Here is a 56,070-nt window from a genome sequence, read left to right on the forward strand (position 1 = left end):
TTCTGCGTGGCCGCGTACACGTCCACGTACTCCTGCCCGGACAGGCTCATGATCGCGTACATGATCTCGTCGGTCACCGAGCGCAGGATGAACCGGTCGTTCTCCATCCCGCGGTAGCGCGAGAAGTCGAGCGGCTCGCCGATGACCACGCCGATGCGCATGACCTTGGGGATGCGCCGGCCGAGGGGCTGCGCCACGTCCGTCCCGACCATCGCGACCGGGACCACGGGCGCGCCGGACTCGAGCGCGAGGCGCGCCACACCCGTCTTGCCGCGGTAGAGACGCCCGTCCGGGCTCCGCGTGCCCTCGGGGTAGATGCCGAACAGACCGCCCTCGGACAGCCGGCGCAGGCCCGTCCGCAGCGCGGCCTCGCCGGCCTTGCCGCCCCCGCGGTCGACGGGGATCGTCCCGACGCCACGCATGAACCCGGCGGTCACCCGCCCCTTGAGGCCGGCGCCGGTGAAGTACTCCTGCTTCCCGATGAACACGATCTCGCGGTCGAGCACGAGCGGCAGGAAGAAGGAGTCGATGACGGCCAGGTGGTTGCTCGCGAGGATCGCGCCGCCCTCGGCGGGGACGTTCGCGGCACCGCGCACCCACGGCCGGTAGACCAGGCGCAGCAGGGGCCCGACGAACACCCGCTTCATCAACCAGTAGAACAACGTGTCTCCTCGCTCGACGCCCGCCGCACCGCCGTCGTCCCGGCGGCGCCGGACGGTCCCACGGACCTGCCACCGACCGCGACGGGTCGGTACGTCGGGTCCGACTCTAGAGTGCTCCCATGGACGCACGTCCCGACGACGACGCCGACGCCGACGACATCACCGGCGCGCAGCACCCGACCGGACCCCCGGCACGTCCCGACGACGCCTCCGCCGTGCCCTCCCGGGAGCCGCAGCCCTCGACGCCCGAGGACGACGAGGTGTGGGCGTCGATCGTCGCGCGCCTCTCCGACGTCGACGGCGGGACCGACCCCGCGCTGCGCCGCCTCCTGTCCGACCCCGAGGACGGGACGCCGCCCCCCGACGACGGCGCCCCGGCCCCTGGCCTGCCGGCGAGCGCCGGCGGACGCGACTGGGACGGCACCACGCAGTACGACCTGGCGGAGGACGAGGTCGACGACCTCGAGCACTTCGTGCCCGAGGACCCGGGCCCCGTGACGAGCACCGACCCCCTGCTCACCCTCGCCTGGGGAGCGGCCGCAGGCGTCCCCCTCTTCCTGCTCGTGGTCGTCACGGTGTGGCGGGACGCCCCGACCCTCCTGGTCCGGGCGGCGGCGGTGGTGTTCGTCGTCGCCGTGGCGGTCCTCGTGTGGCGCATGCCGCAGCACCGCGAGCCGACCGACGGGGACGGCGCGGTCGTCTGACGCGCCCCGGCCCGGCCGGACCGCGCCGTCAGATCCGCGCGAGGTCGGCGGCCCCGACCATGCCCGCGTCGTTGCCCATGTCGGCGACCACGATCCCCGCCTCCGGGCGGTGGCCGCGTCCCGAGAGCTGCTCGCCGAACGCCTTGCGCGCGGGCACGAGCAGCAGGTCGCCGGCAGCGCTGACCCCACCGCCGATGACGAACACCTCCGGGTCCAGCAGGGCCGCGACGCTGGCGGCACCCTCGCCCACCCAGCGGCCCACCTCGGTCAGCAGCTCGACGGCGAGCGGGTCGCCGTCCTGCGCCGCGCGGGTCACGAGCGGGCCCGTGATGCCCTCGACCCGGCCGCCCGCCAGCGCGATCAGCGCCGCCGCGCGCTCCGGCTGCGAGACCGCGGCCGCCTGCGCGTCGCGCACGAGCGCCGAGCCCGAGACGTACTGCTCCCAGCAGCCCTCGTGACCGCAGCCGCAGTAGTGACCGCCGGGCACGACCCGCATGTGGCCGATCTCCGCGGCGGCTCCCCAGGCGCCGCGCGCCAGACGTCCGCCCGAGACGATCGCGCCGCCGAGGCCCGTGCCGAGGGTCAGCATCACCATGTCCTCGACGTCCCGGCCGACACCGAAGCGGAACTCCGCCCAGCCGGCCGCGTTCGCGTCGTTCTCCACGACGATCCGGACGTCGTCGTCGCCGATCAGTGCCGCCACGTTGTCCCGCAGCGGGTACTCGCGCCAGGCGATGTTCGGGGCGAACAGGACCCGGGCACGGTCCGACGCGACGAACCCGGCCGCCGCCAGACCGACCTCGCGGACCTCGAAGGAGGCGGCGAGCTCGCGGTACACGTCCGCGATCGCCGCGTCGATGCTCGCGACGTCGTCGGGGTCGGTGTCCCGCCGGGTCTGGGCGAGGATCGTGCCGTCGTCGTCGACCACGCCCGCCGCGATCTTCGTCCCGCCGATGTCGACCCCGATGGCGTGCATGTCCTGGTCCGCTCCTGCCCTCGCCGCCCCGCGTCCGTCGCGCAGCGCCACCACGCTAGCCGCACTCGGTGCGCCGCGGGAGCGCATCCACGGCCGCACGTCGTGACGTGCGTGCCGCCGGCCGGTCCGAAATGCCCCTGGCCTGCGACTCCACCCGGCCGCGCGCCTCTGACCAAGGACCGGTGTCCCGTATCCTCATGGCACCCTTCGCCCCCCTGCCACTGGAGTCAGCATGGACGAGTCCCACAGCCCTCTGCTCATCGAGGTCGATCCGTCGGACAACCTCAACGACCTGCTCGCGGCTCGCGTGCGCAGCACGCCGGACAGGGTGCTCGTGGAGCGCTATGCCGACGGGCAGTGGCTGCCGACCACGGCCCGCGCGTACGACGCGGAGATCGTCGCGGCCGCCCGCGGTCTCGTCGCCAAGGGTGTGCAGCCCGGGGACCGCGTCGGGATCATGTCCCGCACGCGCTACGAGTGGTCGTTGCTCGACTGGGCGACGTGGGCCGTGGGTGCGGTGCCGGTGCCGCTCTACGAGACGTCGTCGGCCGAGCAGGTCGCCTGGATCCTCACGGACGCCGACGTCAGCGTGCTGTTCGTCGAGACGCCGGCGCACGCCGAGCTCGTCGCCGAGGTGCGCGACCAGGCGACGACGCTGCGCGAGGTCCTCGTCATCGACGAGGGGGCGATGGACGAGCTGGTGGCGGCCGGTGCGGGGGTCGAGGAGGCGGAGGTGACGCGGCGCAGGGGGCTCGCCGCGCGCGACGACCTGGCGACCGTCATCTACACGTCCGGCACGACGGGCCGGCCCAAGGGTGTCGAGCTGACGCACGGCAACTTCTCGGCGCTGACGACCAATGCGGTCGAGAAGCTCAACGTCGTCGTCTCGACGCCGGGTGCCCGGACCATGCTGTTCATGCCGCTCGCGCACGTCTTCGCGCGGTTCGTGCACGTGCTGACGATCCCCGCCGGCGCGGTGCTGGGCCACTGGCCCGACACCAGGACGCTCGTCGAGGGCATCGGGTCGTTCCGCCCGACGTTCATCCTCTCCGTGCCGCGCGTCTTCGAGAAGGTCTACAACTCGGCCGAGCAGAAGGCCGCCGCGGGTGGCAAGGGCGCGATCTTCCAGCGCGCGGCGAAGACGTCGATCGTGTACTCCCGGGCGCTGGACACCCCCGGCGGCCCGAGCCCCTGGCTGCGCCTGCAGCACAAGGTCGCCGACGTGCTGGTGCTCTCGAAGCTGCGCAAGGTGCTGGGCGGGCAGGTCGAGTGGGCCATCTCGGGCGGCGCACCGCTGGGCGAGCGCCTGGGCCACTTCTACCGCGGCGTCGGGCTCAAGGTGCTCGAGGGCTACGGGCTGACCGAGACGACCGCGCCGGCCACGGTGAACCTGCCCGAGCGCACCAAGATCGGGACCGTGGGGCCCGCGCTGCCCGGGACGTCGCTGCGCCTGGCCGCGGACGGCGAGATCGAGATCAAGGGCATCCAGGTGTTCCGCGGGTACCACGGCAACCCCGAGGCCACCGCCGAGGCGCTGCACGACGGGTGGCTGCGCACCGGCGACCTGGGCTCGATCGACGAGGACGGGTTCCTGCGCATCACCGGCCGCAAGAAGGAGATCATCGTCACCGCGGGGGGCAAGAACGTCGCGCCCAGCGTGCTCGAGGACCGGCTGCGCGGCCACCCCCTGGTCAGCCAGGTGGTCGTCGTCGGCGACCAGCGCCCCTTCATCGGGGCGCTCATCACGCTGGACCCCGAGGGCGTGCCCGGGTGGCTCTCGGCGCACGGCAAGCCGGCGATGACGCTCGAGGAGGCGGCCAAGGACCCCGACGTGCTCGCGTCGCTCGACAAGGCGGTCGAGCGCACCAACAAGGCCGTCTCGCGCGCGGAGTCGATCCGGCGCTACCGGATCCTGGACCGTGACCTGACGATCGCCGACGGGTACCTCACGCCGAAGCTCAGCGTCCGGCGCTCCGAGGTGCTCAAGGACTTCGCAGCGGACGTCGAGGCGCTGTACGGCGAGGGCGAGCGCTGAGCCCCGCTCCTCGACGTCCGACCCGCGCCCCCGGCCACCGGCCGGGGGCGCGGTCGTGACCGTCAGCGTCGGCGCAGCCGCTCGACGAGCGTCGCCGACGGCACGGCCCACGCGCCCGCGTCCTCGACGTCGTGGACGACCTCGCGGTCGGACGTCGCCACGACGAGCACCCGGCCCGGCGGTTCGGCCGCCACGAGGTGGCGCAGCAGGTCGTCGGCGGTCTCGCCCGCGGTGAACAGCACCCGCACGCCACGCACGGGGGCCGGCGCACGGTGGCCGGCCTGGCCGTCGAAGCAGCAGGTGATCTCGGCACCGGTCTGGGCGGCCAGCGCGGCCATGCCGTCCACGAGCAGCCGGCGCTGGTCGGCGAGCGAGGTGTGCGGCCACCCGGTCTTCGACACGTTGTACCCGTCCACCAGCAGGTGCGCGCGCGGCAGGCGCAGGAGGTCGTCGAGCAGGGCGGGGTCGTCGACCGATCGCCCGCGCGACGTGGGACGCCCGCTCGGCCCGTCGGATGTCGGCGCCACCAGGTCCGCGGGCAGGTCGCGCACGGGCGGCAGCGCCAGCTCCGCGCGCAGACCCGTGGCGGCGTCGACGACGGTGTCCAGCAGCAGCCGGACGCGGGACTCGACGAGCCGCTGCCCGGTCCGCACCTCGTCACGCGCGAAGGACCGTTGCGCCGAGGCGGCCCGCAGGTCGGCGGCCGCCCGGGCGCGCTCGTCGGCGGCCGCGGCCAGGTCGGCCGCGGCGCGTCGGGCGTCCTGCTCCGCCGCGGCCGCGAGCCCGCGGGCCTCGCTGCGCGCGCGGTCGGCGTCCGAGCGCAGCCGGCGCAGCTCGCGCTGCAGCCCTGCGAGCTCGTCGCGCGCGGTGCGCTCGCCCTCGCGCGCGACGCCCAGCGCCGTGCGCAGCCGCTCGAGCTCGCGCTCGGCGGCCTCGAGGCGCCGCCCGCCGGGGTCGTCCTGCGCGGACGGCGCGGGCGCCGGCAGGAGGTGGCGCCACGGCCGGCCCTGGAGCCACGCACCGACCGCGGCGTCCGTGCCCGGGCGCCCGGGCGGTGGCTCCGCGTCGGTCGGCTCCACGTCGGTCGACCTCGGTGACCCGTCCGTCGCGGGCACGCCGGCCTCCTCGTGCGCCTGCAGCCACACCCGCGTGACGCGCGCACGGAGGGCCTCGTCCTCGTGCAGCGCCACCCACAGCGGCTGCGCACCGGCGGCCGCGCGTCGCCGTGGCGCGAAGCGCCGGACCGCCGCCAGCGCCGTCGGCGTGTGCGTGGGCTCGATGTCGCCCAGCACGTCGGCCGCGAGCCGGACGAGCGCCGAGCGCAACGCGTCGGGCACGTCGGGCAGATCGGGGTCGCTTCCCGTCCCACCCTGCTGACCAGCCATGGCGCCAGCCTAGGCGCGCGTCCGGGACCCGGCGTCGACGTGGACCGCACGGGCCTGTCGGACGTGCCGGGTAGCGTCCGCGACATGCCCAGCCCGCGTCGCCTGCGTCCGCCCGAGGTGACCGCACCGGCGCCGGGCGCGACGCCGGTCCAGGTGGCCCTCGACGAGCTCGGGACGCCGTTGCAGGACGTGACCTTCGTGGTCGTCGACCTCGAGACCACCGGCGGACGCCCGGGCGACGACGCGATCACGGAGATCGGCGCCGTGAAGGTCCGCGGCGGTGAGGTCCTCGGCGAGTTCCAGACGCTCGTCGACCCGGGCGGGCCCGTGCCGCCGTTCATCCAGGTCCTCACCGGCATCACGACGTCGATGCTGATCGGCGCCCCGACCATCGCACAGGTCCTGCCGGGGTTCCTCGAGTTCGCCCGCGGTGCCGTGCTCGTCGCGCACAACGCGCCGTTCGACGTGGGCTTCCTGCGCGCGGCGGCGGCCCGGTGCGACCGCCCGTGGCCCGGCTTCCAGGTCGTGGACACCGTCCGGCTCGCGCGGCGCGTGGTCCTGCGCGACGAGGCGCCCAACCACAAGCTGTCCACGCTCGCTGCGCTGTTCGGGGCGGTCGAGACGCCCAACCACCGTGCGCTCGCCGATGCGCGGGCGACCGTCGACGTGCTCCACGCGCTGCTCGGGAGGCTCGCACCCCTGGGGGTGACGCACCTCGAGGACCTCGCGACCGCGACGGATCCCGTGCCGGCCGACGTCCGGCGGCGCAGCGGCCTCGCCGACGGTCTGCCCGACTCCCCCGGCGTCTACCTGTTCCGCGGCCCCCGGGAGGAGGTGCTGTACGTCGGGGTGTCGACGACCTCGCTGCGGCGCCGCGTCCGCAGCTACTTCACCTCGTCCGAGAAGCGCGGGCGCATGACGGAGATGGTGCGCCTCGCCGTCCGGGTCGATCCCGTGGTCTGCGCCTCGCCGCTCGAGGCCCGCGTCCGCGAGCTGCGCCTCATCGCCGAGCACGCACCTCGCTACAACCGACGCTCCCGGGCGCCCGAGCGCATGTCGTGGGTGCGCCTGACGGACGAGCCGTTCCCCCGGCTGTCGGTCGTGCGTGACGTGCGTGAGGGCGCGGCGCACATCGGGCCGTTCGCGTCCCGCACGCTCGCCCAGCAGGCGGTCGACGCCCTGCACGCGACCTTCCCGGTGCGGCAGTGCACGGGCCGGCTGCCGGCGCAGCCCGCGCCGGGCGCGCACGCGTGCGTGCTCGCCGAGGTCGGACGGTGCGGTGCCCCGTGCGTCGGCGGGCAGGACGTGGCGGGGTACGCCCCCGTGGCCGCGGCCGTGCGCGACGCGATGACGGGCGACCCGCGCGCGGTCGCCCAGGCACACGCGGCCCGCATCCGCACCCTCGCGACGCAGGAGCGGTTCGAGGAGGCCGCCGGCGTCCGCGACCGGCTGACCGCCTTCGTCCGGGGGGCGGGACGCGCGCAGCGCCACACCCGCGCCGGGGCGTGCCGCGAGCTCGTGGCGGCGCGCCGGACCGACGAGGGCGGGTGGGAGCTGGTGCTGGTGCGCCACGGCCGGCTCGCCGGCACCGCCGTCGTCGACAGGCGCACGGACCCCATGCCCGTGGTGGCGAGCCTGCGGGCCGGCGGCGAGCACGTCACGGCACCCGTCGCCCCCGCCACCGCGGCGCACCCCGAGGAGACGGACCTCGTCCTGGCGTGGCTCGAGCAGCCCGGGGTGCGCCTCGTCGTGCTCGACGGCGAGTGGTCGTCCCCCGCGCGCTCGGCGCAGTCGGTGCGCGACGCCGCTGCGGCGGTCACCCTCGATCTCGTCGCCCCACGTGCGCCCCTGCTCGACGACGCGCCGCCGAGCACCGCCACGGCGCCGCGGCGCACGGCATGATGGCAGCCATGCTCACTGCCATCGTGCTGATCGACTGCGACGCCGCCCGCATCCCCGAGGTCGCCGCGGCGACCGCGGACATCGAGGGCGTCAGCGAGGTCTACTCGGTCACCGGGGAGGTCGACCTCATCGCCATGGTCCGCGTGCGCGAGCACGACCGGCTGGCCGACGTGATCGCCGACAAGGTCAGCAAGGTCGAGGGCGTGCTGCGCACGCAGACCTACATCGCCTTCCGGGCGTACTCGCGCCACGACCTCGACGAGGCGTTCTCGCTCGGTCTCGAGGACTGAGCGCCGCACGCGTCGCCCGGCGCGCGGCCGTCAGGCGGCGGCCGCGGCGCGCCAGCGCTCGAGCACGTCCGCGGCGGCGCCGTCGTCGAGCGAGCGCTCGGCGTGGGTCACCCCTGCCAGGATCCGCTCCACGAGGGTGCCGTCCGCGGTGCCCGGCAGCGTGCCGTCCGCGACGAGCGCGGCCGCGGCGTTGAGCACCACCGTCTCGCGCACCGGCCCGCGCTCACCGGCCACGAGCCCACGCACGACCGCGGCGTTCTCCTGCGCACCCCCGCCGCGCAGCTGCTCGATCGTCACGGGCTCGACGCCGACGACGGTCGTCCAGTCGACGACCTCCTCGCGCACCTCCCCCGCACGGACCTCCCAGAACCGGGTCGACCCGGTCGCTGCCACCTCGTCGAGGCCGTCGTCCTCCCCGCGGAACACCAGTGCGGAGCGCCCACGGGCCGCCAGCACGCCGGCCATGAGCCCGGCCATGCGCGCGTCGGCGACGCCGATCGCGCTGGACTGCGGCTGCGCCGGGTTGGTCAGCGGCCCCAGGAAGTTGAAGGCGGTCGCGATCCCGAGGTCGCGGCGCGTGACGCCGGCGTGCCGCATCGCGGGGTGGAACGCCCCCGCGAAGCAGAACGTGATGCCCACCTCGGTCGCCAGCGCCGCGACGCGGTCGAGCGGCAGGTCGAGCCGGATGCCCAGGGCCTCGAGCACGTCGGCCGTGCCGGTCGACGAGGACGCCGCCCGGTTCCCGTGCTTGACGATCGTCAGGCCGGTCCCGGCGACGACCAGCGAGGCCATCGTCGAGATGTTGACGGTGTGCAGGCGGTCCCCGCCGGTCCCCACGATGTCGACGGCACGACCCGGCACCACGAAGCGGTGCGCGTGCTCCAGCATCATGTCCGCGAGCCCGGCGAGCTCATCGACGGTCTCGCCCTTGGCGCGCAGCGCCACGAGGAACCCGGCGACCTGCGACGGGGACGCCTCGCCACTCATCACCCGGTCCATCGCCCACGCCGCGCGGGCGCTGTCGAGGTCCTGGCCGCGGACCAGCGACGTGAGCAGGTCGGACCAGGTGGTCGTGGGCGTCATCCCCGCGCCGTCACCGCGTGCACCAGGTCCGCGACGGCGGCGTGCAGCACGACCGGGTCCAGGGGCCGGCTGACGACCGCGTCGGCGTTGGACCACGACGCGAGCCACGCGTCCTGCGGGCGACCGGTCAGGACGAGCACGGGCGGGCACTCGTACACCTCGTCCTTGAGCTGGCGGCACAGCCCCAGCCCGCCGACCTTGTCGGCCTCGCCGTCGAGCACGAGCACGTCCGCACCGCCCGCGTCCGCCACCGCGATCGCGGCGTCCGCGGTCGCGACCTCGATCCACTCGATGTCCGGCTCGCCGCGGCCGAGGCGACGCCCCACCGCGAGACGTACCTGGTCGCGCGCGTCCACGTCGTCGCTGTACAGCAGGATGCGCGGCGCGCGGGCCGCCGGGTTCGCGGTGCTCATGGTGCCCCTCACTCATCGTCGACGTGCAAGGGGCATCTTGGCACGTCGCCGGGCCCGCGGGGGCCGGACGCCCGCCCTGCGCGCGCCGGGGGCGGACGCGGGTCCACGGAAAGTGACGATGTGACATATCCCAACGTGCCGCCGTGGGTCGAACGACCCATGCGGCGCCCAGGTCAGCCATAATGGCGAACGTGTCGACCGCAACGGCTGCCTCGCGCCCTGTCCCCCACATGACCGTCAACCGACCGAACCCTGTGTCGGTCGGGACGATCGTGTGGCTCGCCAGCGAGCTCATGTTCTTCGCAGGTCTCTTCGCGATGTACTTCACGGTGCGCGCCGCGGTGCCCGAGGAGTGGGCGCTGCAGACGGAGAAGCTGAACCTGCAGTTCGCGTTCGCCAACACCACCGTGCTGGTGCTGTCGTCGGTGACGTGCCAGATGGGCGTGTGGGCCGCCGAGCGGCTCCAGCCGGTGCGCAGCGGCTCGCTGCTCCAGTTCTGGCGCTGGGGCATGAACGAGTGGATCACCCTGACGTACGTCATGGGCGCCTTCTTCATCGGCGGGCAGATCTTCGAGTACGCCGAGCTGGTCGAGCACGGCCTGACGATCTCCTCCTCGGCCTACGGCTCGGTCTTCTACCTGACGACCGGCTTCCACGGCCTGCACGTCGTCGGCGGTCTCATCGCCTTCCTCATCCTGCTCGGCCGCTCGTTCTCGGCCAAGCGGTTCACGCACCACGAGGAGACGACAGCGATCGTCACCTCCTACTACTGGCACTTCGTCGACGTCGTCTGGATCGCGCTGTTCGCGGTCATCTACCTGATCAGATGACGCCGACCGGACCGCTCCGGCGGCCCGGTGCCACGTTCCACCCCCGCACACCCCCGACATGCGAGACGAGGACCGATCCGTGAAGGCACTCGCAGCCCGCAGGCACGACCGGCGTGCGCCGGTCGTGCTGCTCCTGCTGGCGCTGCTGCTCACCGGCGCGCTGTACGCAGTGCTGGCCCCGACCTCCGCCGACGCCGCACCCGCTGCGGCGACGGCGGACGAGGTGGAGACCGGTGAGAAGCTGTTCCAGGCCAACTGCGCCACGTGCCACGGCCCGGAGGCGACCGGACGCGAGGGCGTCCCGTCGCTCGTCGGCGTCGGCGCCGCCGCCGTGGACTTCCAGGTCGGCACCGGCCGCATGCCGCTGCAGATGAACGGCCCGCAGGCGCCGGCCAAGCCGGCCCAGTTCGACGAGGAGCAGATCGCGGCGCTGGCCGCCTACGTCGCCTCGCTCGGCGCCGGCCCGTCGGTCCCGACGGCAGAGCAGGTCGACGGCTCGCTCGGCGACCCCGCCAACGGCATGGCCCTGTTCCGCACCAACTGCGCGATGTGCCACAACGCCGTCGGCGCCGGCGGTGCGCTCTCCGAGGGCAAGTGGGCACCGAACCTCTGGGAGACGACGCCCACCCACGTCTACGAGGCGATGGTCACCGGACCCCAGTCGATGCCCGTCTTCAACGAGGCCACCCTCACGTCCGAGGAGAAGCGCGACATCATCGCCTTCCTCGACCTGCAGGGCCAGGGCGCGCCCGGCGGTCTGAGCCTCGGCAGCCTCGGACCGGTGAGCGAGGGCCTGTGGGCCTGGGTCATCGGCATGGGGCTCCTCATCGGCGCAGCAGTCTGGATCGGAGCGAGGTCCTCGTGAGCATGACCCACGGCCACGGCCACGAGGGCCAGGACGCCCCCGAGCAGAACGGCACCGCCGGCTCGGACGTCGCCCTGCGCCAGGGCGAGGACGCCGCCGACAAGTTCCCCAACCCGGGCTTCGGGCCGCACCGCCCGCGTCGCGCGGACGTCGACCCCCGGGCCGACAAGCGTGCGGAGCGCCAGGTCGTCGCCCTGTTCGCACTGTCGGTGCTCGGGACGATCGGCTTCATCGCCGCCTACTTCGCTCTCCCCCCGGGCGACACGATCGCGTCGATGCGCACGTCGAACCTCGCGCTCGGTCTCGGCCTCGCGTTCGCGCTGCTCGGGATCGGTCTCGCGGCCGTCCACTGGGCCAAGTCGCTCATGAACGACCACGAGAAGGCCGAGGACCGGCACGCGCAGCGCAGCACGGACCAGACCCGCGCCGAGGCCCTCCAGGTCCTGCGGGACGGTGCGCAGGACTCCGGGATCGGTCGCCGCGGCGTCCTCAAGGGCGCTCTCGTCTCCTCGCTCGCGCTCTTCCCGCTGACGATCGCGCTGCCGCTCATCGGCGAGGTCGGCGAGGACTGGAACGTCTCGAAGTTCAAGCGCACACTGTGGGCGAAGAACAAGAAGCTCACGATCGACCCGAGCGGCCGCCCCATCAAGGCCGCCGACGTCACCATCGGCTCGGTCGTGCACGTGATCCCCGAGGGGCTCGACGAGTCCGAGGCACCGCTGGACGAGAAGGCCAAGGCCGTCGTCCTCCTGGTCCGCATGGACCCCCGGGACATCAAGTCCGAGCAGGGCGAGGGCTGGTCGTACGACGGCATCGTCGCCTTCTCGAAGATCTGCACCCACGTGGGATGCCCGGTGGCCCTGTACGAGCAGCAGACGCACCACCTGCTGTGCCCGTGCCACCAGAGCACGTTCGACGTCGCCGACAGTGCGAAGGTCGTGTTCGGTCCCGCCAAGCGGCCGCTCCCCCAGCTGCCGATCACCGTCGACGACGAGGGCTACCTGGTCGCGCAGAGCGACTTCCACGAGCCCATCGGTCCGAGCTTCTGGGAGCGGCTGCGATGAGCACCACGACCGCACCGACCGGCGGCAGCAAGGCCGCCGCGGCGACCGCCGACTACCTCGACCAGCGCACCGGCATCGGGACCGCGGTCAAGGAGTTCGCGCGCAAGATCTTCCCCGACCACTGGTCGTTCCTCCTGGGCGAGATCGCGCTCTACAGCTTCATCACGCTGCTCATCTCCGGCGTGTTCCTCACCATGTTCTTCGTCCCGAGCATGACCGAGGTGCACTACGAGGGCCCCTGGCCGTCGGCGCACGGTGTGGAGATGTCGGAGGCCTACGCCTCGACGCTGCGCCTGTCGTTCGAGGTGAGGGGCGGTCTGCTGATGCGGCAGATCCACCACTGGGCGGCGCTGATCTTCATGGCGGCGATCGTCACGCACATGATGCGCGTGTTCTTCACGGGCGCGTTCCGCAAGCCGCGTGAGCTCAACTGGGTCGTCGGGTTCGTCCTGATGATCCTCGGCCTCGCCGCCGGCTTCACCGGCTACTCGTTGCCGGACGACGTGCTGTCCGGCAACGGCCTGCGCATCACCGACGGCGTGGTCCGCTCCATCCCCATCCTGGGCAGCTACCTGTCGTACTTCATCTTCGGCGGCGAGTTCCCCGGGCACGACGTCATCCCGCGGCTCTTCACGCTGCACATCCTCGTGGTGCCCGGGCTGATCCTGGCCCTGGTCGCGCTGCACCTGTTCTTCGTGGTCCTGCACAAGCACACGCAGTACCCGGGCTCGGGCCGCACCAACGCGAACGTCGTCGGGTACCCGCTGTTCCCGATCTACGTCGCCAAGGCCGGTGGCTACTTCTTCGTGGTGTTCGGCGTCATCGCCCTCATGGCGGCCACGATGTCGATCAACCCGGTCTGGAACTACGGACCGTACGACCCCTCGCCCGTGTCCGCCGGTGCGCAACCGGACTGGTACATGCTCTTCCTCGAGGGCGCGCTGCGCCTCATGCCGGGGCAGACGGAGTACGTCCTGTTCGGCCCCGACGGGTACACGCTGTCGCTCAACGTCCTCATCCCGGCGGTCGTGGTCCCGGGTGTGCTGTTCAGCCTCCTGGCGCTCTACCCGTTCATCGAGGCGTTCGCGACCGGCGACAAGCGCGAGCACCACGTGCTGGACCGGCCCCGCAACCGACCGTTCCGCACGGCGTTCGGCGTCTCCGTCCTCGTGGCGTTCTTCATCCTGGTCCTGGCAGGCTCCAACGACCTCCTCGCGACGCACTTCGACCTGTCGATCAACGACATCACGTGGGTCTTCCGGTTCCTGTTCTTCCTGGCCCCCTGGGCGGCGTTCGTCATCACGAAGCGCATCTGCCTGGGGCTGCAGCGCAAGGACCGCGAGCTCGTCCTGCACGGGCACGAGACGGGTCAGATCGTCCGGTTCGCGTCCGGCGAGTACATCGAGGTGCACAAGCCGCTCGACCCGCACGAGCGCTGGCTTCGCGTGCAGCACGACGCGATCCGTCCGATCCAGATCGAGCCGGCGGAGGACTCGCGTGGTGTGCGCCGCAAGGGCTACGGCCTCGACCGCATGCGCCAGCGGCTCTCGCAGGCGTTCTACGAGGACCGCGTGGAGCCGGTCACCCCGGCCGAGCTCGAGGCCTCCCACTCCCACGGGGAGCACGACGCCCTGGGCTCCGACCAGGAGAAGGCACCGGCTCAGCTGATCTCCGAGGGCGCCCCCACGGGTGGCGGCACGCGGCTGCGCCCGCAGGATGAGACAGGTCCCGACACGCGGAACAGGTGATCCTGGACCAGAGTTGACCTGACAGACGACCGTTCGCGGTGTCCGGCCGGATGGCCGGGCACCGCGACGGCGTTTCCGGGCGGTTGCCTCGGCAGCCGCCAATCGACGCAGGAGAGGTACGAGATGGCTGACTACACGCTCCCGGATCTGCCGTACGACTACGCGGCGCTCGAGCCGCACATCTCCGGCAGGATCATGGAGCTGCATCACGACAAGCACCACGCCGCGTACGTCGCGGGCGCGAACACGGCGCTCGAGAAGCTCGCCGCGGCGCGCGAGTCCGACGACTTCGCGACGGTGAACCTCCAGGAGAAGAACCTCGCGTTCAACCTCGGTGGGCACGTCAACCACTCGGTCTTCTGGGAGAACCTCTCCCCCGACGGCGGCGACAAGCCCGTCGGTGAGCTGGCCGCCGCGATCGACGAGTTCTTCGGCTCGTTCGAGGCGTTCCAGAAGCACTTCGCCGCCAACGCGGCAGGTATCCAGGGCTCCGGCTGGTCGATCCTCGGCTGGGACTCCGTGGGCCAGAAGCTGGCGATCTTCCAGCTCTACGACCAGCAGAGCAACTACCCGCTGGGGCTCGTGCCGATCGTCGTGCTCGACATGTGGGAGCACGCGTTCTACCTCGACTACGTCAACGTCAAGGCGGACTACATCAAGGCGTGGTGGAACATCGTGAACTGGGCCGACGCCGCCGAGCGCTTCGCGCGGGCCCGCACCCAGACCGCCGGGCTCATCGTCGCGTCAGCCTGACGTCGACCCGTCCGTCCGACCGCGGCCGCTCTCCCCGCGGGGAGGGCGGCCGCGGTCGTTCCGCGCCACGACGCGCAGGAGCCCTCGCAGGACCGCGAGCGGGACCTGGGGCACCCGAAGCACCGGTGGCGGCCGGGGACGGCGCGGTGCGGCGCCAGCGGCAGCGTGCGGCCGGACGAGCGGGCCGCAGCGGACGGGCACCACGGGGGCGGCCGCGGGCCACAACGGGACCAGGACGGCCCGCCACCTTGCGGTGACGGACCGTCCTCGTGGGTCGACCCTCGGCGGGCCCGGACCTCAGTGCGCGTGCTGACCGCGCGAGTACTCGAACATCCAGCCGACCAGCCCCACGACGCCCAGCACCGCGGCCGGGATCATGAGCCACCAGCCGACGGCCAGAGCGAGGAAGGCGACCGAGCCACCGAGGGCCACGACCAGCGGCCACCAGCTCCACGGGCTGAACGTGCCCTGGTTGCCGGCGCCCTGCTCGATCTCGCCGAGCTCGTCGTCCTCGGGGCGGGCGTCGATGCGACGGGCGAGCAGCGCGAAGTAGCCGCCGATCATGCCGACCAGACCCCCGACGAGGGGGATGCCGACGGTACCGACCGCCTCGCCGTCGCTCCACAGGCCGTAGATCAGGCCCACCGGGAAGAAGAAGAGGACGCCGTACAGGAAGAGCTTCGCCTCGATCTTCATCGCTCGTCCCCCTCGCGCCGATCGCGCACGTCCTCGATGTCGTCCTCGACGACCGTCGCCGAGGACTGGTGCTCCTCACCCGTCCCCCGGGCGACGCGCTCCTCGGCGAGCTCGCGCTCACCGCTCTGCTGCGGTGCCCAGTCCAGCGGACCCGGGTCCTCCGGCGCCACGTGGTCCATCGCCGCGACCTCGGGGTGGTGCAGGTCGAACGCGGGACGCTCGGAACGGATGCGGGGCAGCGACGTGAAGTTGTGCCGCGGCGGCGGGCAGCTCGTCGCCCACTCCAGCGAGCCCCCGTAGCCCCAGGGGTCGTCGACCGTCACGCGCGGCGCGTTGCGCCAGGTGACGTAGACGTTCCAGAGGAACGGCAGCGTCGAGGCGGCGAGGATCGCGGAGCCGACGGTCGAGACCTGGTTCATCCACGTGAACCCGTCGGCCGGCGAGTAGTCGGCGTACCGGCGGGGCATCCCGACCACGCCGAGCCAGTGCTGGATGAGGAACGTCATGTGGAAGCCGACGAACAGCAGCCAGAAGTGGATCTTGCCGAGTCGCTCGTCGAGCATGCGGCCCGTGAACTTCGGCCACCAGAAGTAGAAGCCGGCGAACATCGCGAACACGACCGTGCCGAAGACGACGTAGTGGAAGTGCGCCACGACGAAGTAGGTGTCGGACAGGTGGAAGTCCAGCGCCGGGCTCGACAGGATGACGCCGGTCAGACCACCGAAGAGGAAGGTCACGAGGAAGCCGATCGACCACAGCATCGGCGTCTCGAACGTGAGCTTGCCGCGCCACATCGTGCCGATCCAGTTGAAGAACTTCACTCCTGTCGGCACCGCGATGAGCATCGTCATGAAGGCGAAGAACGGCAGCAGCACCGCACCGGTGGCGTACATGTGGTGCGCCCACACGGTCACGGAGAGTGCCGCGATGGCGATCGTCGCGTAGACGAGCCCCTTGTAGCCGAAGATCGGCTTGCGGCTGAACACCGGCAGGATCTCGCTCACGATGCCGAAGAACGGCAGCGCGATGATGTACACCTCCGGGTGCCCGAAGAACCAGAACAGGTGCTGCCAGAGCAGAGCCCCGCCGTTGTCGGGGTTGAAGACCTGCGCGCCGAGGCGCCGGTCCGCTCCGAGCGCGAACAGCGCGGCGGCCAGCGGCGGGAACGCCATGAGGACGAGCAGCGACGTCACCAGGATGTTCCAGGTGAAGATCGGCATCCGGAACATCGTCATGCCCGGTGCGCGCATCGTCACGACGGTGGTGATGAAGTTGACCGCACCCAGGATGGTCCCGAAGCCGGTCAGCGCCAGGCCGAAGACCCACAGGTCTCCCCCGAGGCCGGGTGAGTACATCTGGTTCGACAGCGGCGCGTACGCGAACCAGCCGAACGACGCCGCGCCCTGGGGCGTGAGGAACCCGGCGGCGGCGATGAGGCCGCCGAACAGGTACAGCCAGTACGCGAACATGTTGAGGCGCGGGAACGCGACGTCCGGGGCACCGATCTGCAGCGGCATGATGATGTTGGCGAAGCCCGCGAAGAGCGGCGTCGCGAACAGCAGCAGCATGATCGTGCCGTGCATGGTGAACGCCTGGTTGTACTGCTCCTTCGACTGGAATAGGTCCATCCCGGGCTGGAACAGCTCGGCACGGATCAGCAGCGCGAGGATGCCGCCGATCGCGAACCACACGAACGACGTGATCAGGTACATGTACCCGATGGTCTTGTGGTCGGTGGAGGTGATCCACTTCACGACCGTTCGTCCCAGCGTCTGCCGCCGGGGCGACAGGCCGGGGATGACCTCGGTGTGCGCCGCCATCAGTGCTCGCCCTCCGCCACGTCGTTCAGGTCCTGCTGCCGGCTGTACTCGAGGCCGAGCACGCCCGTCTGGCCACGCTCACGCAGCTCCTCCATGTGGGCGTCGTACTCCTCCTGGGACACGACCTCGACGTTGAACAGCATCGAGGAGTGCTCCTCGCCGCACAGCTCCGCACACTTCCCGCGGTACACGCCCTCACGCGTCGGCGTGACCTGGAACGTGTTGGTGTGGCCCGGGATCATGTCCTGCTTGTAGAGGAACTCGGGGATCCAGAAGGAGTGGATGACGTCGCGGGAGTCGAGCGTGAACTCGACGCGCTGGTCGACGGGCAGGTAGAGCGTGACCTGCTCGCCCAGCTCGGCGGCGTCGCCGCCGATGTCCTGGGCGTGCTGCCCGGTCTCGTAGACGTCCTCGTCGAGGTAGTTGAAGTCCCAGCTCCACTGCTTGCCGACGACCTGGATGTTCACGTCGGGTTCTGCCGAGGTGTCCTGGAGCGCCAGCGTGTCCTCGTTGGTGTGGTAGAAGAGCACGCCCACCATCACCACGGGCAGCAGGATGTACATGATCTCGAGCGGGACGTGGTACCTCAGCTGCACCGGCAGCGTGTTGTCGTCCTTGCGCTTGCGGTACACCGCGACGCACCACAGGATCAGGCCCCACGTGATGGCGCCGACGGCGAGCGCGGCGATCCACGAGCCCACCCACAGCGAGACCACGCGACCGGTCTGGTCGGTGACCTCCTGGTCGGAGTAGCCGGGGAGCCAGCCTCGCTGGACCGACTCGGAGCAGCCGCTGAGCACGAGCACGAGCGCCGTGGCCAGCACGGCGACGACAGCGTGCCGGGTGCGGCGGGGGGGAACCGGGTGCACGGGGAACCTTCCACTCGCGTCCCACCGACGACGACCCCTGCGTGGGCGCGCAACCGTGTGGGACCTTCGTCCTCGACCCGGTCAGCCTAGCGCCCCCCGGCAGCCCCCACGTGCTGCGGCGCACGTTTGACGACGTGGTGTCAGCACCGTCACACACCGTCCACCGTCGGCCCGGCGACCGTGCGGCACGGCGGACCGGCTAGCGTGCCCGCGTGAGCACTCCCGGGTCCACCCCGCCCGCGGCACGCGCGCGCCGCGTCGTGCTCGACGTCGCCGGCCACGCGCCGTTGCGCGCCCCGGCGCGGGCGGCACTCCTCGAGGCGCTCGACCAGGGCTGGGCCGACCCGCGACGCCTGTTCGCCGAGGGGCGCCGCGCGCGGCTGCTCCTCGACGGTGCCCGCGAGGCGCTCGCCGCGTCGCTCGGCGCCCGGCCCGACGAGGTCGACCTCCTGCCCACGCACACGCTCGCGCTGCACGGCGCCGTCCGCTCGGTCGCCCGCGGCCGGCGCCGTGCGGGGACGGACGTCGTGGTGAGCGCCGTGGAGCGCGCCGCGGTGCACCATGCCGCCGCGTTCGTCGCGACGCGGGACGGCGGTCGGGTACGCACGGTCGCGGTCGACGAGTTCGGTCGGGTCGACCCGGCCGAGCTCGTCGCGGCAGCGGGCCCGGGCACGGCGCTCGCGGTGCTGCAGCACGCCAACGGCGAGGTGGGCACGCGGCAGCCCGTCGACGACGTGCACGCGGCCCTGCGGGCGGCGGGGGTGCCCTTGCTGGTGGACGTGGGCGCGAGCGCGGGGCACGTCGACGTCGGCCGGGCCGGTGACGTCATGGTGGCCGACGCGGGCGACTGGGGCGGGCCGCCGCTCGGCGTGGTCGTCACGCGGACCGGCGTGCGCCGCAGCCCGGACTGGCCGGAGGACGACGACCGCTGGTCGCCCGGCGGCGTCCACGTGCCGGTGGCGCTGGCGGCTGCGGTGGCGCTGCAGGAGGCGGTGGCCCGGCGCGACGCCGCCGACGCCCACCGGCGGGCGCTCGTCGACGTCGTCCGCCGCCGTGTCGCAGCCGAGGTGCCCGACGTCCAGGTCGTCGGCGACCCGGTGGACCGGCTGCCGCACGTCGTGACGTTCTCCTGCCTCTACGTCGACGGCGAGGCGATCGTCGACCGCCTGGACCGCGTCGGCTTCGGGGTCGGCTCCGGTTCCGCGTGCACGTCGAGCACCCTCGAGCCGAGCCACGTGCTGGCGGCGATGGGGGTGCTCACGCAGGGCAACGTGCGGCTGTCCCTGCACCCGGACGTCGACGCGGCCGACGTGCACCGGTTCTGCGACGAGCTCCCCCGGGCCGTCGCCGACGTGCGCGCCGCACTGGGCGCCTGAGCGTCCCGGGCCTGCACGACCGGGAGGACGCGCACGGGCCCGCACCCCGAGGGGTACGGGCCCGTGGGACGGACGGGTCGCGTCAGCTGAAGGAGCCGCCGCACGCGCAGGCGCTGCCCGCGTTGGGGTTGTCGATCGTGAAGCCCTGCTTCTCGATCGTGTCCGCGAAGTCGATCGTCGCGCCGTCGAGGTACGGGACGCTCATGCGGTCCACCACGACCTCGACGCCGTCGTAGTCGCGCGTCGCGTCACCGTCGAGCAGACGCTCGTCGAAGTAGAGCTGGTAGATCAGGCCCGAGCACCCGCCGGGCTGCACGGCGACGCGCAGGCGCAGGTCGTCGCGCCCCTCCTGCTCGAGCAGGCTGCGCACCTTGCCGGCAGCCACGTCGGTGAGCTGGACGCCGTGCGTCGCGGTCTGCGTGGTCTCGCTCATGTCACTCCCGGGTTCGCCAGAACGTTCTTCCTCGACGCCAACACCGTCGCTCGGAACGTTGTTCCCGTCCAGCCTACGCTGCGCCGCGGACGAGGTCCGGGGTGCCCGTCGCGGTCGCACCGGGACGCCGGACGCGGACCGTCACGTGGCTCGCGCGGGCGACCACGTGCGTGCCACACGGGCCGCGCGGACCCGCAGGGTCCCCGCCGGGTCGGCGAGCGCCGCCTGCACGGCACCGGGGCGCTCCGCAACCGCGTACGCGGCGGTCACGCCCGCGGCCGAGAGCTCGCGGCGGCCCACGAGCACCTCGCCCGACACGACGACCACCGGCACCGCGAACGGCAGCGCGCGCGCCGCCACCTCCGCCACGACCTTGCCGTGCAGCGACTGCCAGTCGGTGCGGCCCTCGCCCGTGACGACGAGGTCGTGCGCGGCGATGCGCGCCGGCAGGTCCACGGCGTCGGCGACGAGGCGGGCACCCGGCAGCAGGCGCGCCCCGAGCAGCGCGAGGGCGAACCCCACGCCTCCCGCGGCGCCCGCACCCGGCAGCGCCGACAGCCGACCACCGCGCGCGTCGGGCGCACCGAGCAGGTCGGCGCCCGGGCCGGTGCGCACCGGGCCGAGCGCGGTCGTCGCCGCGTGCGCGAAGGAGCCGAGCGCGCGCTCGAGGTCCTGCGCCTGCTGCGGCGTGGCGCCCTTCTGCGGGGAGAACCCGGCCGACGCGCCCTGCAGGCCCAGCAGCGGCACGTCGACGTCGACCGCCGCGAGCAGGTCCACCGTGCGCAGCGCCGCACGCAGGTCCGGCAGCCAGCGCAGGTCCTCGGCGCTGACGTCGCCGAGCGCCCCGCCGCCGCTGCCGAGCCGTGCTGCGACGTCGGGCGCCACCGAGCCGGCCGGCAGCAGCGCGTCCGCGAGCGCCGCCAGGAGCCCGGCGCCCGCGTCGTTGGTGGCCGACCCGCCGAGCCCCACGACGACGCGCTGCGCGCCCGGGAGCGCCGCCGCGAGCAGCTCGCCCGCGCCGCGGCTGGTGGTCCGCGAGGGATCCCGCAGGTGGGGCGGGACGAGAGCGAGGCCCAGGGCGTGCGCCGACTCGATGTGGACGGTCGCGCCGACGCGCAGCAGGGCGGCGGGTGCCGGCTCGCCGACCGGGGAGGTGACGGTCACGGGCACGAGGTCACCGCCGAGCGTGGCGTGCAGCGTCGCGACGAAGCCGGGCCCGCCGTCGGCCAGCGGGCACACGTCCACCGTGTCGTGCGGCGCGCCGTCGGCCCAGCCGAGCCGCAGGACCTCCGCGGCCTCGGCGGGCGTGAGGCTGGTACCGAAGCCGTCGGGGGCCAGGAGGACGCGCACGGACCGATGGTGGCACGTGGCCGGGGGTGCCGGGACCACGCGGCCGCCGACGCGAGGCGGGGCGCGGCGCCCGGACACGGGCCGGCCGGGCTCCCGCCGCGTGCGTGCCCGCTGTGGGATCATTCGGCCGTGAGCACCACCATCGGCACGTTCACCGAGCCCGCCCCCTCCGCTCTGCTGCTGCTCGGCCGCGGCGTCGACCTGGCGTCGGAGCGCGGCGTCGAGTGCGTCGGAGCCCTGCCCGAGCCCGGCGACCCCACGCTCGTGGCCCGGGCACGTGCCGCCCGCGCCACGCTGGGTGACCGGGCCTTCGTGCTCGGGCACCACTACCAGCGCGACGAGGTCATCGCGTTCGCCGACGTGACGGGCGACTCGTTCAAGCTCGCGCGCGAGGCCGCCGCGCGGCCCGAGGCCGAGTTCGTCGTGTTCTGCGGCGTCCACTTCATGGCGGAGTCGGCGGACATCCTCACGTCGGCCACGCAGCAGGTGGTCCTGCCCGACCTGGCCGCCGGCTGCTCGATGGCCGACATGGCGGCGATCGACCAGGTCGAGGACGCGTGGGACGTGCTGGTCGACGCGGGCGTCGCGCAGGACACCGTGCCGGTGACGTACATGAACTCGACCGCGGCCATCAAGGCGTTCACGGGACGCCACGGCGGCACGGTGTGCACCTCGTCGAACGCCGACGTCGCGCTGCGCTGGGCCTTCGACAAGGTCGGCGGCGTGGGCGGCCGCGGCAAGGTGCTGTTCATGCCGGACCAGCACCTGGGCCGCAACACCGCGGTACGGGGGCTCGGCCTGTCGCTCGAGGACTGCGTGGTCTTCGACCCCCGCAAGCCGGGTGGGGGCCTGACCGCGGCGCAGCTGCGCGACGCCCGCATGATCCTGTGGCGCGGTCACTGCTCGGTGCACGGCCGGTTCTCTGCGCGCAACGTGGCGGACGTGCGGGCCGCCGTCCCCGGCGTGACCGTCATGGTCCACCCCGAGTGCACGCACGAGGTCGTCACGGCGGCCGACCTCGTCGGCTCCACCGAGTACATCATCCGGGCGCTCGACGCTGCCGAGCCGGGGACGTCGTGGGCGATCGGCACCGAGCTCAACCTGGTGCGCCGCCTGGCCGCCGCCCACCCCGAGCTGACCGTGCACTACCTCGACTCCACCGTGTGCTTCTGCTCGACCATGAACCGGATCGACCTGCCGCACCTGGTGTGGGCCCTGGAGTCCCTGGTCGAGGGCCGTGTGCCCAACCGCATCGTGGTCGACCCGGACGACGCGCACTGGGCCCGCGTGGCGCTGGACCAGATGCTCGCGCTGCCGGGGCGCTGACACCCCGCACCACCCGGACGGCCCGAGGGGGTAGCCGATGACCGAGTCCCCGCTGCGTGTGGGCATCTTCGTGTTCGACGGGGTCGAGGCGCTCGACGTCGTCGGTCCGTGGGAGGTGCTGGCGTCATGGGCGCGGCAGAGCCCCCTGCGGCCCGACGTGCTGACGTTCTCCGCCGACGGTGCCGGGGTGCGCTGCGCGAAGGGGCTGGGTCTGGTCCCGGACACGAGCGCCGAGCAGGTGGGCCGGCTGACCGTGCTCGTGCACCCGGGCGGGCACGGGACGCGGCACCTCATGGTCGACCCGTCGCACCTGGCGTGGGTGCGGAGCATGCGGGCGCGCACGCCGCTCATGACGAGCGTGTGCACGGGATCACTGGTCTTCGCGGCGGCCGGACTGCTCACGGGGCGGCCGGCGACGACCCACCACGAGCACCTGGACGCCCTCGCGTCCGCCGACCGGAGCGTGCTCGTCGACACCGACGCGCGCTTCGTCGACGACGGCGACGTCGTCACGTCGGCGGGGGTCTCCGCCGGGATCGACATGGCGCTGCACCTGGTGGCGCGCCTGGAGTCGCGGGCGACGGCCCGGCTCGTGCGGCGCGGCATCCAGTACGACCCCGCACCGCCCGTCTGACGGCCGGCAGGGCGGGCGCCGCCCGACGCTGCCGGTCGGTAACGTACCGACGGTGTCCCGGATGCTGCAGCTCGCCCTCGTCACCCTCCGCCCGCGCCGCGCCGTCGTGGGCCGGGACCTGCTCGACCCGTCGGTCACGCACCTGCGCGTGCGGCTCGGCGACCTCGACCTCTACCGCCACGTCAACAACGGGGTCTACCTGCAGTACCTCGATCTCGGCCGGTCGAACTACCTCGCGGACCTGGGGGCGTTCGGCAGGCTCTCGGCCCGCGGCTGGTACCCCGTGGTCGCGGCGTCGACGATGACGTACCGCCGTTCCCTCACGCTCGGGCAGCGGTTCACGGTCACGACGCGGGTGATCGGCTGGGATCGGCGCGTCGTCTACCTCGAGCAGGTCGTCGAGTGCGGGGGGCAGCTCGTCGCGCGGGGCTGGGTCGCGGGCCGGTTCCTGTCCCGTGCGGGCGACCGCATCGCCCCGGCCGACGTGGTCGCGGCGATCGACCCGGGCGAGCGGGAGAGCCCCGCGCTGCCCGACGACGTGGCCGCCTGGGCGCGCGCCGTCGACGTCGCGCACCGCTGAGGCGACCCGCGGCGGCCGGCTCGCACCGGCCGACCGCGGGCCGGCGTCCTCAGGTGCGAGGCGCCAGCACCTCCAGCAGCAGCGCCTCGGCCAGCACGACGCGCTCGAGCTCACCGAGGTGCACCGACTCGTCGGCGCCGTGGGCGCGCGAGTCGGGGTCCTCGACCCCCGTGACGAGGATGGTCGCGTCGGGGTACACGTCGAGCAGGTCGCTGATGAACGGGATGGAGCCACCCACACCGATGTCGACGGGCGGCGTGCCCCACGCGGTGCCCATCGCCCAGCGCGCGGCCTGCATGCCGGGCGAGTCGGTCGGCGCCTGGAACGGACGGCCCTGCTCGCCCTCGTGCACGGTGACACGCGCACCGAACGGGGCGTGCGTCAGGAGGTGCTCGCGCACGGCGGCCATCGCCGCGGCCGGGTCCTGCCCCGGCGCCAGGCGCACGGACAGCTTGGCGGACGCACGAGGCGTCAGGGTGTTGGACGCGCTCGCGACCCGCGGCGCGTCGAGACCGATGACACCGATCGCGGGGCGCGTCCACAGGCGCGCCGTGAGCGGCCCGGTACCGGCCAGTCGCACGCCGTCGAGCACACCGGCATCGGCGCGCAGGTCCGCCTCGTCGTAGTCGACGGTCGGGTCGGCCGCGTGCACCAGACCGGCGACCGCGACGTCGCCCCGGTCGTCGTGCAGCGTCGCGATGAGCCGCGCCAGCAGCGTCGGGGCGTCGAGGATCGGCCCGCCGAACATGCCGGAGTGGACGGCGTGGTCGAGGACCTCGACGTCGACGACCAGGTCGACCAGGCCGCGCAGCGAGGTCGTCAGCCCGGGGACGCCCACCTTCCAGTTGGACGAGTCCGCCACGACGATGACGTCGGCGGCGAGCAGGTCACGGTGCGCGTGCAGGAACTCGACGAACGTCGGCGACCCGATCTCCTCCTCCCCCTCGACGAAGACCGTGACCCCCACGCCCAGCTCGTCGCCGAGGGCGCGCAGCGCACCGACGTGCGCGACGACGCCCGCCTTGTCGTCCGCGGCACCGCGCCCGTGCAGCCGGTCGCCGCGCTGCGTGGGCTCGAAGGGAGCGGTCGACCAGTGCGCGGCGTCCCCGGGCGGCTGCACGTCGTGGTGCGCGTACAGCAGGACCGTCGGGGCGCCGGCGGGCGCGGGGCGGCGCGCGACGACCGCCGGGGCACCCGTGACGCCGCGACGGGTGGTGACGCGCAGCACGTCGACCTGCGGCATGCCGGCGTCCGACAGGAGCCGCGCGACGGCGGACGCCGAGGCCTCGACGTGCGCCTGGTCGAACTCGGCGTTCGACACGCTCGGGATGCGGACGAGCGCCTCGAGGTCGGCGCGCACGTCGGCGAACTGGGCGGCGACGCGCTCGCGCAGCGTCGCGACGCGCTCGTCGGTCGGGGAAGGGACGGGGTCGGCGGTGGTCACGTCTCACGACGCTACTCGACTACCCTGGGGGGGTGTTCGGACGCAAGCAGGATCCCCCGCCCGAGGTCGACGCACCGCTCGTCCCGGAGCCCCCTCAGCCGGCGCCCCAGGGCAAGGGCCGACCGACGCCCCGGCGCAAGGAGTCGGAGGCGCGCAACCGGCGCCCGCTCGTCCCGGCCGACCGTCGCGCCGCCGCGAAGGACGCCAGGGTGAAGGCACGCGTCCAGCGCGACCTCGAGTACCAGGCGATGCGGAACGGGGACGAGCGGCACATGCCGGCCCGTGACCGCGGACCGGTCCGCCGCTACGTGCGTGACAGCGTGGACGCGCGGTGGAACCTGGGCGAGCTGTTCCTGCCGCTCGCGGCCGCCTTCCTCGTCCTGCAGTTCGTCACCGCGCGCGGCGCACCGGTCGTCGCTTTCGCGTCGCTCGTGCTGCTCTACGTCTACATCCTGGCGTCCGTGGTCGACGCGTGGATCATGTGGCGCGGCCTCAAGAAGCGGCTCACGGTGAAGTTCGGCGAGTCCACGCTGCCGCGGGGCCTGATGATGTACGCCGTGCTGCGGGCCTTCCAGGTGCGGCCGTCGCGGCTGCCGAAGCCCCAGGTCAAGCACGGGCAGCACCCGGCCTGACCGCGCGGGACGACTCCGGCCGTCGCGCCCGCCTGTCAGCCGGCGCAGGCCCGCAGGGCCTGCAGCACGACGAAGCCGACGACCAGCAGCGGCACGATCGGCGGCAGCCCGCTGCGCCGTGAGGGCTGCTGCCCCGCCGGCCGAGCCTGCTGCTGGGCCGGCTGCCGCGCGGACTGCGACGGCGCGCCGCCCACCGGCACCCACCTGTGGTCCGGCGTGAGCACGTGGCCGTTGACGATGTCGCCCACGCGGTAGGCGCGTCGGGCCGGCGTCGCGGGGGCCTCCTGCGACGGCACCCGTGCCGCCTGCCGCGGGCGGGCGGCACCGGCCTCCCGCGCGGTGGCGCGCTCGGCGGCCCGCCCTGCCGCCGCGCGCGCGTCGGCGGCGCGGTTCTCGGTCGCCCGGTGCTCCGCCGAGGCCTCCTGGGACACCGCCCGCCGGTCAGCCGCCGCCCGCTCCCCCGCGAGCTGGTGCTCGGCGGCCCGCTGCGCGGAGCGCTGCGCGGCCGACTGCTCCCCGCGGGCGCCGGTCCCCACCGGGACGGCCGGCGTGGGCTGCCGGCGCGTCGACGACGCGGCAGCACGTGGACGCACGCGCGACTCGAGCGGCACCCACTCCCCGTCGGGCGTGAGCACGTACCCGTCGACGACGTCGCCGGCGACGTACGGGGCGGCCGGCGTGCGCCGCAGCGCGACCCAGGTCAGGTCGGCGTCGAGCATGTGGCCGTCGACGACGTCGCCGAGCCGGTACGGCGATCCGGCGGTCGGCGAGACGCGCACCCACTCGCCCGACGGGGCCAGCTCGAAGCCGTCCACCACTGCCCCGACCGTGTGCATGGCCCTCCTCGACCGACGTCGCCCTGCTGGTCAGGCTACCCGTCGGCGGGCACCGTGAGGCGCGGCAGCAGCACGTGGACGAGAGGCCCGATCGCCAGCGCGTACGCGAGCGTGCCGAGCCCCACGGTCCCGCCGAGCGCCCAGCCCGCCGCCACGACCACGACCTCGATCACGCTGCGCACCAGCCGGACCGGCCCCCCGGTCCGTGCGACCAGGCCCGTCATGAGCCCGTCGCGCGGGCCCGGGCCGAGGCGCGCCCCGACGTACAGCGCCGTCGCCACCGCGTTGAGCGCGATGCCGAGCACGACCATCGCACCGCGGACGGCGAGCGGCAGCGGCTCGGGCAGCAGCGCGGCCAGGGCGAGGAACGGGTCCACGAGGGCACCGATGACGAGCACGTTGGCGACGGTCCCCACGCCGGGCCGTTGCCGCAGCGGCACCCAGCACACGAGGACGACGAGGGAGATCACGACCGTCGCCGTGCCGAACGTCCACCCGGACACGCGCGCGACACCTTGCCCGAGGACGTCCCAGGGCATCGAACCGAGCTGCGGGTGCACGAGCAGCGCGATGGAGGCGGCATACAGGACGAGACCCGCGACCAGGCGGGCACCGCGGCCGACGCCCGCAGGCGCCCGGCGCGCCGGGCGGCGTCCTGCTCGCACGTCGTCCGGGCCGGTCCTCACCACGCCCGGTCCCGCTCGGCGCCCGGACGGCTGGGCGGAGGGGGGCGGTGGCCGAGCCCGTCGGCGCGCACCGTACGGACCAGCACGGCGAGGACGACGAGCGTGAGCGAGGGGGTGACCACGAGCCACATCATGGCCCTACCTTCCCTGGTAGTGGCCTTGTCATCCATATCCACTTCCCCGATAGTGGCCTCATGTCGGTGAACATGGATCGTCGGGTCAACGGGGCGCGGCTCCGGGCGCTGCTCGGCTCGTGGCAGCACCACGGCCCCGCCTACCAGGCGCTGGCCGACGGGCTGCGGGGGCTGACGCGCTCCGGGACGCTGCCCCTGGCGACGCGGCTGCCCGGTGAGCGCGAGGTCGCCGAGGCCCTCGGGCTGTCCCGCACCACCGTCACCGCCGCGTACGACCTGCTGCGCGACGAGGGCTTCCTCGTCAGCAGGCGCGGTTCGGGGACCGTGACCACGCTGCCCTCGCACGCGGGCGACCGGGCACCCACGCGCCTCGGCACCGTGGAGGACGGCATCGTCGACATGTCGGCCGCGGCACCGCCCGCTCCCCCGCAGCTGGCCGAGGCGTGCGCCGCGGCTCTCGACGCCCTCCCGCGTCACTCCCGCGGCGCGGGCTACCTCCCGCTCGGTCTGCCCGAGCTGCGCGCCGCGATCGCGGACCGCTACACCCGGCGCGGCGTCCCCACCACGCCCGACCAGATCCTCGTGACCACCGGGGGCCAGCAGGCGATCCACCTGCTCGCCGGGGCCTTCGCCGGCCCGGGCGACCGCACGGTCGTCGAGCACCCGACCTACCCGCACGCGATCGACGCGGTACGGGCCGCCGGCGCCCGGCCCGTGCCCGTCCCCGTGACGCCGCAGGGCACCGACCTCGACCTGCTCGCCTCCACGGTGCGCCAGGCGTCACCCCGCCTGGTGTACCTCGTGCCCGACCATCACAACCCCACCGGGACGTCGCTGTCCGCGTCGGACCGCGAGCAGGTGCGCGACCTCGCGCGCCGCACGCGGACGGTCGTCGTCGCCGACGAGACGCTCACCGACCTCACGCTCGACGGCGCCACCCCCCCGCCGTTCGCAGGCGCCGGAGCTGCCGACCGGTACGTCGTGTGCGTGGGGTCGGCCTCGAAGTCCTACTGGGGAGGGCTGCGCGTCGGCTGGGTGCGCGGGCACCCGGACCTCGTCGCGGCGCTCGCGCAGCGCCGCGCGCACGTGGACCTCGGCACGTCCGTGCTCGACCAGCTCGTCACGGTCGAGCTGCTGGCCCGCGCCGACGAGGTGCTCGCGCAGCGCCGCGTCGCGCTGCGCGCCCAGCGCGACGCCCTGGTGGCCCTGCTCGCCCGCGCGCTGCCGGACTGGCAGGTGCCCGTGCCCGCCGGGGGCCTGTCCACCTGGGTCGACCTGGGCCGGCCGGTGTCGACCGCGCTCGCGGCGCTCGCCCACGGCCACGGGGTCCGCATCGCACCGGGCCCCGCGTTCGGCGTGGACGGCACCTTCGACGACCACCTGCGGGTGCCGTTCTCCCAGCCCGTCGACGGGCTGGGGCGGGCTGTCGACGGGCTCGCGGCCGCGTGGGCGTCGCTCGGCGGCGCGACACCGGCCCGGGCGCCGGGAGCGCAGCCCGCGCTCGTGTGAGACGTCAGTCGGCGGGCAGCTCGACCGCGGGCCGCAGGTCCGCGCCGTCGTTCTGCAGCACCGCACGCCGCACCCCCTGCCGTGCGAGGGCTCGCCAGTGCTCACCGAGCCACTGCTCGGCCTCGAAGCGTGCCAGGAACACCGGGCTGCCCGGGCGCTCGACGTCGGTACCGTCCGCGGCGACCAGCCGCCACTGCCACCGGGGCCGCACGACCATCACCGAGCTCCCGCCGTGACGGCGGCGTCCTCGGCGAGCGCGCGCCCGACGCGCGCGGCCAGCGTCGGACCCTCGTAGACGAACGCCGTGTACGCCTGGACGAGCGTCGCGCCGACCGCGAGGTACTCGCGCGCGTCCGCCGGCCCGCCGACACCGCCGACGCCGATGATCACGGCGTCCGGTCCGAGCCGGGTGCGCAGGCGCGCCACCACGTCGAGACCTCGCTCGAGCAGCGGCGGACCCGACAGGCCACCGGGCCCGAGGTCGTGGGCGATCGTCGTGTTGACCGCGACGACGCCGTCGAGGCTTAGCTCCGTCACCAGGTCCGCGACGGCGTCGACGTCGTCGTCGGACAGGTCGGGAGCGATCTTCACCAGGACCGGGACCGGCCGCCGGCCCGCGCGCGCGGTGGCCTCGTCGGCCGCGCGCCGGGTCGCGACGAGCACGGGCCGCAGCGAGTCGACCGCCTGCAGGTCCCGCAGCCCGGGCGTGTTCGGCGACGAGACGTTGACGACGAGGTAGTCGGCGTACGGCGCGAGGCGCTCGGCGCTCGTCGCGTAGTCGGCGGCCGCGTCGGCCGCCGCGGTCACCTTGGTCTTGCCGATGTTGGCGCCCACGACCAGCGCACGGCCGTGCGGCGTCGCCCGCAGCCGGCGCAGCCGCGCCGCGACCGCGGCCGACCCCTCGTTGTTGAAGCCCATCCGGTTGCGCAGCGCGCGGTCCTCGACGACGCGCCACAGCCGCGGCGGCTCGTTGCCCGGCTGGGGGTGGGCGGTGACGGTGCCGATCTCGACGAACGCGAACCCGAGCATCGCCAGGCCCTCGACCGCGCGGGCGTTCTTGTCGAAGCCCGCGGCCAGGCCGAACCGCCCGGGCAGGGTGCGCCCCCAGACCTCGACCTGCCCGGCGTCGCCGCGCGGCACGCGCAGGGCCAGGGACACCACCCGGCGCAGCCCCGGCACGCGACCCACGGCGCCGATGAGGCCGAACGCGACCTCGTGCGCGCGCTCGGGGTCCATGCGACGGAACACCAGGTCGAAGAGCAGCCGGTACACAGCGCTCACCCTACGGCGGGCGGGGGTGCCGGCGGCCCGGCGTCCACGGTCCGCCGCCCCGTGCGCCGCAGCCACCACAGGCCGACGAACGGCAGCACCAGCGGCACGTACCCGTACCCGGCGCCCAGCTGCGACCACACGGTCTCGTCCGGGAAGTCCCCGACGTCGACCATCGACAGCGCACCGACGACGAGGACACCGACGAGCTCGAAGCCGACGGCGGCCCACGCGAGCGTCCGCCGGTCACCGGCGAGCGCGAACGTCGCGACGACGTACACGATCCCGGCCACGAGGGACAGCACGTAGGCGACCGGTGCCTCGTCCAGCTTGGTGCCGACCTGGTAGAGGCCCCGTGCGGTGGCCGCCAGGGCCAGCACGCCGTACACCGCGACGAGCAGCCGGCCGGCGCCCGACCCCGTCGGGCGGGCTGACGTCGCTCCCGGTGTCGCGCTCATCGCCTCAGGCCACCCAGATCTGCCAGAGCCGCAGCTCGAGGAACGCGACCGTCAGCGCCGCGACGAGCAGGACGACCGAGCTCCAGCGCGTGCGCTCGGCGAACGCCCAGGCCGCGGCGACGGGCAGCACGACGAGCTGCGTCACCACGTAGCCCCACAGCAGCCACCCGTCGACGTCCTGACCGCCCCCGGCCTGCACGACGCCCAGGACGACGGCCTGGACCACCAGCACGCCCTCGACGACCGCACCGCCCCACAGCTGGCGCAGCACCACCGCACGGTCGGCGGCGACGAACCACGCGGCCCAGCCGGCGAGCGCCAGGCACAGGGCCGCCACGAGGAGGGCGAGAGGGGCGAGCACGGGTCCACAACCTACCGTCGCCCGTGGTCAGCCCGCGCGGGCTGCCCGGCCCCGCGCGCGTCGCCGGTACGATCGACGCGTGATCTCGCTGACCTCCTCCGACCCCAGCCAGCTCGACGTCGACGCGGTCGTCGTGGGCGTGCACGTCCAGGGCACCTCCGTGGTCCCGGTGGGCGCCGACTGGCTGCCCGCCGAGCTGACCCGCCAGATCGCGCAGGACGGCGCACGCCTGGGCATCACCGGGGCGGTCGACGAGGTCCGCCGCCTGCCGGGCGCGGGCCTGCACGCGACGACCCTGGTCGTCACGGGCCTGGGTGAGGGTCCGCTCGACGCCGGCACGCCCGCGGGCGCGGAGCTCCTGCGGCGCGCGAGCGGCGCCGCGACGCGTGAGCTGTCCGGCCTGGGCTCGGTGGCCCTCGCGCTGCCCGCGGCCGACAGCGACGCGGTCGCCGCGATCGCCGAGGGCGCGCTGCTCGGCGCCTACGTCTACGACCGCTACCACGTCCAGGACGGGCCGGTCGGCCGCATCGAGGTCGTGACGCCCCTCGCGCGCGACAAGGCGGCCCTGAGCGCCCTGGCACGTGCGGAGGTGCTCGCGGCGGCCGTGCACGGGACGCGCGACCTGGTCAACGCCGCACCCAACGACCTGTTCCCCGCGGCGTTCGTCGACGCCGCGAAGGCGGCGGTCAAGGCCTCGGGCGCGAAGTCCCTCAAGGTGACCGTGCTCGACGAGAAGGCGCTGGCCGCCGGCGGGTACGGCGGCCTCGTGGGGGTCGGGCAGGGCTCGGTGCGCCCGCCGCGCCTCGTCAAGGTCGCGTACGCACCGAGCCGGGCGAAGGTGCACGTCGCACTCGTCGGCAAGGGCATCACGTTCGACTCGGGCGGCATCTCGATCAAGCCCGCCGCCGGCATGGAGGCCATGAAGTCCGACATGGCCGGCGCCGCCGCGGTGCTGCACACCGTGCTGGCGGCCGCGAGGCTCGGCCTGCCCGTCGCGGTGACCGGCTGGCTGTGCCTCGCGGAGAACATGCCGTCGGGCTCGGCGCAGCGCCCGTCCGACGTCATCACGATCCGCGGCGGCAAGACCGTCGAGGTGCTCAACACCGATGCCGAGGGCCGCCTGGTCCTCGCGGACGGCCTCGTGGCCGCCGTGGAGGAGAAGCCGGACCTCGTCGTCGACATCGCGACGCTGACCGGCGCCCAGGTCGTCGCCCTCGGTCACCGCGTGTCGGCCGTCATGGGGACGGACGAGGCGCGCGGCGAGCTGGTCGACGCCGCCCACGGTGCGGGCGAGCAGTTCTGGCCCATGCCGCTCCCGGCCGACCTGCGTGCCGGTCTGAAGTCGAAGGTCGCCGACCTCGCCAACATCGGCGACCGCTTCGGCGGGATGCTCACGGCCGGCATCTTCCTGCAGGAGTTCGTCGGGGCGACGCCGTGGGCGCACCTCGACGTGGCGGGACCCGCCTTCAACGAGCGCACCGCCTTCGGCTACACGCCGGTCGGCGGCACGGGCGTGGGCGTGCGCACCCTCCTGCGACTGCTGGAGCAGCGCGCGTCCTGACGCGGGCCGGGCGGGTCCCGGTCCGGCGCCCTCGGGCGTCGGACGCCGGGGCTCGCCTCAGGCGCGTCCCGCCGCGCGGCGCTTGCGCTCGATGCGCTGCCGCGAGTTCCAGTCGCGCACCCGCTGCGGGTACCCCGTGCGCTGCACGTCGTACACGGGGATCTGCAGCTCGCGCGCCAGCGCTGCCGCGGCGCGCTCGTCGGGGACCTTGCGCCGCGTCCACTCCCCGTCGGTCGCGACGAGCATGAGCGTCGTCGGGGTGACGTTCGTCTGCGGCTCGACGTAGGCCTCCACGCCCACCCGGGTCGCCACGAAGTCCCGCAGGTACGACAGCGTCTCGGCCCGGGCCTCACGCCCCGCGGGCGCACCGGCGGGCGAGGTCGACCGGCCCGGGCGCCGACGCGAGAACAGACCCATGGCCGGAACCATACCGACGCCGACTGGGTCTCGCCTGGACGTGACCCGGGCTGACGCGGGCGGGTGGGCCACGCACCGGGGTCATGGGACGAATGTCACGGGACTCACACCCTCGGACGTGTCGGCCGGTTCGTCCGGGCGCGGACGGGATGACAAGATGGGCGCCGCAGCAAATCCCACACCCTGCGAGGAGTGCGCACGTGGCCGACAACGGCACCGCTTTCGACATCGTCGTCCTGGGCGGAGGCAGTGGCGGCTACGCCGCTGCTCTGCGCGCGGCCGAGCTGGGCAAGACCGTGGCACTGGTCGAGGCCGACAAGGTGGGGGGAACCTGCCTGCACCGGGGGTGCATCCCCACCAAGGCCCTCCTGCACGCGGCCGAGCTCGCTGACAACGCCCGCGAGGGTGCGCACTTCGGGGTGCACACGCACCTCGAGCGCATCGACATGGGCGGCGTGAACCAGTACAAGGACAACGTGGTCGGCCGCCTCTACAAGGGGCTGCAGGGACTCATCAAGTCCCGCAAGATCGAGGTCGTCGAGGGCTACGGCAAGCTGACGGGCCCGAACACCGTCCAGGTCGGCGACCGCACCGTCACCGGCGAGCACATCGTGCTCGGCACCGGCTCGTACGCGCGCTCCCTGCCCGGGCTCGACATCGGCGGCCGGGTCATCACGTCGGACCAGGCGCTGACCCTCGACTGGGTGCCGCGCTCGGCGATCATCCTGGGCGGCGGCGTCATCGGCTCCGAGTTCGCGAGCGTGTGGCGCTCGTTCGGTGCCGACGTCACCATCATCGAGGCGCTCCCCCACCTCGTCCCGAACGAGGACGAGGCGGTCTCCAAGGCCTTCGAGCGCGCGTTCCGCAAGCGCGGCATCGCGTTCAACCTGGGTGTGCGGTTCTCGGGCGTCACGCAGGACGACAACGGCGTGCACGTCTCGCTCGAGGACGGCAAGACGTTCGACGCGGACCTGCTGCTCGTCGCGGTCGGTCGCGGACCGAACACCGGTGGCCTCGGCTACGAGGAGCAGGGCATCACGCTGGACCGCGGCTTCGTCATCACCGACGAGCGGCTCCACACCGGCGTGGCGAACATCTACGCGGTCGGCGACATCGTCCCCGGCCTGCAGCTGGCGCACCGCGGGTTCCAGCAGGGCATCTTCGTCGCCGAGCAGATCGCGGGCCTCAACCCGCCGCTCATCGAGGAGTCCGGCATCCCGCGCGTGACGTACTCCGACCCCGAGGTGGGTTCGGTGGGCGTGACCGAGAAGCGCGCCAAGGAGCTCTACGGCGACGACGGCGTCGAGGTCCTCGAGTACAACCTGGGCGGCAACGGCAAGAGCCAGATCCTCGCCACCCAGGGCTTCATCAAGCTGGTGCGGAAGAAGGACGGCCCGGTCGTCGGTGTGCACATGATCGGTGCGCGCGTCGGCGAGCTGATCGGCGAGGGCCAGCTCATCGTCAACTGGGAGGCCTACCCGGAGGACGTCGCCCAGCTCGTGCACGCGCACCCCACGCAGAACGAGGCTCTCGGTGAGGCGTTCCTCGCGCTCGCCGGCAAGCCGCTGCACGCCCACAACTGACCCCAGGACACAAGGAGACACGAGCGGTCATGTCCGACAACGTGCAGCTTCCCGCGCTCGGTGAGTCCGTCACCGAGGGCACCGTCACCCGCTGGCTGAAGAACGTCGGCGACACGGTCGCCGTCGACGAGCCCCTGCTCGAGATCTCGACCGACAAGGTCGACACCGAGATCCCGTCGCCGTTCGCCGGCGTGCTCGAGCAGATCCTCGTCCAGGAGGACGAGACGGTCGAGGTCGGCGCCGCGCTGGCCGTCATCGGCTCCGGCGAGGGCGGCGGCGACGCCCCCTCGGACGAGCAGCAGGCACCCGCCGACGAGCAGCCGGCGCAGGCCGAGCAGCCCGCCGAGCAGGCGCCCGCCGAGGAGCCCGCTGCCGAGCAGTCGGCGCAGCAGTCCGTCGAGGAGCACGAGGACGCCCCGGCCCCGGCCGCGTCGTCCGGGGGCTCCGGTGGTGGCGCCGGTCAGGAGGTCACCCTCCCGGCGCTCGGCGAGTCCGTCACCGAGGGCACCGTGACCCGGTGGCTCAAGGCCGTCGGGGACGACGTCGCCGTCGACGAGCCCCTGCTCGAGATCTCGACCGACAAGGTCGACACCGAGATCCCGTCGCCCGTCGCCGGGACGCTGCAGGAGATCCGCGTCCAGGAGGACGAGACCGTCGAGGTCGGCGCGGTCCTCGCCGTCGTCGGGTCGGGTGACGCGGCGCCCGCCGCCGAGCAGCCCGCGGCGCCCGAGCAGCCGAAGGCCGAGGAGCCGAAGGCCGAGCAGGCCAAGGTCGAGGAGGCCAACGCCGAGCAGGCCAAGGCCGAGCAGGCGGAGGCCCAGCAGCCGAAGCAGGAGCAGGCCGAGGCCCAGCAGCCGAAGCAGGAGCAGCCGACGGCGCAGCAGACGGCACCGCAGGCCTCGTCGCAGCAGACTCCGTCGGCAGGCGGCTCGTACCTCACGCCGCTGGTCCGCAAGCTCGCGGCCGAGAAGGGCGTGGACGTCGCGACGCTCACCGGCTCGGGCGTCGGTGGACGCATCCGCAAGGAGGACGTCCTCGAGGCGGCCGCGAAGGCCGAGGAGGCGCGCAAGGCCGCCGAGGCACCGGCGGCACCGTCCGCCGCGCCGGCTGCACCTGCCAAGGCCGCCGCGCCCGCCGCGGTCTCCCCGCTGCGCGGGACGACCGAGAAGGCCAGCCGGCTCCGCCAGATCATCGCCGAGCGCATGGTCGAGGCGCTGCACACGCAGGCCCAGCTCACGACGGTCGTCGAGGTGGACGTCACCCGGATCGCCCGCCTGCGGGCGCGCGCCAAGGAGGACTTCAAGGCGCGCGAGGGCGTCAACCTCACGTTCCTGCCGTTCTTCGTGCAGGCCGCGGTCGAGGCGCTCAAGACGTACCCGAAGGTCAACGGGGTGCTCGAGGACAAGACGATCACCTACCACGGCCAGGAGAACGTCGGGATCGCGGTCGACACCGAGCGCGGGCTCCTGGTGCCGGTCATCCGCGACGCGGGTGACCTCAACATCGCGGGCATCTCGCGCAAGATCGCCGACCTGGCGACGCGCACGCGCGCCAACAAGGTGACCCCGGACGAGCTGTCGGGCGCCACGTTCACGGTGACCAACACGGGATCGGGTGGCGCGATCATCGACACCCCGATCGTGCCCGGCGGCACGTCCGCCATCCTCGGCACGGGCGCGATCGTCAAGCGCCCCGTGGTCGTCAAGGACGCGGACGGCGACGAGGTCATCGCCATCCGGTCGATGTGCTACCTGTGCCTGTCCTACGACCACCGCCTGGTCGACGGCGCGGACGCGTCGCGCTACCTCTCCGCGGTCAAGAGCCGTCTCGAGGAGGGCGCGTTCGAGGCCGAGCTCGGCCTCTGACGACACGCAGCACCCGCGGGGCCGTCCACCGACAGGTGGGCGGCCCCGCGCCGTCGCGGGCACGGGCACGACCCCGCCGCTCCCCCGCCGACGCCATCGCGCGCCGTGCGGGCCGCCGCTGGCTAGGGTGGCGGGCATGCGCGTGCTCGTCGCCGGGTCGTCCGGTCTGGTCGGGACGGCGCTCGTGCGGCACCTGCGCGAGTCCGGCCACGACGTCGTCCGTCTGGTGCGCCGGGCACCTCGCTCCTCCGGTGAGGCCGGGTGGGACCCGGTCGCCGGCAGCATCGACACCGCGGCGGTCGCGGCGAGCGACGCGGTCGTGGACCTCGCCGGCGTGAGCGTCGCCTCCCGCCCGCTGACGGCGGCGCGCAAGCGCGACATCGTGACGTCGCGCGTGCAGACGGCCGGCCTGCTCTCCCGCAGCCTCGCCCGCCTGGCCGCCGGCCGGGAGGACGAGGCACCGCGCGTGCTCCTGCAGGCGTCGGGCATCGGCGCGTACGGCGACCGCGGTGACACGCTGCTGCGCGAGGACGAGCCGCTCGGCGACACGTTCTTCGCGAACGTCGTGCGCCGCTGGGAGGCCGCGACGGCGCCCGCCCAGGAGGCCGGCGTGCGGGTCGTGCACCTGCGCACGGGCATCGTCCTGAGCGCGCACGGCGGTGCCGCGGCGCCCCTGCTCCTACCGCTGCGCGCCGGTGTCGCGACCCGGCTGGGATCGGGCCGGCAGTACTGGAGCTGGATCAGCCTGCTCGACGAGGTCCGTGCCATCACGCACCTGCTGACGCGGCCCGTGCGCGGACCGGCCAACCTGGTGGCACGCGCCGACCGGCACGAGGACCTGGTGGCGGCCCTGCGCACCGCCTGGGGCGCGCACCTCACGCTGCCCGTGCCCTCGCCCCTCCTACGAGTCGCCCTGCGCGACTTCTCCTCGGAGGTGCTCGGGTCGATCAACGCCGACCCCGCCGTCCCGCGGGCCTCGGGCTTCGTGCCCCGGCACGGCACGGCGACCGAGGTGGCGCACTGGCTCAGGGCGTCGCGCCGCCCGGCTCCCTGACGTCCCACACGCGCCAGCCGGCGGGCGTCCAGCGCAGGACGAGCTCGACGGTGCGCGCCGCCGTCGCGGGGACGTCCGTGCGCTCGCCCGTCGGCGCGACGCGCACGTGCGCGCTCATCGTCGACGTGACCTCGACGGTCACGTCACCGTCCGGTGCCGTGCCGGTGGCGGTGACGGTGGTGACGTCGACCGTGAGCCCCTCGCTGCGGGCCCCGGCCAGGCCCCCGACCAGGGCCTCGTCCGCCGCGAGTGCCGGGGATCCGGCGACCTCGATCACCGCGACGCCGGCCGCGTCCGCCGCAGCGAGCGCCGCCGCGCGCAACCGGGTCAGCGCCGCGGCCGCGGCCGCCGGGTCGTGCTCGTCGGCCAGGGCGGCCCGGTCGTCGCCAGCACCCGGGCCCACCCCCGGCGCCGTCGCGGACGGCGACGCGACGGCCGACGGGGTGGCGGCGTCCGCCGGGAGGTCGGGCAACAACCGCACGGTGAGGGCCGCGCCGCCCCCGAGCATGAGGACGGCAGCCGCCACCACCGCCGGCCACCACCGCCGGCGTCGCGGCTCGCGGCGTGCGCGACGCGGCGGCGGCGGGGGCACCGTCGAGCGCGGGACGCCGCTGCGGCCGGTCTCGAGGGCCACCTGCGCCCCGGCGAGCTCGTCGGCCTCCGGGACCTGCACGGGCTCCGGCGAGGCGACCGCGAACACCGCCTCGACGACGTCGTCGGGCGTGGCGCGGCCGCGCAGCAGCGCCTCGAGCGCATCGCGCAGGCGGACCGCGTCCTCGAGGCCCGCCGCCAGGTGGGCGTCGAGCGGTGGCATCAGGCCCAGGAGCGCGGCGACGAGCCGGTGCACGTCGCCGGTCGCGGTCCCCACGCCGCGCAGCGCCCCCCGCAGGTCCACCAGGACGGGGACACCACCCGGGCGCACCACGACCCGGTCGGCGCCGACGGCGCCGTGCGCGAGCCCCGCCGCGTGCAGGACGGCCAGCGCCTGCGCGACGGGCACGGCCACGGTGACGACCTCACCGTCGGCCAGCGGCGGCCGGGCGGCGCGCACGGCGGCGAGGGTCGGGCCGGGCACGTGCTCGCACACCAGGGCGACGCGCCCCGGTCCCAGCGGATCGACCGCCAGCACGCGAGCGAGGTGCGGGTGGTCCAGGCCCGTCAGCACGCCCGCGCGCGCGGCGAGCGACCCGTCGACCGGGACGTCGGCGACCAGCACCTCGAGCCACGGCCCGTCCTCGCCCTGCGTGGGGCGCGCGACCCACCACGAGCCGTCGGTCCCCACGGGCGAGGCGACGCGCGCACCGTGCGCCTGCAGGAGCCGGGTCACGTCGTCCGGTGGCGGGGCGGCGGTGTGCACCCCGCCATCCAACACCGGCGTGCGGGCACGACGTGCGCGTCGTCCACAGGGCGCTTGTCAGTCGAGGAGCTGGGCGACCCCGGTCTCGGCGGCGACCCGCGCCGCGTCGAGGACCCGCGCCGTGGCGACCGCGTCCGCGGGGTCGACGGGGACCGGACCGTCCGCGCGCAACCACGCCTGCACGCCCCGGTAGAGGTCGCCGTGACCACCGGGCGCACGCGGCACCGGTGTGCGCTCCGCACCCCGCACGAGCCAGCCCTCGTGTTCCGGCTCCCCCGGCCGGCGACCCGCCTCCTGCGCGTCGTCCAGCACGGCGAACGGCGTCGGCTCACGCTCGAAGCTCGTCACGAGGTAGGCGCCGTGCTCGCCGAGCACGCGCGTCCTCGGTCCCGGCGCGCCGACGAGCCCGCCGCCCCACAGGTGCGACACGACGTGGTGGCCGGTGGCGTCGGGCGCGTGCTCGAGCGCGAGGAAGACGTCGTCGAGTGCCGGCGTCGTGAGCGCGCGCAGCTCGGCGTGCACGCGCCGCACGGGCCCGAAGAGCTGGACCGCCGAGTCGACGAGGTGCGCCCCCAGGTCGAGGAGCAGCCCCCCTGCGACGGGGTCCTGCTCCTTCCACCGGTGCTGCGGCTGCGGGCGGAACCTCTCCCAGCGCCGCTCGAAGCGGTGGACCCGGCCCAGCGTGCCCGCGTCGAGCAGGCCGCGCAGGGTCAGCTGCTCGGGGTCCCAGCGGCGGTTCTGGAACACGGTGAGGCGGCCGCCGCGCTCGCGCGCGAGACGCACCAGCGCGGCGGCCTGCGCCCGCGTGGTGGCCAGCGGCTTGTCGGAGAGGACGGCCAGGTCGGCCTCGAGCGCCGCCCGCACGTGCGCCGCGTGCTCGCCCGTGGGGCTGGCCACGACGACGAGGTCCACGTCGTGCGCGTCGGCGAGCAGGGCGTCGACGTCGGGCAGGACGCGCGCCGCCGGCCAGTCCGCGGCGACCTCGTCGCCGCGGTGGCGTGTGACGACGGCGACGACCTCCTGCCCCGTCTCGCGCGCGAGCCGGGCGTGGATCCCGCGCCCGGCTCCGCCGTACCCGATCAGCGCGATGCGCAGCGGCTCCATGCCGCCACTCTAGGAGCCGGTCAGGCCACGGGCGTCCGCGTGGGCAGCGCCGCGTGCGCACCGTGCTCCGGGCGTCGTGCCAGCGCGCTGGGCCACCAGGTGCGCGGTCCGAGGTCGTGGACGAGACCGGGGACGAGCAGGCTGCGCACGACGAAGGTGTCGACGAGCACGCCGAGCGCGACGATGAACGCGAGCTGCGCGAGGAACAGCAGCGGGATCACGGCCAGGGCGGCGAAGGTCGTCGCCAGGACGAGCCCGGCCGAGGTGATGACCCCGCCGGTCACCGCCAGGCCCCGCGTGACGCCCGCACGCGTCCCGACCGCCTGCGACTCCTCCCGGACGCGCGTCATCAGGAAGATCGAGTAGTCGACCCCGAGCGCGACGAGGAAGACGAACCCGTACAGCGGCACGACCGGGTCGGCGTCGGGCAGGTCGAGCACGTGGTTGAAGACGAGGGCCGAGATGCCGATCGCCGCCCCGAACGACAGCACGTTCGCCGCCATGAGGAGCACGCCCGCCACGACCGAGCGCAGGAGCAGCATGAGGATGAGGAGGATCACCACCAGCACGACCGGGACGATCACGCGCAGGTCCCGCTCGCTGGCGATCTGGGTGTCGAGGGTCTCGGCTGCGGGGCCACCGACGAGGGCGTCGGGCGCCACGGCCGTCACGGCCTCGCGCAGGTCGGCGACCGCGTCCACGGCGTCCTGGCTGTCCGAGGGCGCCTGCGTCACGACGTCGACCCGGACCCGGCCGTCGACGACGACGGGACGTGCCCCGGCCGCGCCGGGCGCTCCGCCCGGCGCGCCGGTGTAGGGCGCGGCCGACGCGATGCCCTCGACGTCCTCGGCGGCGGCGACCACCGCGTCGAGCTCGCTCTCGGGCACCACGACGATCGCGGGCTGCACCGCACCGGCGGGGAAGTGCTCGGCGAGCACCTCCTCCCCCGCGACCGAGTCGACGGGCGTGAGGAAGACGTCGGTCTGGCTGGTGCCCCCGGCGCGGAACGTCGGCACGAACGCGGCTGCGAGCAGCAGGGCGGCGGCGCTGACGATCCAGACGGGACGCGCGTGGCGCGCGACGAACCGCGCCCAGCGGGCCCACAGCCCGGGCCCCTCGGCGGGGTCGGCCGTCGTGGGGGCCACGGCGGTGGCGTGCTCGCCGTGCGTGGGCGCCTGCGTCGGGGAGGAGCCCACGCGGTGCGGCGCGCGCGGCCAGAAGAGTGCGCGCGAGCGGCGGCCGGCGACTAGGAGGAACGCGGGCAGCAGCGTGAGGGCGGCGAGCAGCGCCGCGCCGATGCCGATCGCGGCGACCGGCCCGAGGCTGCGGTTCGACGCCAGGTCGGACAGCAGGAGGCACAGCAGGCCGGCGACGACGGTGCCGGCGCTCGCGGCGATGGGCTCGAGCGACTGGCGCCAGGCGATGCGCATGGCGTCCGCCGGGTGGTCGACGTGGCGCAGCTCCTCGCGGTACCGCGCGACGAGCAGCAACGAGTAGTCGACCGCCGCACCGACGACGAGGATCGACAGGATGCCCTGCGCCTGGCCGTTGAGGACGAGGATGCCCGCGTCCGCGAGCTCGTACACGACGAGCCCGGCCAGCGCGAGGGCGAACACGGCCGTCAGGACGACCACCAGCGGGAGGAAGGGCGACCGGTAGACGACGACGAGGATGAGCAGGACGGCCCCGAGCGCGACGAGCAGGAGCAGCCCGTCGATACCGGCGAAGGCCGTGCCGAGGTCGGTGACGAAGCCCGCCGGGCCCGTGACCCACGCCTCCAAGCCCAGGTCGCCGGAGCCGCTCGCCGTGGCGCCGAGCTCGTCCTCCAGCGCCGCGCGCAGGTCGGTCACGAGGAGGTTGTTGAGGGACTCGTCGTCGACGAGCACCTCGGCCGCGGCGGCGTCCAGCGGGACGGCGAGGAGGATCGCCCGGCCGTCCTCGGAGGGCACGGGCGCGACCGGCCCCGTGAGGTGGTCGGCCCACGTCCCGTCCGGGACCGCGGTGCCCGGGAACTGCTCCGCGAACGCCGTGACGGCGGCGAGCTGCTCGGGTGTGACCTCACCCTCGTCCGCGGGGGTCAGCACGACGAGCGCGGGTAGGGTCTGCGTGTCGACGAACTCGCGGGAGGCCTCGGCCGCCAACGTGGACTGTGCCGACGACGGCAGGAACGCCGCGGCGTCGTTGGTCTGGACCTGGGACAGGCGTCCCTGGGCAGCGCCTCCCACCGAGGCGAGTCCCATCCAGACGACGAGCACCACGGCGACAGCGACCGCGCGGGCCACCGGATTCCTCAGCATGCTGAGTATCATGAACCGCGAGCGGCTACTCGGCAAACGGGAGGACGCGTGACCATGCAGCAGGGCCCGCCGCCGGACCACTGGCCGGTCGGCCGGATGCTCTCCGCGGCGGCGCGACGGATCGAGCGCGCCTGGGACGCCCACCTGGCGTCCTGGGACCTCAACCACGCGAGCCTGCCGGTGCTGGTCCACATCACCGTCGCTCCCATGTCGCAGCGTGAGCTCGCGGACGCCTGCGGCGTCACCGAGCAGACGATGAGCCGCGTCGTGGCACGCCTCGTGCGCACCGGCTACGTCACGCGCCGCCCGCACGCCGAGGACCGGCGCCGCCACGTGGTCGCCATCACCCCCGCCGGCGCCGCGGCGCTCGCGGCGTGCGCCGACCCCGGGCCCGCCCAGCAGGCCGTCCTGGGCCATCTGCCCCCCGACCGCCGTGCGCTGCTCGACGAGCTCATGCGCGAGGTCGTGGCTCCCTGGGGCGTCACACCCGGCCCGCCCGTCGACGCGGCCGACCGCCCGCCCGCGTCGAGGGCATAGCCTGACGCGCATGCGCGTCGACCCGCTCGAGCTCGGCACCCGTCTGCAGCCGTACGTGCCCACCTGGGACCTCCAGCGCGAGGTCCACGCCGCGGTCGCGGCCGGTGAGCGCGAGGACACGCTGCTGCTCGTCGAGCACGAGCCCGTGTACACCGCGGGCAGGCGCACGGCGCGGTCCGACCGGCCTGTCGACGGCACGCCCGTGGTCGACGTGGACCGCGGCGGTCGCATCACCTGGCACGGCCCCGGACAGCTCGTCGGGTACCCGATCGTCCGCCTCGCCGAGCCGGTCGACGTCGTGCGCTACGTCCGCGCCCTCGAGGAGGCGCTCATCCGCACGTGCTCCGACGTCGGCGTGGACGCGGGCCGCGTCGACGGACGCAGCGGCGTGTGGCTGCCTGCCGACGACGTCACGACGTCACCGCGCCCGCGGCGTGCGCGCAAGGTCGCCGCGATCGGCGTGCGCGTCGCGCGGGGCACGACCATGCACGGGTTCGCGCTGAACTGCACCGCGTCGCTCGACGGGTTCTCGCGCATCGTGCCGTGCGGCATCGACGACGCCGACGTCACGACGCTGTCCGCGGAGACCGGGCGCGCCGTCACGATCGCCGAGATCACGCCCGTCGTCGTCGCCCACCTGCAGGACGTGCTCACGCCCCTCCTCGCCGCGCGCGACGAGGCGACCGCCGACCGCTGAGCGCTACGCGTCCTGCTGGATCGCCCGCAGAGCCGTCGCGATCGACCCGGCCCACGTGCGGACCGCCTCGAGGTCCCGGTAGTCGCCCGCGTCGGCCCGGGTGAGGGCCACGAGCGCCCGCTCCGAGATGTTGAGACCGTCGCGGTCCAGCCGCCCGGTGAACATCGCGACGTCGCGGGCGCCGGTGGTGCGCGCGATGTCCGCCACGTCGTCCGGCACCGTCTCCGGCATCGGCGGGTCACCGACCGGGCCCGACCAGAACAGCCACGACGGCCGCTGCCGCAGCTGCCCCGCCTGCCGGTCGACCAGGTCGCGCAGCCCCAGCGCGAGCCTGCCGACGTACACCGCGGAGCCCATCACGACCGCGTCGTACGGATCGACGTGCTCGACGTCGTCGGGTTCGACCTCGTCGACGTCGTGACCGGCCTCCCGCAGCCGTGCGGCGACCTCCGCACCCATCTCCCGCGTCGCGCCGTGCCTCGACGCCACCGTCACCAGGACGCGCACCGTGCCACCTCCTCCAGGGTCGGCCGCAGCGCCCGGACCCGGGGTCGCGACCGTCTCGTCCAGCGTCCTCCTCGTCGTCCGCGAGCGCACGGGACAGAGGTCCCCGTCACACCCCGGGACCAGCGCCACGACGGCGGGCTACGCTGACGCCGTGACGATCGCACCCGAGGGACGCCGGATGCTCCGGGTGGAGGCACGCAACGCCGCCACCCCGATCGAGAAGAAGCCGGAGTGGATCCGCACCCGGGCGACGACCGGCCCGGAGTACAGCGAGCTCAAGGGCCTGGTGCGCCGCGAGGGCCTGCACACGGTGTGCGAGGAGGCGGGCTGCCCCAACATCTTCGAGTGCTGGGAGGACCGCGAGGCCACCTTCCTCATCGGCGGCGACCAGTGCACCCGGCGCTGCGACTTCTGCCAGATCGACACGGGCAGGCCCGCCGCGCTCGACACCGACGAGCCGCGCCGCGTCGCGGAGTCCGTCCAGGCCATGGGTCTGAAGTACTCCACGATCACGGGCGTCGCACGCGACGACCTGCCGGACGGCGGCGTGTGGCTGTACGCCGAGACGGTCCGCCAGATCCACGCGCTCAACCCCGGCACCGGTGTCGAGCTGCTCATCCCGGACTTCAACGCCGTCCCCGAGCTGCTGGACCTCGTCAACGAGTCCCGTCCCGAGGTCCTGGCGCACAACCTGGAGACCGTGCCGCGGATCTTCAAGCAGATCCGGCCGGCTTTCCGCTACGACCGTTCGCTGTCCGTGCTGACGCGTGCGCGCGACGCCGGCCTCGTCACGAAGTCGAACCTCATCCTCGGCATGGGCGAGACGACCGAGGAGGTCGTCGAGGCGCTGCGCGACCTGCACGAGGCGGGCTGCGACCTCATCACGATCACGCAGTACCTGCGGCCGTCGGTGCGCCACCACCCGGTCGCACGCTGGGTGCGTCCCGAGGAGTTCGTCGAGCTGTCCGACGAGGCCGAGCGCATCGGCTTCCTCGGGGTGATGTCCGGACCGCTCGTGCGCTCGTCGTACCGCGCCGGGCGGCTGTGGGGCCAGGCGATGCGGCGTCGCGGCCTGGAGATCCCCGCCGCGCTCGCGCACCTGGGCGAGCCGACGACGGCACGCCAGGAGGCCTCGGCCCTGCTCGCCCGCAGCACCGCGGTCTGATCCGCGGGACGCCGCGCGGGCGCACGCGCCCGCGCCGGTAGACTCCCGGGTCATGGCACGCGAGCGCTCCACGTCCCCGCAGGGCTCCTCCCCGAGCACGGGGACAGGCACCGGGAAGGTCAAGAAGACCCGCTGGTACCACCAGGTCTGGCAGGCGTTCCAGATCACCCGGCAGTCGGACCCCGCCGTCACCTGGATCATGCTCGGCGTGTTCCTGGGCGTCGTCGCGGTCGGCGCCGTGATCGGCATGCTCGTCGACCAGCTCGTCTACGTGCTCGTGCTGAGCATCCCGTTCGCCCTGCTCGGCGCGCTGTTCGTGCTGACCCGTCGCGCCGAGAAGGCCGCGTACACGCGCATCGAGGGTCAGCCCGGCGCCTCGCTCGCCGCACTCGGCACCCTGCGCCGCGGGTGGACCTTCGCGCAGGAGCCCGTCGCGGTGGACCCGCGCACGCAGGACCTCGTGTTCCGCGGCGTCGGACGCCCTGGCGTGGTGCTCGTGGGCGAGGGCCCGGACCACCGCATCGGCAAGCTGCTCGAGGCGGAGCGCAAGCGCACCGCGCGCGTCGTGTCCGGTGCGCCGATCCACCTCATCCAGGTCGGCAACGGCGAGGGCCAGGTGCCGCTGCGCAAGCTGCCCCGTGCGGTGACCAAGCTGAAGCCCCAGCTCACCAAGGACGAGGTGGCCGTCGTGCTGCGCCGCGTCACGTCGCTCGGCGCGGCGAAGCTGCCCGTCCCCAAGGGCATTGACCCGATGCGGGCGCGTCCCGACCGCAAGGGGATGCGGGGGCGCTGACGCGCGGGCGTCGCGACGGTCGGGCCAGGCGTCAGCGGCGGACCAGGACCGTCCCGGCCGCACGGTCGTGCAGGCCGCGACCGTCGCCGTCCCACACGGCCGCGGGCAGCACGAGGCACAGCAGGGCGGTGCGGACCAGCGCCGCGAGCAGCCCCGGCGGACCGCCCGACACCGGCGACGACCCTGCCGGCGGCTGCGGGAGCGTCCGGCGCACCTGCAGGCCCATGAGCCGGTGGCCGAGCGTGTGCCCGAGCGCGCCGACGAGCACGAGGTTCTCGAGCGCGAAGACGGCCAACGTGCCCAGCGAGTCGCCACGCAGCAGGAACAGCCCGTCGCTGCGTGCCGGCAGCAGCAGCGCCGACACGGCGAGGCACGCGACCCAGTCGATCGAGAGCGCCGCGAGCCGTCGACCGAGGCGCGCGAGCGACCCCGGACCCGTGGGCGCGAGACCCAGCCGCGCACCGCGCACGCCGCCGTCGTCGCGGCCACCGGGACCGCCCTCGAGCCACGAGCCCACGGAGTCGCGCGTCACCATGCGTCCAGCGTACGTGCGCGGCCCGAACGGCCCGACGCGCCCGTCGTGTCGTGCGATCGTTACCTCGCAAGCAGGTCCGTAACCTCCCGGAAACAAGGGGGCCACGGCAGGGAAACCCGCTCCTCCTAGCCTCGCTCTGCCCGGGACGACCGGGCACCATCGACCGAGGAGCAGCGGATGTTCACCAAGCCAGAGGAAGTCCTGGCGTTCATCAAGAGCGAGGACGTCAAGTTCGTCGACGTGCGCTTCTGTGACCTGCCGGGCGTGATGCAGCACTTCAACGTGCCAGCCGCCTCGCTCGACCTGGACTTCTTCACGGACGGCCAGATGTTCGACGGGTCCTCGATCCGCGGCTTCCAGGCCATCCACGAGTCGGACATGAAGCTGGTCCCGGACGTGGCGACGTCGTACGTCGACCCGTTCCGCGTCGAGAAGACCCTGAACATCAACTTCCACATCGTCGACCCGTACACCGACGAGCCCTACAGCCGCGACCCGCGCCAGGTCGCCGCCAAGGCGGAGGCGTACCTCAAGTCGACCGGCATCGCGGACACCGCGTTCTTCGCGCCCGAGGCCGAGTTCTACATCTTCGACGACATCCGCTTCGAGACGAAGCAGAACGCGTCGTACTACTACATCGACTCCATCGAGGCCGCGTGGAACACGGGCCGCAAGGAGGAGGGTGGCAACCTCGGCCACAAGACGCCCTACAAGGGCGGCTACTTCCCCGTGCCGCCGGTCGACCACTTCGCCGACCTGCGCGACCAGATCTCGCTGCAGCTCGACGCACTCGGCCTGCAGGTCGAGCGCGCGCACCACGAGGTCGGCACGGCCGGTCAGGCCGAGATCAACTACCGCTTCGACACGCTCGCCAAGTCCGCGGACAAGGTGCAGCTGTTCAAGTACGTGGTGAAGAACGTGGCGCACGAGAACGGCCGCACGGCGACGTTCATGCCGAAGCCGCTGTTCGGTGACAACGGCTCGGGCATGCACGTCCACCAGTCCCTCTGGAAGGACGGCGAGCCGCTGTTCTTCGACGAGAAGGGCTACGGCGGGCTGTCCGACCTGGCGCGCTGGTACATCGGTGGCCTGCTCAAGCACGCCCCCTCGCTCCTCGCGTTCACGAACCCGACGGTGAACTCCTACCACCGCCTGGTGCCGGGCTTCGAGGCCCCCGTCAACCTGGTCTACTCGGCCCGCAACCGCTCCGCGTGCATCCGCATCCCGGTGACGGGGTCGAACCCGAAGGCCAAGCGCGTCGAGTTCCGCGTGCCGGACCCGTCGTCGAACCCGTACCTCGCGTTCGCGGCCATGCTCATGGCCGGCCTCGACGGGATCCAGAACCGCATCGAGCCGCCGGACCCGATCGACAAGGACCTGTACGAGCTGCCCCCCGAGGAGCACGCGCTCATCCAGCAGGTCCCGGGCTCGCTGTCCGAGGTGCTCGACAACCTCGAGGCCGACCACGACTGGCTCACGGCCGGCAACGTCTTCACGCCGGACCTCATCCAGACGTGGATCGACTACAAGCGCTCGGCAGAGGTCGACCCGATCCGGCTGCGTCCGCACCCGCACGAGTTCGAGCTCTACTACGACGTCTGAGTCGTCAGGTGTCACGGCTGCTCCCGTGAGCGCCTGACCTGTAGGAAACGGCACCCCCGTCGCCCTCGTGGCGGCGGGGGTGCCGCGCGTGCGGGAACGCGCGACGGTGTGCGGCGCCCCCCGAGGCGCGCCGAGGGCGTCGAGGCGTCGCATGCGGCCTTCCCTCGCAGAGGGTGCCCGCTCGCGGTGACGCTGGCCCGCGCCTAGCGTCGGTGCCATGGCGCCGACGTGGCGGGGGACGTCGCGCCGCGACCCGGTGGGCCGCGGCCGGACGGGCCTGCGGTGAGCCCGCGCGCGGCACCGGGGATCGCGACCGTCGTGGTGGCGGTGGCCGTGGCGGTCGCCGACGTCAGTGCCGTCAACTCGGTGCTGCCGGAGCTGCGGCGCGACCTCGGGGCCGACGCGAGCGACCTGCAGTGGGTCGTCTCGGGCTACGTGCTCACCTACGGCCTCGCGATGATCGTCACCGGCAGGATCGGCGACGCCCGCGGTCGACGACCGACCTTCCTCACCGGTGTCGTGGTCTTCACCGTGGCGAGCGTGCTCGCCGCGGTCGCGCCCGGGCCCGGTGTGCTCGTCGTCGCGCGGCTCCTCCAAGGCTTCGGCGCGGGGTTCCTCAACCCCCAGGCCATGGCACTCGTCCGCGAGCTCGTGCCGGAAGGGCCGAGACGTTCGGCTGTCTTCGCGCTCTACACGGCTGTCGTCGGTGCCGCGCTCGCCGTCGGCCCGCTCCTCGGCGGGCTGCTGGGTTCGGTCGGCTGGCGGTGGGTGTTCTGGGTGAACCTCCCCCTCGGCACGCTCGTCCTGCTCGCCGGCCTGCGCGTGCTGCCACGTGCCGTACCCACGGGGGCGAGGGTCCTTCCCGACGTGCCCGGCGTGGCGCTGCTGTGGGCCGGCCTTTCGCTGCTGCTCATACCGCTGCTCGAGCTCTCCGACCTGCCGGCCGGGGTGGTCGTCGCCGGACTGCTGTCGGCGGTGGTCGCGCTCGCGGCCTTCGTCGTCCGGGAGCGCCGGACCGCGGCGCGCGGTGGTGCACCGGTCGTCGACCTCGCGCTGTTCCGTGACCGCTCGTACACCTGCGGCGTCCTGCTCAACACCACGTACCAGGCCGGGCTCACGGGCGTCGTCTACGTGCTCACGCTGTACCTGCGCAGCGGGCTCGGGCTCGACCCGGTCGTCGCCGGCGCCGCGCAGCTCCCCGTGGCACTCGGCGCGCTGCTCGTCGCACCCTTCGCGGCACGGCTGGCACGCCCGCGCCGCGGCGAGCTCACGGGGGTCATACTGCTCGTCGTCGGCTCGGCAGCCGCGTGGGCTGCCGTCGAGGTGCTCCCCGACGCCGGCACCACGATCGTGTGGGCGCTGGCCGTGCCACTCCTCGTCGTGGGCGTCGGCAGCAACCTCGTCTCGGCGCTCAACCTCGGCGTCACCAACGCGCGGATCCCCGCCGAGGAGGCCGGCAGCGCCAACGCCCTACGTCAGACCACCGCCCGCATCGGGTCCGCGGTCGGCACGGCCACCGTCGGTGCGCTGCTCGCCGCGGCACTCGCGCCCGCCGGCCTCGGCACGGCTGCCCGGGCGGACTGGGACCGTGCCATGAGCGCGGGCATGGCGCTGTCGGTGGCATTCCTTGCGGCCACGCTCGTGCCGGTGCTCGTCGACCTCGTCGCGACACGACGCGAGGTCCGCGCAGCCCGCTCCTAGCGAGGGCACCACCTGCGGAGGCAGCCAGGAGAGCCTTCGGCCGGCCGCTTGCGCGGCCCTTCGGCGGCGCCGAGCATGGCCCGGAGGCCCCGGGGGGGCGACGTCATGACGGACGACGGCGTCCGAGGACGGAGCGGAGCATGCGCAGGCTCGACCTACGTCAGGGATGGTTCGCGACGGGCGGAGTCGTCGCCCTCGCGCTCGGGCTGGCCGCGGGAGGTGCGGACGACGCCCGCGGGGAACGCGGCAAGCCCCACCCGCAGCGCGCAAGGAACGTCGTCCTGCTCGTCGGGGACGGGCTGGGCATCGGCGCCCGGGACGCGATCCGGCTGGCGACCGTGGGTCACGACGGCACGCTGGCGATGGACCAGCTGCGGTACGCGGGCTGGACCCGGACCGACTCGGCGGACCCCGACGAGGCGGTGACCGACTCCGCGGCGAGCGCCACGGCGTTCGCCACCGGGATGCGCACGTACAACGGCGCCGTCGGCGTCGACGCCGACGGGCGCCCCGTGACCAGCCTGCTCGAGCACGCGACCGCGCTGCGGAGGTCGACCGGCCTCGTCACGACGGCACAGGTGACGGACGCGACGCCCGGAGCCTTCGGCGCGCACGTGGCCGACCGTGCCGACCAGAGCGAGATCGCCCGCCAGCTCGTCGAGGAGTCCAGGCCGGACGTCGTCCTGGGCGGCGGGGAGGACTGGTGGTACCCGGAGGGCGACGAGGGCGCGTACCCGGACGATCCCGATGACCCGCGCCCTGAGGTGAGCCGCAGCACGCTCGGCAACCTCGTCGACCTCGCCGTCGACAACGGCTACACCTACGTCAGCACCCCTCAGCAGCTCACCGCCACGGATGCCCGACGGATCCTCGGCCTGTTCGCCAACGAGGAGATGTTCGAGCAGGCCCCCGAGGGGCAGGGCGACGAGTACGCCCCGGTCGTGCCGCTGCGGACCATGACGCAGAAGGCCCTCGACGTGCTCTCCGAGGACCGCGACGGCTTCTTCCTGCTCGTCGAGGAGGAAGGCATCGACGAGATGGCGCACGCCAACAACGCGGGCCTCGCCATCCGCGCCGGTCAGGCGTTCGACGAGACCGTCGCCCTGGTCCGCGACTTCGCGGCGCAGCGGCGCGACACGCTCGTCGTCGTCGTCGGGGACCACGAGACCGGTGGCCTGGCGGTGGAGAACCTCGACCCCGACGACGAGTCCGGCGACGGTGCGAGCACCTCGCCGGAGGTGCTGCAGAGCGGCGAGGACGGGCCGTTCGACATCGCGGGCAGCACGCTGACGTTCACCGTCGACTGGACGACGAGCGGCCACACCGGTGGTGCGACGCCGCTGACGGCGCAGGGCCCGGGTGCCGAGGAGCTCGCGCGGACGCAGCACACCACCGACGTGTTCGCGACCGTTCTCGCCGCCATGCGCCACGGTCGCGGCTGACCCGGGCGGCGGCTCCCGTACGGGACGCGCCGACGCCTCACCGCGGCAGGGGCACCCGCCGCACGCGCAGCGCCGTGAGGTCGTACCCCTGGCTGAGCTCGCTCCACCGGACGCGGGGCGGACCGGCGGCCGCGAGGTCGTCGCGCAGGAGGGCGGAGACGAACACCTCCGCCTCCGACGAGGCGAGCGGCGCACCCGGGCACCGGTGGTGACCGTCGCCGAAGGCGAGGACGGCCGGTCCGGACGCACGTGCCATGGCCCGCTGGGGCTGCACCGCGTGCGGGTCGGCGCCCACGACCCGCTCGTCGGCGTTGACCGCCCGGACGTCCACGTCGATCAGCGCACCGGCCGGCACCTCGACCGGGCCGTCGGGACCGTCGAGCGTCAGCGGAGCCGTCGTGCGGCGCAGCAGGTGCCCGACCACGGGCTCGACGCGCAGCACCTCCTCGATGATCGCGACGCGGCCGTCGCGGTCGGACGCGCGGTACCGCGCACGCAGCGCGTCGTCGTCGAGCAGGTGCCACACGGCCGCGGCGATGAGCTCCCGCGTCGTCGCCATGCCCGCCGCCGCGTAGGTGACGCACTCGGTGAGGATCTCCAGGTCCGAGTAGCCGGCGTCGAGCAGGGTGCTGATGAGGTCCTCACGCCGACGACGTCGCCGCGCGCGGATGGCCGGCTTCACGTCGAGCAGGTAGAACCTCAGCATGGCGGTGCCGCGCAGCGCCTCGCGCAGCCCGGCGAGCGGTGAGCCCGGCCGCGGCGGTGGTGCGAAGAACTCGTCCAACCGGGCGCGCATCCGCGGGGACGCACCGTGGTCGAGGCCGATGACCCGGGACGCGACCTCGACGGCCATCTGCATGCTGAGCCCGGTCAGGTCCGTCCACCGGTCGGTGCGCACCTGCGCGACGACACGCTCCGCGGTGTCCCGCATCCAGTCCCGGTAGCCGGCCACCACGCGCGGGGCGAACAGGTGCGCCGCCGCGCGGCGCTGCGCGTGGTGCGCCTCCCCCTCGACGAACAGGATCGGCGGACGGATCCGCACCGGTCCCCCGCTGCCGAGCTCCTCGGCACCGAAGCCCGCCTGCCGGGTGTGCTCGGGGTGCCGCAGCACGGTGCGTGCCAGCGCGTGCGACCGGATGCGCCAGCGGGGTCGGTCCCCGGGGACGTGCTCGATGTCGGGGCCGCTGCCGTCGTCGGGCTGCGCGAGCTTGCGCACCGGGCAGCCGGCCGTCGCGCCGAGCGTCTGACCGTCCGCCGTGGTCGTCACCCGTTCGACTGTAGGGGCTCACCCTTCCGGACGACCAGACCCCGCCGTCAGCCGTAGAAGACGCGCTCGACGACGGCCCGCGCGCGCCGCGCCGTGCGCAGGTACGTCTCCTCCAGCATCGCGCCCGACCCCGGGGGGTGACCGAGCACGCGCGCGACGCCCGCGAGCGCCGTCCGGTCGTGCGGCAGGACGTCGGCGTGCGCACCCTCCGCGCGTCCTGTCCACAGGACGTTCGCGTCGCGCACCCGGGACGCGAGCAGCCACGCCTCGCGCAGGACGGCCGCGTCGGCCGCCTCGAGCAGCCCGGCGTCCCGCGCCGCGTCGAGTGCGTCGAGCGTCGAGGTCGTCCGCAGGCCGGGCACGGCGTGCGCGTGCTGCAGCTGCAGCAGCTGGGCTGTCCACTCGACGTCGCTGATCCCGCCGCGACCGAGCTTGAGGTGCCGCGAGGGGTCGACACCGCGCGGCAGCCGCTCGGCCTCGACCCGTGCCTTGATGCGCCGGATCTCGCGCTCCGTCGCGGCGTCGAGACCACCGGCGGGGTACCGCAGCGGGTCGACGAGCGCGACGAACCGCTCCCCCAGCTCCTGGTCCCCGGCGACCGGCCGCGCGCGCAGCAGCGCCTGGCTCTCCCACGGGGACGACCACCGCTGGTAGTACTCGACGTGCGCGTCGAACGACCGGGCCAGCGGGCCGTTGCGCCCCTCGGGACGCAGGTCGGCGTCCACGCTCAGGGTCGGCTCGGGCCCGACGCTGCCCAGCAGCTGACGCACCCGCGTGGCCACGGCCACCGCGAAGTCCTGCGCCACCTTGCCGTCGGCTCCGGGCACGGGGTCGTGCACGAACATCACGTCGGCGTCCGACGAGTACGCCATCTCACGCCCGCCCAACCGGCCCATCGCCACGACGAGGAGCCGGGTCGGGCTCGCGTCCAGCCCCGCGGCGGTGCGGGCGTCGGACTCCGCGACCCGCAGCGTGCCGGCGAGCACGGCGTCGGCGGTGACCGTCAGGCTCTGCGACGCCCGCACGCCGGTCGTCACGCCGAGCACGTCCGCGACGGCCGTGCGCGCGAGCTCGCGCCGGCGCAGCGCGCGCAGCGCCGTGACCGCGGGCACCGGCTCGGCCGCGCGACGCAGGACCGCGTCCGCCTCCGCCTCCAGCCGCTCGGCCGACCGGGGGGCGAGCTCGGCGTCGTCGTCGAGCCACGTGACGGACTCCGGTGACCTGCGCAGGGCGTCGGCGGCGTACCGCGACGTCGAGAGCACCTGCGCGAGCCGTTGCGCCGCGGTGCCGGAGTCGCGCAGCAGCTTGAGGTACCAGTGCGTCGTGCCGAGCTGGTCGGACAGCCGCCGGAACGCCAGGAGCCCGCCGTCGGGGTCGGCGCCGTCGGCGAACCACCCCAGCATCACGGGCAGCAGCTGCCGCTGGATCGCGGCGCGGCGCGAGACGCCGTCGGCGAGTGCCGCGATGTGCCGCACGGCGCCGGCGGGGTCGCGGTAGCCGATCGCGGCGAGGCGCGCGCGTGCCGCCTCCGGGGCGAGGCTCGCCTCCGCCGTGGACAGCCGCGCCGTGGCGGGCAGCAGCGGGCGGTAGAACAGCTCCTCGTGCAGCCTGCGCACGTCGCGGCGGGTGGTGCGCCAGCGCTCCAGGAGCCCCTCGGGGCCCTCCACGCGCAGCCCCATCGTGCGGGCCAGGCGCCGCAGGTCGGTGTCGGAGGTGGGCACCAGGTGGGTGCGCTGCAGGCGGTGGAGCTGGATGCGGTGCTCCATCATCCGCATCCAGCGGTAGCAGACCGCGAGCTGCGCGGCGTGCTCGCGTCCCACGTACCCGCCGGCGGCGAGCGCCGCGAGCGCCGTGAGCGTGCTGGGGCTGCGGATCGTCTCGTCGGCCCGTCCGTGCACGAGCTGCAGGAGCTGCACGGTGAACTCGACGTCGCGCAGCCCCCCGACCCCGAGCTTGAGCTGGCGGTCCGCCTCGGCGCGCGGCACGTGCGCCTCGACGCGGCGGCGCATGGCCTGCGAGTCCTCGACGAAGTTCTCGCGCTGGACCGCGGACCACACCAGCGGGTTGACGGTCTCGACGTAGGCGCGCCCGAGGTCCGGGTCCCCCGCGAGCGGGCGCGCCTTGAGCAGCGCCTGGAACTCCCACGTCCTGGCCCACCGCTCGTAGTAGGCGCGGTGGCTGGCCAGCGTCCGCACGAGCGGGCCGTCCTTGCCCTCGGGGCGCAGCGCCGCGTCGACGGGCCACAGCGCGGGCTCCCCCGCGGGCGCCGAGCACGCGCGCGCGAGACCGGCCGCCAGGCGGGCCCCCGTGACCATCGCCTCGTCCTCGGGCGTGCCGTCCACGGGCTCGGCGACGTAGATCACGTCGACGTCCGACACGTAGTTGAGCTCGCGCCCGCCCGCCTTGCCCATCCCGATGACTGCGAGGCGCACGCCGCGCCCGTGGTCGTCGAGGTCGGCTCGTGCCAGCGCGAGCGACGCCTCGAGCGCCGCCGCCGCGAGGTCGGCGAGCGCCGCACCGACACCGGGGAGCCGGCTGAGCGGGTCGCCGCAGGTCAGGTCGGTCGCGGCGATGCGCAGCAGGCGCGAGCGGTAGGCGCGGCGCATCGCGTCCACGCCCGGGACTCCCGCGAGGCCCGCCACGGGGACGTCCGCGTCGGGGTCCGCGTCCACGGCCCGCAGCAGCTCGGCGCGCACGTCCGCGGCGGGCACGCCCGTCCCCGGGGTGCTGTCCGCGACCACCCGCAGGGTGGCCGGGTGAGCCGCCAGGGTGTTGCCGATGGCGACGGACGCACCGGTGACGGCCAGCAGCCGCCGACGTGCGGGGCCGGCGTCGGCCAGCACGTCGTGGAGGAGACTCGACAGCGCGGGGTCCCGGCGCACGGCACCCGCGACCTTCGCGATCGCCAGCAGCGCGGCGTCGGGGTCACCCACGTCGGCCAGGTCGCCGACGACGTGGTCCACGACGTCGGGGTCGACCGCCGTCAGCGCCGCGTCCGCCAGCAGACGCTCGGCACGCGGCACGTCGGCCACGCCCACGCGCGTCAGGCGGGTCGCGAGCGAGGACCCACGGCCCGTGGACGTGGACACCGTCAGATCAGCGGCAGGAACCGCTGCAGCTCGTACGGCGTGACCTGCGCACGGTACTCGGACCACTCCTGGCGCTTGTTCCGCAGGAAGTAGTCGAAGACGTGCTCACCGAGCGTCTCGGCGACCAGCTCGGAGCGCTGCATCACCTCGATCGCGGTCTCGAGGGACGTCGGCAGCGGCTCGATGCCCAGCGCCTTGCGCTCCGCGTCGGTCAGCTCCCACACGTCGTCGTCGGCGCCCTCGGGCAGCTCGTACCCCTCCTCGATGCCCTTGAGGCCTGCGGCCAGCAGGATGGCGAACGACAGGTACGGGTTGGTGGCCGAGTCCACCGCGCGGTACTCCACGCGGCTCGAGTTGCCCTTGCCCGGCTTGTA

The 56,070-nt window shown here is 74.2% G+C and carries 53 protein-coding genes (2 of these 53 only partly in view); 26 read left to right on the forward strand and 27 right to left on the reverse strand.

All coding sequences use genetic code 11. The features are described from left to right. Positions 1-662, reverse strand: the 5' portion of a protein-coding gene (locus KKR89_RS10470; RefSeq protein ID WP_243882227.1) for a lysophospholipid acyltransferase family protein. Its footprint begins 136 nt before the window's first position; 662 of the gene's 798 nt are visible here — the first part of the coding sequence; it begins with the start codon at positions 660-662; its stop codon lies off the left edge, out of view. A 119-nt stretch (positions 663-781) separates the two neighbouring features. Here KKR89_RS10470 and KKR89_RS10475 point away from each other — a divergent pair, with 119 nt between their 5' ends. Next, positions 782-1,366 (forward strand): hypothetical protein, encoded by a 585-nt coding sequence (locus KKR89_RS10475; RefSeq protein ID WP_208195294.1) that lies wholly within the window; start codon positions 782-784, stop codon positions 1,364-1,366. Between the two features lie 28 nt (positions 1,367-1,394). On the opposite strand, the gene KKR89_RS10480 is transcribed toward KKR89_RS10475, so the two are convergent. Then, complete coding sequence (locus tag KKR89_RS10480; protein WP_208195295.1) at positions 1,395-2,342, reverse strand: ROK family glucokinase; 948 nt, start codon at positions 2,340-2,342, stop codon at positions 1,395-1,397. A 232-nt stretch (positions 2,343-2,574) separates the two neighbouring features. Here KKR89_RS10480 and KKR89_RS10485 point away from each other — a divergent pair, with 232 nt between their 5' ends. Further along, a complete protein-coding gene (locus KKR89_RS10485) occupies positions 2,575-4,377 on the forward strand; it encodes an AMP-dependent synthetase/ligase (RefSeq protein WP_208195296.1) in 1,803 nt (600 codons plus the stop codon). 62 nt (positions 4,378-4,439) lie between these two features. Here KKR89_RS10485 and KKR89_RS10490 read toward each other — a convergent pair whose 3' ends face one another. Further along, positions 4,440-5,762: an NYN domain-containing protein gene (locus KKR89_RS10490; protein ID WP_208195297.1), complete on the reverse strand. Its 1,323-nt coding sequence runs from the start codon at positions 5,760-5,762 to the stop codon at positions 4,440-4,442. An 84-nt stretch (positions 5,763-5,846) separates the two neighbouring features. On the opposite strand from KKR89_RS10490, the gene KKR89_RS10495 reads away from it, so the two are divergent. Both KKR89_RS10495 and KKR89_RS10500 read left to right on the forward strand, forming a co-directional pair. Continuing rightward, positions 5,847-7,664 carry a DEDD exonuclease domain-containing protein gene (locus KKR89_RS10495; protein WP_208195298.1) on the forward strand — a complete coding sequence of 606 codons (1,818 nt, stop codon included), beginning with the start codon at positions 5,847-5,849 and terminating at the stop codon, positions 7,662-7,664. Between the two features lie 8 nt (positions 7,665-7,672). Then, positions 7,673-7,954, forward strand: a complete 282-nt coding sequence (locus KKR89_RS10500; protein ID WP_191779883.1) for an Lrp/AsnC family transcriptional regulator — start codon at positions 7,673-7,675, stop codon at positions 7,952-7,954. A 30-nt stretch (positions 7,955-7,984) separates the two neighbouring features. Here KKR89_RS10500 and trpD read toward each other — a convergent pair whose 3' ends face one another. Both trpD and KKR89_RS10510 read right to left on the reverse strand, forming a co-directional pair. Continuing rightward, on the reverse strand, positions 7,985-9,037 hold the full coding sequence (gene trpD, locus KKR89_RS10505) for an anthranilate phosphoribosyltransferase (protein WP_208195299.1): 1,053 nt from the start codon (positions 9,035-9,037) through the stop codon (positions 7,985-7,987). Beyond that, positions 9,034-9,450: a response regulator transcription factor gene (locus KKR89_RS10510; protein ID WP_208195300.1), complete on the reverse strand. Its 417-nt coding sequence runs from the start codon at positions 9,448-9,450 to the stop codon at positions 9,034-9,036. The genes trpD and KKR89_RS10510 overlap by 4 nt, the downstream gene beginning before the upstream one ends. 182 nt (positions 9,451-9,632) lie before the next feature. On the opposite strand from KKR89_RS10510, the gene ctaE reads away from it, so the two are divergent. The 5 genes from ctaE (at position 9,633) to KKR89_RS10535 (ending at position 14,710) form a co-directional block, all read left to right on the forward strand. Further along, positions 9,633-10,280: an aa3-type cytochrome oxidase subunit III gene (gene ctaE, locus KKR89_RS10515; RefSeq protein ID WP_208195301.1), complete on the forward strand. Its 648-nt coding sequence runs from the start codon at positions 9,633-9,635 to the stop codon at positions 10,278-10,280. Positions 10,281-10,359: 79 nt separating this feature from the next. Continuing rightward, positions 10,360-11,145, forward strand: coding sequence for a cytochrome bc1 complex diheme cytochrome c subunit (gene qcrC / locus KKR89_RS10520; protein ID WP_208195302.1), 786 nt, complete (start codon positions 10,360-10,362; stop codon positions 11,143-11,145). A gap of 2 nt (positions 11,146-11,147) precedes the next feature. Next, positions 11,148-12,209, forward strand: a complete 1,062-nt coding sequence (gene qcrA, locus KKR89_RS10525) for a cytochrome bc1 complex Rieske iron-sulfur subunit (protein ID WP_243882398.1) — start codon at positions 11,148-11,150, stop codon at positions 12,207-12,209. Then, positions 12,206-13,957: a cytochrome bc1 complex cytochrome b subunit gene (qcrB, locus tag KKR89_RS10530; protein ID WP_208195303.1), complete on the forward strand. Its 1,752-nt coding sequence runs from the start codon at positions 12,206-12,208 to the stop codon at positions 13,955-13,957. Before qcrA ends, qcrB begins: the two co-directional genes overlap by 4 nt. 123 nt (positions 13,958-14,080) lie before the next feature. Further along, positions 14,081-14,710, forward strand: coding sequence for a superoxide dismutase (locus tag KKR89_RS10535; RefSeq protein WP_191779895.1), 630 nt, complete (start codon positions 14,081-14,083; stop codon positions 14,708-14,710). A gap of 297 nt (positions 14,711-15,007) precedes the next feature. Here the strand turns inward: KKR89_RS10535 and KKR89_RS10540 are convergent, their stop codons facing one another. From KKR89_RS10540 to ctaC, 3 genes are read right to left on the reverse strand one after another with little or no spacing between them, the layout of a single operon-like run. Further along, positions 15,008-15,406, reverse strand: coding sequence for a cytochrome c oxidase subunit 4 (locus KKR89_RS10540; protein ID WP_208195304.1), 399 nt, complete (start codon positions 15,404-15,406; stop codon positions 15,008-15,010). Further along, a complete protein-coding gene (ctaD, locus tag KKR89_RS10545) occupies positions 15,403-17,226 on the reverse strand; it encodes an aa3-type cytochrome oxidase subunit I (RefSeq protein ID WP_208195305.1) in 1,824 nt (607 codons plus the stop codon). Before ctaD ends, KKR89_RS10540 begins: the two co-directional genes overlap by 4 nt. Next, positions 17,226-18,095, reverse strand: a complete 870-nt coding sequence (ctaC, locus tag KKR89_RS10550; RefSeq protein WP_208195306.1) for an aa3-type cytochrome oxidase subunit II — start codon at positions 18,093-18,095, stop codon at positions 17,226-17,228. The genes ctaD and ctaC overlap by 1 nt, the downstream gene beginning before the upstream one ends. 212 nt (positions 18,096-18,307) lie before the next feature. On the opposite strand from ctaC, the gene KKR89_RS10555 reads away from it, so the two are divergent. Continuing rightward, on the forward strand, positions 18,308-19,471 hold the full coding sequence (locus tag KKR89_RS10555; RefSeq protein ID WP_307802203.1) for a cysteine desulfurase family protein: 1,164 nt from the start codon (positions 18,308-18,310) through the stop codon (positions 19,469-19,471). Positions 19,472-19,553: 82 nt separating this feature from the next. On the opposite strand, the gene erpA is transcribed toward KKR89_RS10555, so the two are convergent. Next, the gene (gene erpA, locus KKR89_RS10560; protein ID WP_013117313.1) at positions 19,554-19,904 is read right to left on the reverse strand and encodes an iron-sulfur cluster insertion protein ErpA; all 351 of its coding nucleotides are present in this window, start codon (positions 19,902-19,904) and stop codon (positions 19,554-19,556) included. A gap of 141 nt (positions 19,905-20,045) precedes the next feature. Then, on the reverse strand, positions 20,046-21,254 hold the full coding sequence (locus tag KKR89_RS10565) for a glycerate kinase family protein (protein WP_251140851.1): 1,209 nt from the start codon (positions 21,252-21,254) through the stop codon (positions 20,046-20,048). Positions 21,255-21,383: 129 nt separating this feature from the next. On the opposite strand from KKR89_RS10565, the gene nadA reads away from it, so the two are divergent. From nadA to KKR89_RS10580, 3 genes are all read left to right on the forward strand, one after another. Further along, positions 21,384-22,580 (forward strand): quinolinate synthase NadA, encoded by a 1,197-nt coding sequence (nadA, locus tag KKR89_RS10570; protein ID WP_208195308.1) that lies wholly within the window; start codon positions 21,384-21,386, stop codon positions 22,578-22,580. A gap of 37 nt (positions 22,581-22,617) precedes the next feature. Beyond that, on the forward strand, positions 22,618-23,214 hold the full coding sequence (locus KKR89_RS10575) for a DJ-1/PfpI family protein (protein WP_208195309.1): 597 nt from the start codon (positions 22,618-22,620) through the stop codon (positions 23,212-23,214). Positions 23,215-23,275: 61 nt separating this feature from the next. Further along, the gene (locus KKR89_RS10580; protein WP_208195310.1) at positions 23,276-23,794 is read left to right on the forward strand and encodes an acyl-CoA thioesterase; all 519 of its coding nucleotides are present in this window, start codon (positions 23,276-23,278) and stop codon (positions 23,792-23,794) included. A 49-nt stretch (positions 23,795-23,843) separates the two neighbouring features. On the opposite strand, the gene KKR89_RS10585 is transcribed toward KKR89_RS10580, so the two are convergent. After that, entirely contained in the window at positions 23,844-25,238 is a 1,395-nt protein-coding gene (locus KKR89_RS10585) for a dipeptidase (protein WP_208195311.1), read from the reverse strand. A 32-nt stretch (positions 25,239-25,270) separates the two neighbouring features. On the opposite strand from KKR89_RS10585, the gene KKR89_RS10590 reads away from it, so the two are divergent. Next, positions 25,271-25,870 carry a DUF3043 domain-containing protein gene (locus KKR89_RS10590; RefSeq protein ID WP_208195312.1) on the forward strand — a complete coding sequence of 200 codons (600 nt, stop codon included), beginning with the start codon at positions 25,271-25,273 and terminating at the stop codon, positions 25,868-25,870. Positions 25,871-25,905: 35 nt separating this feature from the next. Here KKR89_RS10590 and KKR89_RS10595 read toward each other — a convergent pair whose 3' ends face one another. From KKR89_RS10595 to KKR89_RS10605, 3 genes are read right to left on the reverse strand one after another with little or no spacing between them, the layout of a single operon-like run. Then, positions 25,906-26,706, reverse strand: coding sequence for a hypothetical protein (locus KKR89_RS10595; protein WP_208195313.1), 801 nt, complete (start codon positions 26,704-26,706; stop codon positions 25,906-25,908). A gap of 35 nt (positions 26,707-26,741) precedes the next feature. After that, a complete protein-coding gene (gene yczE, locus KKR89_RS10600) occupies positions 26,742-27,395 on the reverse strand; it encodes a membrane protein YczE (protein ID WP_307802204.1) in 654 nt (217 codons plus the stop codon). Continuing rightward, positions 27,389-27,526, reverse strand: a complete 138-nt coding sequence (locus KKR89_RS10605) for a hypothetical protein (protein ID WP_208195314.1) — start codon at positions 27,524-27,526, stop codon at positions 27,389-27,391. Before KKR89_RS10605 ends, yczE begins: the two co-directional genes overlap by 7 nt. 72 nt (positions 27,527-27,598) lie before the next feature. On the opposite strand from KKR89_RS10605, the gene yczR reads away from it, so the two are divergent. Then, a complete protein-coding gene (gene yczR / locus KKR89_RS10610) occupies positions 27,599-29,035 on the forward strand; it encodes a MocR-like transcription factor YczR (RefSeq protein WP_243882405.1) in 1,437 nt (478 codons plus the stop codon). Positions 29,036-29,039: 4 nt separating this feature from the next. Here the strand turns inward: yczR and KKR89_RS10615 are convergent, their stop codons facing one another. Genes KKR89_RS10615 through KKR89_RS10630 form a run of 4 tightly spaced genes read right to left on the reverse strand, consistent with a single transcriptional unit; the run spans position 29,040 to position 31,123 of the window. Further along, complete coding sequence (locus tag KKR89_RS10615) at positions 29,040-29,252, reverse strand: hypothetical protein (RefSeq protein ID WP_208195316.1); 213 nt, start codon at positions 29,250-29,252, stop codon at positions 29,040-29,042. Continuing rightward, on the reverse strand, positions 29,252-30,307 hold the full coding sequence (locus KKR89_RS10620) for a quinone-dependent dihydroorotate dehydrogenase (RefSeq protein ID WP_208195317.1): 1,056 nt from the start codon (positions 30,305-30,307) through the stop codon (positions 29,252-29,254). The genes KKR89_RS10615 and KKR89_RS10620 overlap by 1 nt, the downstream gene beginning before the upstream one ends. Positions 30,308-30,312: 5 nt before the next feature. Beyond that, on the reverse strand, positions 30,313-30,762 hold the full coding sequence (locus KKR89_RS10625; protein ID WP_208195318.1) for a hypothetical protein: 450 nt from the start codon (positions 30,760-30,762) through the stop codon (positions 30,313-30,315). A 4-nt stretch (positions 30,763-30,766) separates the two neighbouring features. Beyond that, positions 30,767-31,123 carry a hypothetical protein gene (locus KKR89_RS10630; protein WP_208195319.1) on the reverse strand — a complete coding sequence of 119 codons (357 nt, stop codon included), beginning with the start codon at positions 31,121-31,123 and terminating at the stop codon, positions 30,767-30,769. A gap of 79 nt (positions 31,124-31,202) precedes the next feature. Between KKR89_RS10630 and KKR89_RS10635 the strand changes: the two genes are divergently transcribed. Then, on the forward strand, positions 31,203-32,684 hold the full coding sequence (locus KKR89_RS10635; protein WP_208195320.1) for a leucyl aminopeptidase: 1,482 nt from the start codon (positions 31,203-31,205) through the stop codon (positions 32,682-32,684). Between the two features lie 57 nt (positions 32,685-32,741). Here the strand turns inward: KKR89_RS10635 and KKR89_RS10640 are convergent, their stop codons facing one another. Beyond that, the gene (locus KKR89_RS10640) at positions 32,742-33,101 is read right to left on the reverse strand and encodes an oxidoreductase (RefSeq protein ID WP_208195321.1); all 360 of its coding nucleotides are present in this window, start codon (positions 33,099-33,101) and stop codon (positions 32,742-32,744) included. Between the two features lie 200 nt (positions 33,102-33,301). Here KKR89_RS10640 and lpdA point away from each other — a divergent pair, with 200 nt between their 5' ends. From lpdA to KKR89_RS10655, 3 genes are all read left to right on the forward strand, one after another. Beyond that, positions 33,302-34,684 carry a dihydrolipoyl dehydrogenase gene (gene lpdA / locus KKR89_RS10645; RefSeq protein ID WP_208195322.1) on the forward strand — a complete coding sequence of 461 codons (1,383 nt, stop codon included), beginning with the start codon at positions 33,302-33,304 and terminating at the stop codon, positions 34,682-34,684. Between the two features lie 29 nt (positions 34,685-34,713). Further along, positions 34,714-36,549, forward strand: a complete 1,836-nt coding sequence (gene sucB / locus KKR89_RS10650; RefSeq protein WP_208195323.1) for a 2-oxoglutarate dehydrogenase, E2 component, dihydrolipoamide succinyltransferase — start codon at positions 34,714-34,716, stop codon at positions 36,547-36,549. A gap of 136 nt (positions 36,550-36,685) precedes the next feature. Next, positions 36,686-37,603 carry a TIGR01777 family oxidoreductase gene (locus KKR89_RS10655; protein WP_208195324.1) on the forward strand — a complete coding sequence of 306 codons (918 nt, stop codon included), beginning with the start codon at positions 36,686-36,688 and terminating at the stop codon, positions 37,601-37,603. Here KKR89_RS10655 and KKR89_RS10660 read toward each other — a convergent pair. Genes KKR89_RS10660 through KKR89_RS10670 form a run of 3 tightly spaced genes read right to left on the reverse strand, consistent with a single transcriptional unit; the run spans position 37,575 to position 42,361 of the window. Further along, a complete protein-coding gene (locus KKR89_RS10660) occupies positions 37,575-38,960 on the reverse strand; it encodes a serine/threonine-protein kinase (protein ID WP_208195325.1) in 1,386 nt (461 codons plus the stop codon). The two genes, KKR89_RS10655 and KKR89_RS10660, sit on opposite strands and share 29 nt — an antisense overlap. Positions 38,961-39,017: 57 nt before the next feature. Further along, positions 39,018-40,064: a Gfo/Idh/MocA family oxidoreductase gene (locus tag KKR89_RS10665; protein WP_208195326.1), complete on the reverse strand. Its 1,047-nt coding sequence runs from the start codon at positions 40,062-40,064 to the stop codon at positions 39,018-39,020. A 20-nt stretch (positions 40,065-40,084) separates the two neighbouring features. After that, positions 40,085-42,361 carry an MMPL family transporter gene (locus KKR89_RS10670; RefSeq protein ID WP_243882231.1) on the reverse strand — a complete coding sequence of 759 codons (2,277 nt, stop codon included), beginning with the start codon at positions 42,359-42,361 and terminating at the stop codon, positions 40,085-40,087. A gap of 54 nt (positions 42,362-42,415) precedes the next feature. Between KKR89_RS10670 and KKR89_RS10675 the strand changes: the two genes are divergently transcribed. Together KKR89_RS10675 and lipB are read left to right on the forward strand one after the other, a co-directional pair. Continuing rightward, positions 42,416-42,898, forward strand: a complete 483-nt coding sequence (locus tag KKR89_RS10675; protein ID WP_208195742.1) for a MarR family winged helix-turn-helix transcriptional regulator — start codon at positions 42,416-42,418, stop codon at positions 42,896-42,898. 10 nt (positions 42,899-42,908) lie between these two features. Beyond that, positions 42,909-43,595, forward strand: coding sequence for a lipoyl(octanoyl) transferase LipB (gene lipB, locus KKR89_RS10680; protein WP_208195328.1), 687 nt, complete (start codon positions 42,909-42,911; stop codon positions 43,593-43,595). Positions 43,596-43,598: 3 nt separating this feature from the next. Here lipB and KKR89_RS10685 read toward each other — a convergent pair whose 3' ends face one another. Continuing rightward, positions 43,599-44,102 (reverse strand): flavodoxin domain-containing protein, encoded by a 504-nt coding sequence (locus KKR89_RS10685; protein WP_208195329.1) that lies wholly within the window; start codon positions 44,100-44,102, stop codon positions 43,599-43,601. A 151-nt stretch (positions 44,103-44,253) separates the two neighbouring features. Between KKR89_RS10685 and lipA the strand changes: the two genes are divergently transcribed. Then, entirely contained in the window at positions 44,254-45,267 is a 1,014-nt protein-coding gene (lipA, locus tag KKR89_RS10690) for a lipoyl synthase (protein WP_208195330.1), read from the forward strand. A 52-nt stretch (positions 45,268-45,319) separates the two neighbouring features. After that, positions 45,320-46,060 (forward strand): DUF4191 domain-containing protein, encoded by a 741-nt coding sequence (locus KKR89_RS10695; protein WP_208195331.1) that lies wholly within the window; start codon positions 45,320-45,322, stop codon positions 46,058-46,060. A 31-nt stretch (positions 46,061-46,091) separates the two neighbouring features. On the opposite strand, the gene KKR89_RS10700 is transcribed toward KKR89_RS10695, so the two are convergent. Next, positions 46,092-46,595 carry an RDD family protein gene (locus KKR89_RS10700; RefSeq protein WP_208195332.1) on the reverse strand — a complete coding sequence of 168 codons (504 nt, stop codon included), beginning with the start codon at positions 46,593-46,595 and terminating at the stop codon, positions 46,092-46,094. Positions 46,596-46,772: 177 nt separating this feature from the next. On the opposite strand from KKR89_RS10700, the gene glnA reads away from it, so the two are divergent. The 3 genes from glnA to KKR89_RS10715 all read left to right on the forward strand — a co-directional run bounded on the left by glnA (position 46,773) and on the right by KKR89_RS10715 (position 51,340). Then, a complete protein-coding gene (glnA, locus tag KKR89_RS10705; protein ID WP_208195333.1) occupies positions 46,773-48,197 on the forward strand; it encodes a type I glutamate--ammonia ligase in 1,425 nt (474 codons plus the stop codon). A gap of 228 nt (positions 48,198-48,425) precedes the next feature. Continuing rightward, positions 48,426-49,898: an MFS transporter gene (locus tag KKR89_RS10710; RefSeq protein WP_256443121.1), complete on the forward strand. Its 1,473-nt coding sequence runs from the start codon at positions 48,426-48,428 to the stop codon at positions 49,896-49,898. Between the two features lie 140 nt (positions 49,899-50,038). Continuing rightward, positions 50,039-51,340 carry an alkaline phosphatase gene (locus KKR89_RS10715; RefSeq protein WP_208195335.1) on the forward strand — a complete coding sequence of 434 codons (1,302 nt, stop codon included), beginning with the start codon at positions 50,039-50,041 and terminating at the stop codon, positions 51,338-51,340. A 37-nt stretch (positions 51,341-51,377) separates the two neighbouring features. Here KKR89_RS10715 and KKR89_RS10720 read toward each other — a convergent pair whose 3' ends face one another. The 3 genes in view from KKR89_RS10720 to KKR89_RS10730 are tightly spaced (at most 47 nt apart) and all read right to left on the reverse strand, a layout consistent with a single transcriptional unit that may run on beyond the window. Continuing rightward, positions 51,378-52,607, reverse strand: coding sequence for a cytochrome P450 (locus KKR89_RS10720; RefSeq protein WP_208195336.1), 1,230 nt, complete (start codon positions 52,605-52,607; stop codon positions 51,378-51,380). 47 nt (positions 52,608-52,654) lie between these two features. Beyond that, positions 52,655-55,696 (reverse strand): bifunctional [glutamine synthetase] adenylyltransferase/[glutamine synthetase]-adenylyl-L-tyrosine phosphorylase, encoded by a 3,042-nt coding sequence (locus tag KKR89_RS10725; protein ID WP_208195337.1) that lies wholly within the window; start codon positions 55,694-55,696, stop codon positions 52,655-52,657. A 2-nt stretch (positions 55,697-55,698) separates the two neighbouring features. Next, positions 55,699-56,070: the 3' portion of a glutamine synthetase family protein gene (locus KKR89_RS10730; protein WP_208195338.1), read on the reverse strand. The gene runs 966 nt beyond the window's last position; 372 of the gene's 1,338 nt are visible here — the last part of the coding sequence; its start codon lies beyond the right edge, outside the window; its stop codon occupies positions 55,699-55,701.

Origin of the sequence: Cellulomonas dongxiuzhuiae (assembly GCF_018623035.1) — a bacterium.
Classification (GTDB): Bacteria; Actinomycetota; Actinomycetes; order Actinomycetales; family Cellulomonadaceae; genus Cellulomonas; species Cellulomonas dongxiuzhuiae.

What these genes read in the sequence shown, in the direction of transcription:
- KKR89_RS10475 (WP_208195294.1), top strand. Translation starts at nt 782, where the DNA reads ATGGACGCACGTCCCGACGACGACGCCGACGCCGACGACATCACCGGC.
- KKR89_RS10480 (WP_208195295.1), bottom strand. Translation starts at nt 2,342, where the DNA reads ATGCACGCCATCGGGGTCGACATCGGCGGGACGAAGATCGCGGCGGGC.
- KKR89_RS10485 (WP_208195296.1), top strand. Translation starts at nt 2,575, where the DNA reads ATGGACGAGTCCCACAGCCCTCTGCTCATCGAGGTCGATCCGTCGGAC.
- KKR89_RS10490 (WP_208195297.1), bottom strand. Translation starts at nt 5,762, where the DNA reads ATGGCTGGTCAGCAGGGTGGGACGGGAAGCGACCCCGATCTGCCCGAC.
- KKR89_RS10495 (WP_208195298.1), top strand. Translation starts at nt 5,847, where the DNA reads ATGCCCAGCCCGCGTCGCCTGCGTCCGCCCGAGGTGACCGCACCGGCG.
- KKR89_RS10500 (WP_191779883.1), top strand. Translation starts at nt 7,673, where the DNA reads ATGCTCACTGCCATCGTGCTGATCGACTGCGACGCCGCCCGCATCCCC.
- trpD (WP_208195299.1), bottom strand. Translation starts at nt 9,037, where the DNA reads ATGACGCCCACGACCACCTGGTCCGACCTGCTCACGTCGCTGGTCCGC.
- KKR89_RS10510 (WP_208195300.1), bottom strand. Translation starts at nt 9,450, where the DNA reads ATGAGCACCGCGAACCCGGCGGCCCGCGCGCCGCGCATCCTGCTGTAC.
- ctaE (WP_208195301.1), top strand. Translation starts at nt 9,633, where the DNA reads ATGGCGAACGTGTCGACCGCAACGGCTGCCTCGCGCCCTGTCCCCCAC.
- qcrA (WP_243882398.1), top strand. Translation starts at nt 11,148, where the DNA reads ATGACCCACGGCCACGGCCACGAGGGCCAGGACGCCCCCGAGCAGAAC.
- qcrB (WP_208195303.1), top strand. Translation starts at nt 12,206, where the DNA reads ATGAGCACCACGACCGCACCGACCGGCGGCAGCAAGGCCGCCGCGGCG.
- KKR89_RS10535 (WP_191779895.1), top strand. Translation starts at nt 14,081, where the DNA reads ATGGCTGACTACACGCTCCCGGATCTGCCGTACGACTACGCGGCGCTC.
- KKR89_RS10540 (WP_208195304.1), bottom strand. Translation starts at nt 15,406, where the DNA reads ATGAAGATCGAGGCGAAGCTCTTCCTGTACGGCGTCCTCTTCTTCTTC.
- ctaD (WP_208195305.1), bottom strand. Translation starts at nt 17,226, where the DNA reads ATGGCGGCGCACACCGAGGTCATCCCCGGCCTGTCGCCCCGGCGGCAG.
- erpA (WP_013117313.1), bottom strand. Translation starts at nt 19,904, where the DNA reads ATGAGCGAGACCACGCAGACCGCGACGCACGGCGTCCAGCTCACCGAC.
- KKR89_RS10575 (WP_208195309.1), top strand. Translation starts at nt 22,618, where the DNA reads ATGACCGAGTCCCCGCTGCGTGTGGGCATCTTCGTGTTCGACGGGGTC.
- KKR89_RS10580 (WP_208195310.1), top strand. Translation starts at nt 23,276, where the DNA reads ATGCTGCAGCTCGCCCTCGTCACCCTCCGCCCGCGCCGCGCCGTCGTG.
- KKR89_RS10595 (WP_208195313.1), bottom strand. Translation starts at nt 26,706, where the DNA reads ATGCACACGGTCGGGGCAGTGGTGGACGGCTTCGAGCTGGCCCCGTCG.
- KKR89_RS10605 (WP_208195314.1), bottom strand. Translation starts at nt 27,526, where the DNA reads ATGATGTGGCTCGTGGTCACCCCCTCGCTCACGCTCGTCGTCCTCGCC.
- yczR (WP_243882405.1), top strand. Translation starts at nt 27,599, where the DNA reads ATGGATCGTCGGGTCAACGGGGCGCGGCTCCGGGCGCTGCTCGGCTCG.
- KKR89_RS10615 (WP_208195316.1), bottom strand. Translation starts at nt 29,252, where the DNA reads ATGGTCGTGCGGCCCCGGTGGCAGTGGCGGCTGGTCGCCGCGGACGGT.
- KKR89_RS10625 (WP_208195318.1), bottom strand. Translation starts at nt 30,762, where the DNA reads ATGAGCGCGACACCGGGAGCGACGTCAGCCCGCCCGACGGGGTCGGGC.
- KKR89_RS10640 (WP_208195321.1), bottom strand. Translation starts at nt 33,101, where the DNA reads ATGGGTCTGTTCTCGCGTCGGCGCCCGGGCCGGTCGACCTCGCCCGCC.
- sucB (WP_208195323.1), top strand. Translation starts at nt 34,714, where the DNA reads ATGTCCGACAACGTGCAGCTTCCCGCGCTCGGTGAGTCCGTCACCGAG.
- KKR89_RS10655 (WP_208195324.1), top strand. Translation starts at nt 36,686, where the DNA reads ATGCGCGTGCTCGTCGCCGGGTCGTCCGGTCTGGTCGGGACGGCGCTC.
- KKR89_RS10665 (WP_208195326.1), bottom strand. Translation starts at nt 40,064, where the DNA reads ATGGAGCCGCTGCGCATCGCGCTGATCGGGTACGGCGGAGCCGGGCGC.
- KKR89_RS10670 (WP_243882231.1), bottom strand. Translation starts at nt 42,361, where the DNA reads ATGCTGAGGAATCCGGTGGCCCGCGCGGTCGCTGTCGCCGTGGTGCTC.
- KKR89_RS10675 (WP_208195742.1), top strand. Translation starts at nt 42,416, where the DNA reads ATGCAGCAGGGCCCGCCGCCGGACCACTGGCCGGTCGGCCGGATGCTC.
- lipB (WP_208195328.1), top strand. Translation starts at nt 42,909, where the DNA reads ATGCGCGTCGACCCGCTCGAGCTCGGCACCCGTCTGCAGCCGTACGTG.
- KKR89_RS10695 (WP_208195331.1), top strand. Translation starts at nt 45,320, where the DNA reads ATGGCACGCGAGCGCTCCACGTCCCCGCAGGGCTCCTCCCCGAGCACG.
- KKR89_RS10700 (WP_208195332.1), bottom strand. Translation starts at nt 46,595, where the DNA reads ATGGTGACGCGCGACTCCGTGGGCTCGTGGCTCGAGGGCGGTCCCGGT.
- glnA (WP_208195333.1), top strand. Translation starts at nt 46,773, where the DNA reads ATGTTCACCAAGCCAGAGGAAGTCCTGGCGTTCATCAAGAGCGAGGAC.
- KKR89_RS10715 (WP_208195335.1), top strand. Translation starts at nt 50,039, where the DNA reads ATGCGCAGGCTCGACCTACGTCAGGGATGGTTCGCGACGGGCGGAGTC.